Origin of the sequence: Haloquadratum walsbyi J07HQW2, assembly GCF_000415985.1 — an archaeon.
GTDB lineage: Archaea > Halobacteriota > Halobacteria > Halobacteriales > Haloferacaceae > Haloquadratum > Haloquadratum walsbyi_B.
This window is the reverse complement of the sequence record NZ_KE356561.1, coordinates 3,216,524-3,274,194: the sequence shown is the minus strand read 5'-3', so window position 1 is coordinate 3,274,194 and position 57,671 is coordinate 3,216,524. Positions and strand designations below refer to the sequence as shown.

At 46.0% G+C, this 57,671-nt stretch carries 45 protein-coding genes and 1 pseudogene (1 of these 46 cut by a window edge); 24 read left to right on the top strand and 22 right to left on the bottom strand.

What is annotated here, in order from left to right; genetic code table 11:
* Together J07HQW2_RS15280 and J07HQW2_RS19660 are read right to left on the bottom strand one after the other, a co-directional pair.
* Positions 1 to 983: the beginning of an AMP-binding protein gene (locus J07HQW2_RS15280; protein ID WP_021056539.1), read on the bottom strand. It extends 985 nt beyond the left edge of the window; 983 of the gene's 1,968 nt are visible here — the first part of the coding sequence; it begins with the start codon at positions 981 to 983; the stop codon falls past the left edge of the window.
* Between the two features lie 683 nt (positions 984 to 1,666).
* A pseudogene (locus tag J07HQW2_RS19660) lies at positions 1,667 to 1,935 on the bottom strand (hypothetical protein); the annotation flags it as partial.
* Positions 1,936 to 2,180: 245 nt separating this feature from the next.
* Between J07HQW2_RS19660 and J07HQW2_RS15270 the strand changes: the two are divergent.
* The 4 genes from J07HQW2_RS15270 to larB all read left to right on the top strand — a co-directional run bounded on the left by J07HQW2_RS15270 (position 2,181) and on the right by larB (position 8,766).
* Entirely contained in the window at positions 2,181 to 4,985 is a 2,805-nt protein-coding gene (locus J07HQW2_RS15270) for a helicase C-terminal domain-containing protein (RefSeq protein WP_021056536.1), read from the top strand.
* Between the two features lie 394 nt (positions 4,986 to 5,379).
* Complete coding sequence (locus J07HQW2_RS15265) at positions 5,380 to 6,651, top strand: saccharopine dehydrogenase family protein (protein WP_021056535.1); 1,272 nt, start codon at positions 5,380 to 5,382, stop codon at positions 6,649 to 6,651.
* Positions 6,652 to 6,828: 177 nt separating this feature from the next.
* Positions 6,829 to 8,007, top strand: a complete 1,179-nt coding sequence (locus tag J07HQW2_RS15260; RefSeq protein ID WP_303704341.1) for a nicotinate phosphoribosyltransferase — start codon at positions 6,829 to 6,831, stop codon at positions 8,005 to 8,007.
* 9 nt (positions 8,008 to 8,016) lie between these two features.
* On the top strand, positions 8,017 to 8,766 hold the full coding sequence (gene larB / locus J07HQW2_RS15255) for a nickel pincer cofactor biosynthesis protein LarB (protein ID WP_021056533.1): 750 nt from the start codon (positions 8,017 to 8,019) through the stop codon (positions 8,764 to 8,766).
* A 26-nt stretch (positions 8,767 to 8,792) separates the two neighbouring features.
* On the opposite strand, the gene J07HQW2_RS15250 is transcribed toward larB, so the two are convergent.
* The 4 genes from J07HQW2_RS15250 to J07HQW2_RS15235 all read right to left on the bottom strand — a co-directional run bounded on the left by J07HQW2_RS15250 (position 8,793) and on the right by J07HQW2_RS15235 (position 12,133).
* Positions 8,793 to 9,338: an ABC transporter permease gene (locus J07HQW2_RS15250; RefSeq protein WP_303704236.1), complete on the bottom strand. Its 546-nt coding sequence runs from the start codon at positions 9,336 to 9,338 to the stop codon at positions 8,793 to 8,795.
* A gap of 200 nt (positions 9,339 to 9,538) precedes the next feature.
* Complete coding sequence (locus tag J07HQW2_RS15245; protein ID WP_021056531.1) at positions 9,539 to 10,288, bottom strand: ABC transporter ATP-binding protein; 750 nt, start codon at positions 10,286 to 10,288, stop codon at positions 9,539 to 9,541.
* A complete protein-coding gene (locus tag J07HQW2_RS15240; RefSeq protein ID WP_021056530.1) occupies positions 10,285 to 11,109 on the bottom strand; it encodes an ABC transporter permease in 825 nt (274 codons plus the stop codon). The genes J07HQW2_RS15245 and J07HQW2_RS15240 overlap by 4 nt, the downstream gene beginning before the upstream one ends.
* A gap of 4 nt (positions 11,110 to 11,113) precedes the next feature.
* A complete protein-coding gene (locus J07HQW2_RS15235) occupies positions 11,114 to 12,133 on the bottom strand; it encodes an ABC transporter substrate-binding protein (protein WP_021056529.1) in 1,020 nt (339 codons plus the stop codon).
* A 390-nt stretch (positions 12,134 to 12,523) separates the two neighbouring features.
* Between J07HQW2_RS15235 and J07HQW2_RS15230 the strand changes: the two genes are divergently transcribed.
* Positions 12,524 to 12,925 carry a PDDEXK family nuclease gene (locus tag J07HQW2_RS15230; RefSeq protein ID WP_021056527.1) on the top strand — a complete coding sequence of 134 codons (402 nt, stop codon included), beginning with the start codon at positions 12,524 to 12,526 and terminating at the stop codon, positions 12,923 to 12,925.
* Between the two features lie 194 nt (positions 12,926 to 13,119).
* Complete coding sequence (locus J07HQW2_RS15225) at positions 13,120 to 14,394, top strand: RNA-guided endonuclease TnpB family protein (protein WP_021056525.1); 1,275 nt, start codon at positions 13,120 to 13,122, stop codon at positions 14,392 to 14,394.
* A gap of 1,592 nt (positions 14,395 to 15,986) precedes the next feature.
* On the opposite strand, the gene J07HQW2_RS19170 is transcribed toward J07HQW2_RS15225, so the two are convergent.
* Positions 15,987 to 16,190 carry a YgaP family membrane protein gene (locus J07HQW2_RS19170; RefSeq protein ID WP_343122486.1) on the bottom strand — a complete coding sequence of 68 codons (204 nt, stop codon included), beginning with the start codon at positions 16,188 to 16,190 and terminating at the stop codon, positions 15,987 to 15,989.
* Between the two features lie 1,338 nt (positions 16,191 to 17,528).
* Positions 17,529 to 19,055, bottom strand: a complete 1,527-nt coding sequence (locus tag J07HQW2_RS15220; RefSeq protein WP_048075334.1) for an aldehyde dehydrogenase family protein — start codon at positions 19,053 to 19,055, stop codon at positions 17,529 to 17,531.
* A 397-nt stretch (positions 19,056 to 19,452) separates the two neighbouring features.
* Between J07HQW2_RS15220 and J07HQW2_RS15215 the strand changes: the two genes are divergently transcribed.
* A complete protein-coding gene (locus J07HQW2_RS15215; RefSeq protein ID WP_021056522.1) occupies positions 19,453 to 20,589 on the top strand; it encodes a hypothetical protein in 1,137 nt (378 codons plus the stop codon).
* 145 nt (positions 20,590 to 20,734) lie between these two features.
* Here the strand turns inward: J07HQW2_RS15215 and J07HQW2_RS15210 are convergent, their stop codons facing one another.
* The gene (locus tag J07HQW2_RS15210; RefSeq protein WP_021056521.1) at positions 20,735 to 21,589 is read right to left on the bottom strand and encodes a DNA-methyltransferase; all 855 of its coding nucleotides are present in this window, start codon (positions 21,587 to 21,589) and stop codon (positions 20,735 to 20,737) included.
* A 409-nt stretch (positions 21,590 to 21,998) separates the two neighbouring features.
* Between J07HQW2_RS15210 and J07HQW2_RS15205 the strand changes: the two genes are divergently transcribed.
* Complete coding sequence (locus J07HQW2_RS15205) at positions 21,999 to 22,589, top strand: hypothetical protein (protein WP_021056520.1); 591 nt, start codon at positions 21,999 to 22,001, stop codon at positions 22,587 to 22,589.
* Between the two features lie 116 nt (positions 22,590 to 22,705).
* Here J07HQW2_RS15205 and J07HQW2_RS15200 read toward each other — a convergent pair whose 3' ends face one another.
* Entirely contained in the window at positions 22,706 to 24,604 is a 1,899-nt protein-coding gene (locus tag J07HQW2_RS15200) for an ABC transporter ATP-binding protein (protein ID WP_021056519.1), read from the bottom strand.
* Between the two features lie 453 nt (positions 24,605 to 25,057).
* On the opposite strand from J07HQW2_RS15200, the gene J07HQW2_RS15195 reads away from it, so the two are divergent.
* Positions 25,058 to 25,822: an SDR family oxidoreductase gene (locus J07HQW2_RS15195; protein ID WP_021056518.1), complete on the top strand. Its 765-nt coding sequence runs from the start codon at positions 25,058 to 25,060 to the stop codon at positions 25,820 to 25,822.
* 187 nt (positions 25,823 to 26,009) lie between these two features.
* Here J07HQW2_RS15195 and J07HQW2_RS15190 read toward each other — a convergent pair whose 3' ends face one another.
* Positions 26,010 to 26,204 (bottom strand): DUF7987 family protein, encoded by a 195-nt coding sequence (locus tag J07HQW2_RS15190; protein WP_021056517.1) that lies wholly within the window; start codon positions 26,202 to 26,204, stop codon positions 26,010 to 26,012.
* A gap of 572 nt (positions 26,205 to 26,776) precedes the next feature.
* Here J07HQW2_RS15190 and J07HQW2_RS15185 point away from each other — a divergent pair.
* A complete protein-coding gene (locus J07HQW2_RS15185) occupies positions 26,777 to 28,222 on the top strand; it encodes an RtcB family protein (protein WP_021056516.1) in 1,446 nt (481 codons plus the stop codon).
* Positions 28,223 to 28,336: 114 nt separating this feature from the next.
* On the opposite strand, the gene J07HQW2_RS19165 is transcribed toward J07HQW2_RS15185, so the two are convergent.
* Positions 28,337 to 28,555 carry a hypothetical protein gene (locus tag J07HQW2_RS19165; RefSeq protein ID WP_303704235.1) on the bottom strand — a complete coding sequence of 73 codons (219 nt, stop codon included), beginning with the start codon at positions 28,553 to 28,555 and terminating at the stop codon, positions 28,337 to 28,339.
* A gap of 607 nt (positions 28,556 to 29,162) precedes the next feature.
* Between J07HQW2_RS19165 and J07HQW2_RS15180 the strand changes: the two genes are divergently transcribed.
* Both J07HQW2_RS15180 and J07HQW2_RS15175 read left to right on the top strand, forming a co-directional pair.
* On the top strand, positions 29,163 to 29,615 hold the full coding sequence (locus J07HQW2_RS15180; RefSeq protein WP_021056515.1) for a peroxiredoxin: 453 nt from the start codon (positions 29,163 to 29,165) through the stop codon (positions 29,613 to 29,615).
* 347 nt (positions 29,616 to 29,962) lie between these two features.
* The gene (locus J07HQW2_RS15175) at positions 29,963 to 30,352 is read left to right on the top strand and encodes a hypothetical protein (protein ID WP_021056514.1); all 390 of its coding nucleotides are present in this window, start codon (positions 29,963 to 29,965) and stop codon (positions 30,350 to 30,352) included.
* Between the two features lie 205 nt (positions 30,353 to 30,557).
* Here J07HQW2_RS15175 and J07HQW2_RS15170 read toward each other — a convergent pair whose 3' ends face one another.
* Positions 30,558 to 31,043: a helix-turn-helix transcriptional regulator gene (locus J07HQW2_RS15170; protein WP_021056513.1), complete on the bottom strand. Its 486-nt coding sequence runs from the start codon at positions 31,041 to 31,043 to the stop codon at positions 30,558 to 30,560.
* Between the two features lie 145 nt (positions 31,044 to 31,188).
* On the opposite strand from J07HQW2_RS15170, the gene J07HQW2_RS15165 reads away from it, so the two are divergent.
* Entirely contained in the window at positions 31,189 to 32,580 is a 1,392-nt protein-coding gene (locus J07HQW2_RS15165) for a hemolysin family protein (RefSeq protein ID WP_021056512.1), read from the top strand.
* Positions 32,581 to 32,745: 165 nt separating this feature from the next.
* Complete coding sequence (locus tag J07HQW2_RS15160; RefSeq protein ID WP_021056511.1) at positions 32,746 to 33,627, top strand: universal stress protein; 882 nt, start codon at positions 32,746 to 32,748, stop codon at positions 33,625 to 33,627.
* Positions 33,628 to 33,700: 73 nt separating this feature from the next.
* Here the strand turns inward: J07HQW2_RS15160 and J07HQW2_RS15155 are convergent, their stop codons facing one another.
* Positions 33,701 to 35,050 carry a nickel pincer cofactor-dependent isomerase, group 22 gene (locus J07HQW2_RS15155; protein ID WP_021056510.1) on the bottom strand — a complete coding sequence of 450 codons (1,350 nt, stop codon included), beginning with the start codon at positions 35,048 to 35,050 and terminating at the stop codon, positions 33,701 to 33,703.
* Positions 35,051 to 35,179: 129 nt separating this feature from the next.
* Between J07HQW2_RS15155 and J07HQW2_RS15150 the strand changes: the two genes are divergently transcribed.
* Positions 35,180 to 35,626 carry a universal stress protein gene (locus J07HQW2_RS15150; protein WP_021056509.1) on the top strand — a complete coding sequence of 149 codons (447 nt, stop codon included), beginning with the start codon at positions 35,180 to 35,182 and terminating at the stop codon, positions 35,624 to 35,626.
* 74 nt (positions 35,627 to 35,700) lie between these two features.
* On the opposite strand, the gene J07HQW2_RS15145 is transcribed toward J07HQW2_RS15150, so the two are convergent.
* The gene (locus tag J07HQW2_RS15145) at positions 35,701 to 36,354 is read right to left on the bottom strand and encodes a potassium channel family protein (protein ID WP_021056508.1); all 654 of its coding nucleotides are present in this window, start codon (positions 36,352 to 36,354) and stop codon (positions 35,701 to 35,703) included.
* A gap of 354 nt (positions 36,355 to 36,708) precedes the next feature.
* Positions 36,709 to 38,523 (bottom strand): SLC13 family permease, encoded by a 1,815-nt coding sequence (locus J07HQW2_RS15140; RefSeq protein WP_021056507.1) that lies wholly within the window; start codon positions 38,521 to 38,523, stop codon positions 36,709 to 36,711.
* A 549-nt stretch (positions 38,524 to 39,072) separates the two neighbouring features.
* On the opposite strand from J07HQW2_RS15140, the gene J07HQW2_RS15135 reads away from it, so the two are divergent.
* Entirely contained in the window at positions 39,073 to 40,419 is a 1,347-nt protein-coding gene (locus tag J07HQW2_RS15135; RefSeq protein WP_021056506.1) for an NRAMP family divalent metal transporter, read from the top strand.
* A 169-nt stretch (positions 40,420 to 40,588) separates the two neighbouring features.
* A complete protein-coding gene (locus tag J07HQW2_RS15130; RefSeq protein WP_021056505.1) occupies positions 40,589 to 40,798 on the top strand; it encodes a YgaP-like transmembrane domain in 210 nt (69 codons plus the stop codon).
* Positions 40,799 to 41,050: 252 nt separating this feature from the next.
* On the opposite strand, the gene J07HQW2_RS15125 is transcribed toward J07HQW2_RS15130, so the two are convergent.
* From J07HQW2_RS15125 to J07HQW2_RS15110, 3 genes are all read right to left on the bottom strand, one after another.
* Entirely contained in the window at positions 41,051 to 42,955 is a 1,905-nt protein-coding gene (locus J07HQW2_RS15125) for a DUF5658 family protein (protein ID WP_021056503.1), read from the bottom strand.
* 6 nt (positions 42,956 to 42,961) lie between these two features.
* The gene (locus tag J07HQW2_RS15120; RefSeq protein ID WP_021056502.1) at positions 42,962 to 43,474 is read right to left on the bottom strand and encodes a hypothetical protein; all 513 of its coding nucleotides are present in this window, start codon (positions 43,472 to 43,474) and stop codon (positions 42,962 to 42,964) included.
* A gap of 587 nt (positions 43,475 to 44,061) precedes the next feature.
* A complete protein-coding gene (locus tag J07HQW2_RS15110) occupies positions 44,062 to 44,901 on the bottom strand; it encodes a winged helix-turn-helix transcriptional regulator (RefSeq protein WP_021056500.1) in 840 nt (279 codons plus the stop codon).
* 312 nt (positions 44,902 to 45,213) lie between these two features.
* Here J07HQW2_RS15110 and J07HQW2_RS15105 point away from each other — a divergent pair, with 312 nt between their 5' ends.
* Positions 45,214 to 45,594: a hypothetical protein gene (locus J07HQW2_RS15105; protein ID WP_021056499.1), complete on the top strand. Its 381-nt coding sequence runs from the start codon at positions 45,214 to 45,216 to the stop codon at positions 45,592 to 45,594.
* Between the two features lie 23 nt (positions 45,595 to 45,617).
* On the opposite strand, the gene J07HQW2_RS15100 is transcribed toward J07HQW2_RS15105, so the two are convergent.
* Positions 45,618 to 46,184, bottom strand: coding sequence for a HalX domain-containing protein (locus J07HQW2_RS15100; protein ID WP_021056498.1), 567 nt, complete (start codon positions 46,182 to 46,184; stop codon positions 45,618 to 45,620).
* 1,072 nt (positions 46,185 to 47,256) lie between these two features.
* On the opposite strand from J07HQW2_RS15100, the gene J07HQW2_RS15095 reads away from it, so the two are divergent.
* The 3 genes from J07HQW2_RS15095 (at position 47,257) to J07HQW2_RS15090 (ending at position 48,542) form a co-directional block, all read left to right on the top strand.
* Positions 47,257 to 47,880 carry a nucleotidyltransferase family protein gene (locus J07HQW2_RS15095; protein WP_021056496.1) on the top strand — a complete coding sequence of 208 codons (624 nt, stop codon included), beginning with the start codon at positions 47,257 to 47,259 and terminating at the stop codon, positions 47,878 to 47,880.
* Between the two features lie 196 nt (positions 47,881 to 48,076).
* A complete protein-coding gene (locus J07HQW2_RS19160) occupies positions 48,077 to 48,217 on the top strand; it encodes a hypothetical protein (protein WP_303704234.1) in 141 nt (46 codons plus the stop codon).
* Between the two features lie 118 nt (positions 48,218 to 48,335).
* Complete coding sequence (locus J07HQW2_RS15090) at positions 48,336 to 48,542, top strand: hypothetical protein (protein WP_021056495.1); 207 nt, start codon at positions 48,336 to 48,338, stop codon at positions 48,540 to 48,542.
* 285 nt (positions 48,543 to 48,827) lie between these two features.
* Here J07HQW2_RS15090 and J07HQW2_RS15085 read toward each other — a convergent pair whose 3' ends face one another.
* Entirely contained in the window at positions 48,828 to 49,448 is a 621-nt protein-coding gene (locus tag J07HQW2_RS15085; RefSeq protein WP_021056494.1) for a DUF192 domain-containing protein, read from the bottom strand.
* Between the two features lie 520 nt (positions 49,449 to 49,968).
* On the opposite strand from J07HQW2_RS15085, the gene J07HQW2_RS15080 reads away from it, so the two are divergent.
* Both J07HQW2_RS15080 and J07HQW2_RS15070 read left to right on the top strand, forming a co-directional pair.
* Positions 49,969 to 50,202 (top strand): hypothetical protein, encoded by a 234-nt coding sequence (locus J07HQW2_RS15080; protein WP_021056493.1) that lies wholly within the window; start codon positions 49,969 to 49,971, stop codon positions 50,200 to 50,202.
* Positions 50,203 to 51,785: 1,583 nt separating this feature from the next.
* On the top strand, positions 51,786 to 53,366 hold the full coding sequence (locus tag J07HQW2_RS15070) for a hypothetical protein (protein ID WP_021056491.1): 1,581 nt from the start codon (positions 51,786 to 51,788) through the stop codon (positions 53,364 to 53,366).
* A gap of 1,695 nt (positions 53,367 to 55,061) precedes the next feature.
* Here J07HQW2_RS15070 and J07HQW2_RS15060 read toward each other — a convergent pair.
* Positions 55,062 to 55,379 carry a hypothetical protein gene (locus tag J07HQW2_RS15060; RefSeq protein WP_303704233.1) on the bottom strand — a complete coding sequence of 106 codons (318 nt, stop codon included), beginning with the start codon at positions 55,377 to 55,379 and terminating at the stop codon, positions 55,062 to 55,064.
* A gap of 937 nt (positions 55,380 to 56,316) precedes the next feature.
* Here J07HQW2_RS15060 and J07HQW2_RS15055 point away from each other — a divergent pair.
* A partial coding sequence (locus J07HQW2_RS15055) for a hypothetical protein (protein ID WP_303704231.1) occupies positions 56,317 to 57,671 on the top strand: 1,355 nt, incomplete at its 3' end.

Here is a 57,671-nt window from a genome sequence, read left to right as displayed (position 1 = left end):
ATGAGCGTCCATGGTCCCATCATCCAGCCAATATCGGAGACCCAGAGAAACCGATCCGACGGTTTGAGATCAAAGCCAAAATGTAATTCTTTCGCTGGTTGGAGTTGTGCACCTGCGTGCGTGTGGACAATTCCTTTCGGCTTTCCTGTCGTCCCAGAGGAATACAACAGCATACACTCCTGATCACTGCTGAGTGACTTCGTCTCGTAATCGTCATTTTGAGTTTCGATTGCATCTGCCCACCACTCATCTCGATTATCGTTCCATGGGATATCTGCGCCAAGACGGTCAAAGACGACTGTATGTTCAACAAAGCCAGCCTCAGCAACCGCTTCGTCAGCAGCACTTTTCAGTGTAATCTCATCGCCACGGCGATAGAACCCATCACCGGTAAATAACACTGAGCACTCTGAATCATCAATCCGGGTTGCCGTCGCGTCAACACCGAATCCTGAGAAAATAGGTACAGCAATTGCACCTACTTTGAAGCAACCATACAGAATTGAGATAACCTCCGGAATCATCGGCATATACAATCCAACCGTATCGCCGGTGTCGATATTGACTGATTCGAGATAATTGGCGACTTGATTGCTCCGACGAAGAAGTTCGTGGTATGTTAATTCTCGAACATTACCCTGTTCGCCTTCCCATATGCAGGCAACGGTATTTCTTCGATCAGAACTCATAGACCCGTGCCGATCGACCGTATTATGTGCAACGTTTAATTCACCGCCCGGATACCATTCTGTGAATTGTGGACCCTCAGCATCATCTCGGACACTGTCATATTCTGTATAAAATTCGATATCTAAATAATTAGGCAGTTCATCCCAAAACCATTCAATATCAGAGGTTGTTCGCCTGATGAGATCATCATGGTCAGTGATATCATAGGCATTCATGAACGCGGCGACGTTTGTCGACTTAACGAATGACTCATCTGGGACGTGGACGACCTCTTGTGATTCAGGAGACTGCATATATCATATAAGGCAATCAATATACTTAATTTTAATTATAATATTAGTATGAAATCTGACTTTCAACCCCTCTATTACGCTTTAGATATCATGAGGACAGAGATAACGTCGGAGTCACCTCAATGTGCGAGTAAGCTCATTTGACTTCTTCCATAGCTGAAGCCGTGTGGGATTGCTCCGTGGGTAGTCTGACCAAGCGATTCCCCCGGCTGTGAACTAACGGGTTCGCTGACACTGAGTTGGGTTAGGTTGCTTAACCGACCCCGACCCCGACCTCAACCTCGGCTGTCCCCAAACCGATGGTGTTCGATCGTGGTCGTGCCACTCCCAGTACGCCCCACTCGCGGGTGCGCCCTTGCCACGTTCAGCAGACAGGGCATCTCGCCGAGCCATAGCCATCGACCCTACTCTACTTGTTTTTGCAGCACGTCCCACGCCCCGGTCCGGCAATGTCACTGTGCGTGTCCAACTCGCAGTCATCATATCGGGTCGGAGATCGGAACGCATCACCGCCCCGGCCCGGTGAACGTTTTCAGGCTCACACTGTGGGCGCTTGCGACTCGAACTTTTTTCACTCACTCCTTGACGGTGATGCCGACATCTCTGAGTGTGAGTTCGAGTCGGTCAGTGAGTTGCCCGTGACTCCAGAACGCGCTAACTGGACTGACTGTGCAATCCCTCGCCTTGTAGTTGGTATGACCCTTCAACTCGTCTTTGAAGTTGCCGTGGTCGGGGATTTCACCCGTGTCATCCCATACTTCCCGGGAGTGGTAATTGGCGACGTTGCCACGTGAGACGACGTCTCACGGGCTCTTAAACAGAGTCCAGTCTGAGACCGATCCAGAGTAGAGTTCGCTTTGGCTGGCACTTCACCTGTGCCGTGCCCGTGCTGATCGAGCATCTCCTCTCGTTGTGAGTGGGTGAGGATTGTCGCTCGGTGGAGTTCCAGCATTCTGAACGTCTATGTAACCACTTATACTCGTATCTGGTGTAAGTGGACGGATTAAAAACGAAGACGAAGACGAAGACGAAGACGTGGAATATCCGGGTGGGCTATCGACGGTGGATTACGGAGTGAGTTGTCGGATTCATCCCGCGGGTATTCTCCTCAAGATTTATTATCACCGACTGGTCGGTATAGATAAACCCCCTCAGAGTGCGAGTATTCAATATCGTCAGCGTCTGTATTCCAATATCATGCCCTCACAGGATTCATCTTCATATCAGTGTCCGCGTCCGCGCTCAGTTGAGGAGTTATCAGTAACAGACGCTGGTCAACGCACTGAATCGACAGCGCGCCAGACAACAGGCACGCGAGATGTATCGACCATCGACTCAGGGTGGACACCATATTTTCGATATGACACAATCTATGAGGATCAACATACTGCAATTGAGTCGTTTTTAGATACACTTGGACAACAAGGCTACTATTTGAAAGAAGGTGCGTGTGGAACTGGCAAGACACTCGCTGCGGTAACGGCGAGTATACACGCGATCCGGAACCCTGAGCAATTGAGCGATCGATCACCGACAGATGAATCATTTCCAGAGTATGATCGCGTAATAGCTGTTACGCCGGTTAAAAAGCAGCTTCAGCAGTTTATCGCCGAATTACGCGGTATCAACAAGACACTTCCAGCAGAAGCAAAACCGATACGCACAGTCGTCCTACGAGGACAAGCTGATATGATGGCAATCAGGAATGCAAACCTCCCCAAAACAGACACACGGGATGTAACTCAAGACCTTCGTGCGACCACACGGGAGATTATTCGTTTCAACAGTGATATTCCGCTTGACTGGCCGGATGATCTCAGCCCCCCAGCGTTCTCAGTAGCTAATTACGACTGGTCTAATCCAAGTGAAAAAGCCGTACAGACACAGGAAAAGTATCCATATGATCCGAACCGGGCGCGGGCTATCAAGGATATTGTTGCACAATTAGAACCGAGAGATACCGAAGATAACACGCAATTATATATCGATGGTATCGAGACTCCGTATCCGGAACATGTTCCGCATACTTCAGAGATTGTTGATTCCACTCGACTTGATTCAAATTTTAATCAATTACCATCGGATCTGCAGGGTCGATTTGACCCATTTTATGCGGCAACGCTTTCAGGATTACAGGAATCGATTGTCGAGTTTGCGGATGCTCCATCCCATGTTGTTGATAAACAAACGCTGTTTGAGGCGACGGTTGCAAGTGGATGTTGCCCTCACGAGTTGATGTGCATTCTTGCTCAGCAGGCGGATGTTATCATAGGAAATTATAATCATCTTCTTGATCCCGAAACTCGATATCTGACCGATAAAAAACTGGGGTTACTTAATGAACAAACGATTGCAATTGTTGATGAGGCGCATCAGCTGGAAGAACGAAGCCGAGATAGCCTTTCTACTTCAGTTGATTTATACACGCTAATGAGGGCGCGCAATGATGTCAAAATTGCCCGTCAGTACGCGAGTGGAAGCATTGCTGATAGTCCAACCCCCGATCTCCCCAATGAACGTGCAGAGCTAGCGCAGAAAATTGTCGAAGACGGGGCAAAGCTACGAACGACCGGGATTGATCATGCAGAAATGCGTGCTGTGGAACAGCTATTGGATATTGCAAAGCAGAAACTTATCGAAGCAAGCGAGACAATTGATGCAGTGGGTCTGATACATCGATTTGGAGAGGAAGACGCAGAGCCACAAAGCCGAGAAGTAAAGTCACTAGTCGACCCGAATAATCTCAATTGGGGTGATCAGCTAACACGGAGTGTTAAAACAAATACATCCGTTTCAGTATCGGTGATGCAGGATGCAGAGCGAATCATGAGCCGCTTGGAAGACGTCTTTGATGCATTTCGTGAACATGGAATTCTTGATCGGACTCCACAGGGTAAACCAGTCGGAGCGTTCTTTCGACAGTGGGCGCAGGCGCCACATGAGGTGTACCATCCGGAGGCTCGTGTGATTCCATCACAGAAAGAATCATTTCCAGACCAGTTCCCAGCGTGGGTGAAAAACTGGACGCCAGAGTTACGATTGTTTAATTGTATTCCAAAGCGTGAGCTACGGAGAGTGTTCTCTGAACTTGGCAGTGGAGTCTTGATGAGCGCAACACTCCGCCCAAAAGAAACATTCCGTGAGGCAATCGGTATTGATGCCGTGCCACAGTCTGGTGCATTAGACACGAAGGTACAATCTACAGACGATGGGATGACAATTCGGATGAATGGAATCACGGATGAGATGACTGAGAGTGTCGACACTCGATCAACGACGTTCGATCGGTTCCCACTGCGGTTCTCGCCGGAAAATCGACTCTCTATTGTGATTGACTTGCCAAAATTCACGAAAGCAAATCGCGGTGAACAAAAAACGGATCCGCAGGCTATGACCGATACTCGCAGGCAATACGCTGAGGTGATTGGACAAGTGGCACGGACAGATGGCAATATTCTCATTGCAATGCCAAGCTATAGCGAGGCTGCATGGGTATATGAGTATCTCGGGACACTGTCGACTGAAAAACGTTGTTTCATCGATGAATCGAGTACGGCTGATGAGACTGATAAGTTATTATCGGAATTCTTCGAGTCCGGGGATGGAATTCTTTGTACCAGTCTACGTGGTACAATCACCGAAGGTGTTGATTTTGATGGGAAAAAACTGCATACATGTCTTTCAATTGGAGTGCCACTAGCTCCACCAAGCTCAGAGATGGATGCTGTCGAAATAGCATACCAGCGAGCAGTTGATGAGACAGGTGGTCAAGAGGCAGCGCGATTGATTCCATCGACACGTCGGGTGCGACAGTCTGTTGGGCGCGTGATCCGTGGTGTAGATGAAACAGGCGTTCGTATACTGGCGGATGAGCGATATGGAACGAGTGATAACACAAATCTGCGTATGTATCTATCACCGCAGCAACAGCAGGAGTTTACACCAGTTAAGTATGCTGAGGTTGGCGATGCAATTACCCGGTTTTGGGAATATCATGAATAGCACTCGATCCATACATCATCAGGTTCGGTGTATCATCACTCGCGTTTAATTTCGAACTAAAGCTTTATTTGTTTGATGAGAACAGTCCTGTCAGAGTTCATACATTGTAAGTCACAGTCACTGTCACTGTCACTGTCAATCTAGTATTATTGAATACATAAACATGGAAGGTCGGAATAATAAGCTGTCTGTTGAGCGTGATATTGCTAGGATGCTGTATTGATTGGTAAAGCTGGATACGCTGAATAGGCGGGCACTCAACTCTCGTCTTATGACTCATGGGCTATTGACTACAAGATACAAAACAGCTATATTGAGATGATATTGAGCTATCGGAGCAAAATCCAGATGATTTAGCCACGTGACGCCCAATCGAAACATAGACGCAATTTATATGTCAAATATAAATCGACCGTATGATATTGTTGTATGGGGTGCGACTGGTTTTGCCGGACGTTTAGTATCCGAGTATCTCACAGAGCAATACACACCAAATAATATTTCTTTAGCTCTTGGTGGTCGAAGTGCAGATCGTCTTGATTCAGTTGAAGCGGATCTTACCGCGAAGACTGAAACGTGGGATAATATCCCAATAGTAATTGGCGACGCAACAGACCCTGAAAGTCTTCATGAGATTACACAGGACACACGAGTGATCTGCACAACAGTTGGTCCATATACAAAGTACGGAACCCCACTGGTTGAAGCATGTATTGAGACGCAAACCGAGTACTGTGATTTGACTGGTGAGATAAATTGGGTGCGAGAGATGGTCGATCGATTCCACGATGCAGCAGTCAACGCTGATACGCGTATCATCCACAGTTGTGGTTTCGATTCCGTACCAGCGGATATCGGGACATTACTCGTCCAGTCATTCGCAACTGAGAACTTCGATACGCATTGTGAAATGGTTCGAGTGTATCTTGAGGAAGGTAATGGAGGAGTAAGTGGTGGAACACTAGCCAGTTTCGCTGAACTATTTGACGCTGCCTCCGATGACACGGTGACTCAACAAACCCTACAAAATCCATACTCACTTGCACCACCAGGCGAACGAGATGGTATTGACTCAGGTGAACAGCGCTACCCACAGAATGATGAATTTCAGTCAGTGTGGACAGCACCGTCTCCAATGGCACCAATAAATGAGCGTGTCCTTCGGCGGAGCAATGCGCTTCTTGGATATCCTTGGGGTCGGGAGTTTCGTTGTGCAGAAGTCATTCCAACCGGTTCTGGAATTGGTGGTGTGGTCGGTGCAAGTGTCGTTGCCGGTGGAATCATGTTATTTACCGCTGCGATGTCTGTTGATCCGGTTCGTTCAGGAATTCGTCAGTTCGTATTCCCCGCTCCTGGAGAGGGACCGACAAGACAGCAAATCAAGGATGGCTACTTTACCGTCCGTGCAGTTGGACGTTGCACAACTGCGGACGGTCCGGTCACTATTGAGACTGAGTTTAGCTCAGAGTTAGACCCCGGATATGGCTCGACTGCACGCATGCTCGCCGAGAGCGCAATGTGTCTCCTGCGAGACGAGATTGATTCGCCAGTATCTGGGGGGATATTAACACCTGCATCAGGCATTGGCAAACCGCTGGCTACACGACTTCGTGATATTGGATTTAATATCACTGTAGGTGAGCAAGACAAATCTGCGTCATCCTGATGGGGGGTAATTGATTTCGACGCCATCACGTCCGAATATGGAATCAGAGTTTCGCAATATTAAATCACAAACTACCAACAATAATCAATAATCACATGTGGTGAGTCGATATCTTGAATTCTGAATTCTAAACCATGATCGGGAGACAAAATGAGTGTGTTCCAAGCGCTTATTATTGTGTTATCCAAATCACGGTCAATGGACGACCGGAAATATGATTTGCTGACCGAATCAGAAATTGATGATGGTCAGGCAACAGCGGCGTATTTTCTGCGCACCGAGACCGTATTAGACCATGTTGATGAAAACCCAACAGTCACTGCAGAACTTTCTGCGCCTGAGGGGTGGCACTTACTAGCAGGGCTCAATGATGCTGCTGAGTTACTAGAAGGACTCCCTATTGACGTGTATGCACCGCCTGAGGGGACGCCAGTTTCTGGTTCTGGTGGTCCCATACTACGCATTGAGGGTCCATATCGCACGTTCGCACGATATGAGTCATCATTATTAGGATTTCTTGCTCATGCTTCAGGTGTCGCCTCCGCTGCTTGGCGGATCAGGGCAGCGGCTCGCGACCGGACAGTGTTGAGTTTCGGAACGCGTCGTCAGCATCCAGCGTTGGGGGCGATGATTGAGCGCTCTGCGCTGATAGGTGGCGTGGACGGTATTGGGAACGTCGCTGGTGGTGAGGTCATTGGCGTTGAAGCCGGGGGCACGATGCCTCACGCCCTTGTTGTCGCATTAGGATCACCTGAGGCAGCTTGGAAAGCGTATGATGAGGCACTTGAGGAGTCGGTGCCGAGAGTGTTGCTATGTGATACATTCGGCGATGAAGCTGATGAGGTTGGTCGCGTTGCGGATCATATCGAAGATCAACTGGAAGGAGTTCGTCTGGACACCACAAGCTCACGTCGGGGTGATATGCGGACAATCGTTGAGGATGTCCGGTGGGAGCTACAGCGGCGAGGACGAGATGATGTCACCATACTCGTAAGCGGGGGCATTGATGTTGCGGATATCCACCGTCTCCGGGATGTTGTTGATGGTTTTGGTGTTGGTGGTGCGATTGCGAACGCCGATCCAGTTGATTTCTCGTTGAATCTCGTAGCGGTTGAGGGAGAGCCACGAGCCAAACGCGGTGTCCGTCCTGGCGCGAAGACCGTCTACCGAGATGGTTATGATGATCAAGTTGTTGCGGTCGGTGAGACTGCTCCTGGCGAGCGATTATTGAATCCGTTAGTACGTGATGGTGAAAAACTCAGAGCATTTGATATTACCACAGCCGCTGATCGGGGTCGTGAAGCAATTCCGACGCTCCGGAATCGCGGGGTCTTTGATACCAGCGCTAAGAAGTGAAGTCATCATATGAGCGATGATAATGCCGCGGTTGATGATGTTCTTGAAGCGTTAGCTGGGAATAAAATCGAGCTTCAAGAGGCTAAACGCCAGCTAAAAGGGGTGCATCAAATCGATGAATTCGCACGGATAGATGCTCGTCAAGGTGAGCGGACCGGGATTCCTGAAGTTGTCGAAGCTGAGCGCAAAACCGATCAGCAGACTATCGATATTGGACATGAGCTTCTTTCAACGACCGGTCGGGCAATCGTGACAGGAGTCTCTGATACTGTCCGTGAAGAACTGTCTGACAGTGCTGCGACCGCACAATTTTATGAGCGTTCTCAGACATTCGTTGGTCATACGGCAGATTTTGAGCAACCTGATGATAACGGGACTGTTGGTGTCGTGACTGCGGGAACATCAGATATCACCATCGCCGAGCAGGCAGTTGCACTAAGTGAGGAGATGGGCTGTACTGTTGAGAGATTGTACGATGTCGGTGTTTCGGGAGTTCACCGGCTACTGGCAGAACAGGAGACATTAGCTGATTGTGATTGTGTGATTGCTGCTGCCGGTCGTGAGGGAGCACTCGCAACAGTGGTTGCAGGGATGGTCTCAGCCCCCGTCATTGGACTTCCCGTTGGAACCGGTTCCGGCTACGCTGGTGACGGTGAGGCAGCCCTGCTGGGAATGTTACAGTCTTGCACTTATCTGACGGTTGTCAATATTGACGCCGGGTTTGTTGCTGGTGGACAGGCAGCGTTAATTGCCCGATAATACGGAATAATGAGTGCCCACTACCACTACCCTTGCCAGACTAGTAGTCGCTCTTTGGCTTGCGTAATTCCAGCCTGAAGCCCGACCATTACGAGCACGAAAACAAACAGCGCAGCTAACAGTGCTTCTAGATCACCCTGCCCGTACCAGAATCGAAAGAGTGCACCCATCCCGACTGACATGCCAAACGTTTCCGCGAGCACAACGACCTTCCAGACCATGCTCAACAGATATCGGGCACTCCCTAGAACAGCAGGAGCGACCGCTGGAAGGTATATCTCCCGTAGTATTGAGGAACGAGTGACATCATATGTTGCGGCTACCGCTAACAGATCACTGTCAACTGTCCGAGCACCCTCCCATATCGTAACTGTGGCGTATGGTGTCGTCACGAACACAGTTGCAGTAATGACTGCGAGTTCACCAAATTGAAACAGCACCATCGTTACTAACACAACGACGAGCGTCGGGATTGTCATCGCCAGTGGTAACCACGGTGAGACCGCCCACTCGACTGAGCGCTGTTGAGCCATCGTGATCCCGATAGTTGTCCCGACTATCAGAGTAATCATACTTACGCTCAGCACCCGCATAAGACTCCGAATAAGATGGGTCGTAAGATTGCCACCTGGTCTAGGCACCAACAATGTGGGTATTCGCCTGATTACGGCGACCGGAGTTGGCAGCGTTGCTGGTATAATTTGCCCACTGATAGCCCATATGACAAAAATCGTCGCTATTGTTACAACCCACCGATAGCTGCGTCGAGTAATCACTGCAACGACCCGAAAAATCGACGAGTTAATCGTGTTTCTGTCTCTCGAAGTGCCGGATCATCGAAATCCCGTGGACGCTCATGATCAATGGTAGCTTCATCAAACAAATTTCCTTCTCTATCAACGAACAGGATCCGGTCAGAAAGTGCGACCGCCTCACTCATATCGTGGGTGACAAACAACACTGCTTTGTCTGTGTTATACCAAACATCAAGCAGATCTTGACGGACGTGACGAGCGGTTACCTCGTCCAGTGATGAAAACGGTTCATCCATTAAGAGGAGTTCTGGCTCAATTGCCAGTGCTCGCGCAAGATTCACTCGCTGGCGTTGACCACCAGATAATCGTTGAGGGTAACTGTCTCGTTCATCGGCGAGACCGACTCGGGTTAAGACGCTATCAATATGTGAGTCATACTCGCTGGGATTAACGTCGACAGCTTGGAGCACAAACTCAATATTCTTTCCGACTGTCCGCCACTCTAGTAAGCGAGGCTCTTGAAACACATATCCAAACGGAAATTCACCAGCAACAACTGATTTGTCATCAAACTCAACAGTCCCCTCGGTCAGCGGCGTCAATCCGGCGATAACATTTAAGATCGTGGTCTTGCCACAGCCTGAGGGTCCCATCAGCGTGACAAACTCGTCGGCGTCGACAGATAGATTTAGGTTAGTAAATACATCTACTGTCTCAGTATTATCGCCGTAGCGTTTCGTCGCCTCACGCACGCGGAGTCGAGTCATGCAATCAGATTTTTCATTTCAGTATCGTAACCTCGTTTCTGCGCTGCTCGATGTTCACTCCACCGCAATAGGCGATCAGCAAGAAGCATCGCTCCTATAATTGGGACTGCCCACGCAATCATCATCCCAGTGTCAAAAGCCTCAAAATGGTAGTTGACGGCAACACCAACCCCTGTCGCGGTCCCAAAAACTTCTGCGACCAACGCCAGTTTCCATGAAACTGCAAGCCCAATACGCATAGCACCAAATAAAACTGGTCTAATATGCGGCAAATAGATATGACGCCAAACTTGGCTTCTACGAGCATTATAAGCGGTAGCCATCTCGATTAACTCGTCATCAAGATCACGAGTACCCTCCCAAATTATTGATGTCAAATATGGAAAGACAATCAACACGATCACTAACACCGGAACAGCGAACTCAGTCAATCCAAGCCATAATACAGCAATAAATGCCCATACGACCGAAGGAACTGTCAATAATACGAAGAGCGGAGCCGCAAGATAATCCGTAATATTCTCTCGAACACCCATGATCACGCCCCACAAAGTGGCAAACATCATCGAGAGTACAAATCCTGTCACAACTCGGATGATTGTCGCGCCGTAAGTCACTCCGGGCGCAAACCGGTCGCCACCTGAGACAATCGTTTGAACATTCTCTGCTAGCGCGATAATACCAGGAAATTGTCGAGGAGTGAACGCTGCAGCAATCATCTGCCAAGCGAGTGCAAGCATAGCAACCGATACAGTCGTTACAACAATCTGACGAACCAGTGTGGAACCAATATCTGGCAGTACTGATTGTTGAGTTGACATCCGATTAGCCCTGGTCAAACGCGTCGGCGGTTGTTATTGCTGTATCACGGTCCGGGAGATCAAGCACTTGCCGGTCAGCCAGCAGTTCGAAAAATGACCAATGACTATCAGCTAATGACTCTTCATAAAATGGCGGTCCAAACACAGTGTCATTGTCCATCAACTCACCAACGACGGCGGCTTCATCAGGGTCTGAAATCCCAGCCGCTCTCCCAAACTGGTTAAGAGCTGTTTCTGCGTCTGAGCGGAACAACGATACTGATTCCCCCCAGCCCTGTAAGAACCGTTCGGTTATATCACGATTTTCGTCAAACCAATCTTGGCGGACAGTAAATGTCGTCGTTGGAAGTCCAACACCGGTGCGCTCTGTCCATATCGCGTGCGGGTCAAAAATTGTTCGCGTAGATTCATCAGCAATTCCACGAATCGTGTATCCTGAGAACTCGGAGATTGCATCCAGTTCCCCATCCTGAAGCAGTTCCCAAAGCACTGGCGGGTCTTCAGCCCGTGTTTCAGCAGTATCCTCGATAATGTCGATCCCGTGCGTTTCATCGATGAGCGCCCGATGGACAATTGTTGTTGTTGAACTGACTGCAGCTGGGACACCTAGCCGTTTATCGACGAGGTCTGTTGGATCCTCGATAGAGCTGTCGTCAGCTCGGACGAACATACGATTGAACATATTTTGTTGGGGTCCAATGAATGTTAATGGTTCACCATCGGTCATGAATTCCATCTGTGCAACCGTTGCTGGTGCCCCGATGTCGGATTCATCAGTCACGAGTTGCCGGTTGTACCGACCGTAAGGGACGGTCTGAAAATCTAACTCAAGATTCCGCGACGACCATACGCCGTTTTCGATTCCCCATCGAAATACAGCTGCGCTGACGCTACTTTCGACCTCTCGAACCGCAATGGTCTTTGAACTATCAGTGCCTGATATACTCTCTCCGAGACAACCACTAACTGCGACTGCCGCTGTGACGCTCGCACTTTTGAGTGCCCTGCGTCGCGATATATACATATACAGACAATTCGATTGAATAGATAAATACATTCCGAACACAGTATCATGACTGTATTTTATATCTTATTCTATATTGAAGAAAAATACTCTTCAAATTTTACTGAACGGGCTGAAATGGCTGGCAACGCAGTTAGAAACCACACTGAATTATTAATGCCGGTATCTCTCAGTCACTATCGAACCTATCGCTATTAGATAGTGGTCGTCTGTATGAATGTGCAGTCTAACTAATCAATACTGTCCGCATATATCGTGCCATACTCTGTAGTATATGGACAGCATGACTCATATGCGTAGTGACAGACATGTATTTTGAACGGGTACTGTCACAAAAGTTGATCAAGCTCTCATGATGTTGTTCATAAATAACAGTCACCTTCACACAATATGACGCGACTGCATACGATTGAGGCAACGCTGATAACGGGCACTATTGTTGACCGTCCGAACCGTTTTGTTGTTCACGTGCGGTTTGATAATACGCCTGAACGCGTGTTTTTAGGAGATCCTGGTGCTCTTGAGGGAATTATAGAGCCGGGACATGAGATCCTATGTTCACCTGTCGATGATGCAGATCGATCAACTGATTATGATGCCATTGCAGTCCTTATCGATGATATCTGCGTAAGCGTTCGAACTGCGTTGGCGAATGATCTCGTTGAGAGCGCGCTTGCTAATGATGCGATTCCCGCGCTTACCGGATATACAGTTCAAAAACGCGAGCCATCTTTTTCAAGGAGGGAATCCCGGCCTTCAGGCCGGGAGGGAATCCGACAACGGCTGAACTAACCACGCTCTGACAGCCAACCCGAATGCCGACCGTTAGCTTTAAGTTACGCTTAGATGGATGAGAGCCGATTTCGATATGGAGCGTGGCGGGCCACTTCACGAAGCCGTGAAGGAGTACGCCCGCGACCACGGGATACGCCACTCACGGGCGTACCCCGAACTCCTCCGCAAAGGACTCGAATCCGAAGGCTACGATGTCAACGACTCAGACGACGAATAAGACGCTGGAAGCCACGCTCGCACCACCCACTCGGTGCAAAGAGCAACGCCTCCAGCAAACGCTGTCCGAATACCGAGACGCACTCAACCACGCCTTCGAGCAAGACTGTACGACGATGAGTGCCACGAACAACGTGGTGACGCCGTACGACCTGCCGTACCAAGCGAAAGACGCCCTCAAATCCTACGTCCCGAAACTCCACAACACGTACAACGCAAACGAATTGGACGACGACCACCCGCTCCGCTTCGTGAACCGAGCCGGAAAGTTCGACCGTGACACCTCGCGTGAGTACGAAATCTGTTGGAACGTTCCGCAACCCGGTCGCGGAACCAACTTCTGGATTCCACTTCGACTGAACCCCGAGCAAGAAGAACTGTGGGGCGACCTTCTCGATGACGAGTCGAGTACCAAGGTGGGCGAACTTCGATTGCAGAAACACCGGAATACGTGGACGCTCCACGTCACTGTTGAATACGAAATCGAGGACACCTCCGAACTTCCCGAGAACCAGACTCGGGTTGGATTCGATATTGGCGAGTCGATGTTGGTCACGGGCTGTGCCCTCCAACACGACACTCCCACGAAACCACTTCTCATCAACGGGAAGGAGGCCAAACGAATCCGCAAGGAGATGTTCACGACACTCAAGCGACTCCAAGAGCGAGACGCCTCCGAGTGGCGTATCGAGGAGCGATTCTCGTACTACCAGAATCGACTCACGGACATCATCGAGAAGGCATCTCGTGAGTCCGTGGAGTACGCTCGTCAGTTCGAGAACCCCGTTATCGTGATGGAGGACTTGGCGTACATCCGCGAGTCGCTGGACTACGGGAAGTATATGAACCGACGCCTGCACTCGTGGGCATTCGCTCGATTGCAGGGACGTATCGAAGACAAGGCGAAGGACGCCGGTATTCCGGTTCGATACGTCCACCCACAGTACACCTCAAAGACGTGTCACTCGTGCAGACACATCGGGTATAGACCCCGGCAAGCCGAGTTCAAGTGCAAGAACCCTGAGTGCCACGTATCGACGTTTCAAGCTGATATTAACGCGAGTGCGAACATCGCACGGCGCGTAGACCCGTGGGGAGAGAGCTTACCAGTGAAACAGGTAGGCGATGACTCGCCACAGGACGGGAGCGGTTGTGACACCGCCACGACTCAGTGTGAGCAGAGCGAGACACCCTCGCAGATGAAACTCACAACGTTTCAAGAGTCGGAACCCACTGCCAGCGATGACTGACTGGCATTCCCACCGTGTGGGAAGCCCCGTCGTTTACGACGGGGAGGATGTCACATCGAGACGTGGACCCTGACTTCGCGGACTTACTCGCGAATGTGCAACATAACGGCGTTGAAATATACGCCATCATGACCACTCTTGAACCACCCCACTACCGCTTACAGAACAACAATCTATCAATTAAGATTAACTAACGGTAGCTTGGATGAGAATTGATTACTGTGGACTGGTAATCTCTGTGCAAACTAGACTTCTAGATCATACTTGCGAGGATCGGACAACACACCAGAAGAAATCCGATTTGTTTCTCTCAGAGCATTTCCGACCGGATATTGAGATCTCTTAGCGGGTCCCAGTATCATTGCCGCCGGATAATCATCAGTCCATTGACCGTATCTCGCCTAATCCATGACATTAAGACTCGTAGAAACGTAAGCTCAATCTATCAGAATGAACAGCTCAGATGTCACCTAAGGTTCTGAACCTATGGCATTTGATTATTTCTCGATGTGAACGTGAGAACGATATTTTCAAATTGACGACTCCCCCGCAACAGTGTCTATGGAGCGATTGTATGTTTATCCTGGAACGTACGGTATCATCGGGATTGTAATGTGAGGACCAGCAGTGCGCTCACTTATTATCGGAGATTGGAGTCTTCCAATACTGCCTCCGACAATAGGTGGCTCCGGGATGTTTATTGGCGCTGTCTATGAATCGGTCAAGACTGACTCTGATGAATTCTCTATTTCTACCTGGAGGCTCTTCATCGTAAATTCAAGGCTGATACCCCGAGGCTTGACCTCGGGGAGGAAGCCGACAGCCACCTAACACGATGATATTTGTGACCATTGCTCCACAAAATAAGTATAGTGACTGGGAGCCACAAGCGTTCCCAGTTACGGGCTGCCAGTCAACCAGCCCTCGAAGTCGTGGTCGATGAATCGTGAACGCCCAATTCTCGGAATAGAGTAATCCTGAGCAGTTTGGGTAAGACGTGGGAAGTCCACCGACAAGCCTCGGAGTCGGGGCTTGACCCCGAGGCAATTGACGCTGGTCGGTGCTGTCTGTCTATGTATTCTCGGGATACTCCTCTCTGTCATGTCCGAAGCATGACACGGGGTTAATTACGCCAGTATATGTATACTAATACAAGATGGACCCAGCCGTGGGATGAAATGAGTAAGCGTTCGCTGAGTTTGGCTCTTAACTGTGATTACATGTACATGAACAAAAATGATCACCGAAATGAACTACTCGTCAGCCAGCCCTGGGTTCAAGCGTATTAATCGAGTCACTCCAAACCCGAATCGATCCGTGATGTCTATTCAGCGTTAATACACTATTTTTCACTGAACCGGAGTAAGATAGCTCGCAAGTTAATATTAGTATCCGAAATATATTATTTATATTTTTAATTGTCCAATGGTGGCTGGTCTGGGGTTGATGATGCATCATTCGTTCTCATTTTCATCTGCATCTATTGGTTGTGGATACGAGGCTAACCGATTGTGGTCATTGTATACCGCTGGATGTTTACTCCAATGAATGTGATCTAACCCCACTTCCCTGCCGCAAAAACGCGTATATCTCTACTGAGGTGAAGCCGAACAGGTATCGACTCCAAGTAGCGTGTACAGTGGACAAAATCCCGTCATACTAGTACCTAGCATTACCAGAGAGATGATGCCAAGTACAGGTGATACGACTGCCGGAAGCGAGACGACACTCGCAAGTGTTGCTAATGATACCAGTCCTGCTAGTGCGCCGACTGATACACGAGCGGTACGATCCATGGAACCAACGTTATTGTTCATCTTCAACCTGTAATACGGGTGCCAATCGTAATAATGTGTTGATTGTACAATACACAAACTATGACTATTAAACCGACAAAACATCACTCAAGATAATTGAATGGATTATTGAGTCTGTTGACATCCTCCGGCGCCTGAAGACGCGGGCATTCTCCTCGTATCCTATAACAACAGAACCCTGCACGACCAGCACAATTCAAATAGTATAGTCTGAATGACTGTCTCAAATGATCACGAAGTAGCGAGGCGAAAGCAGATTGAATTCATAGATTGTAGGGACGATTATCACACGGTTTAATTCCAAAATAATTGATTTAGTATAGTTTCACCCTAGTAAATCAATGATAGCTTTTATCAATTAATTTCAGTCACTGTACATTACATTTTAGTATGAATAGGTTAACCGACGCTATAATGAAAGTACGGCTGTTATAATATTTTAATAAAATATTCATAAATCGAAGAATCACTAGTATTTGAGTGATATAAATTCAGCGTTTTGTTGATAATTCAAATATATTCATAGTTTCATCATATGGTCTGAATTGACAAACACGGTTACTAAGTAGAGAGAATAATGCAGATACTTGCAGTTATAGATTGAACAGGCGCGATCCCACGCTGTTTCCGGTGCGGCGTGGTGTGGATACACGCCGTCAGACGAGGACGGGAGTGGGAAATTCCCGAGCTGTTTTTTGCTCCAATATCGTATATTGATACCTTGGCACGTTGGTTACGACCCCAGCGTAACCGCATGCCCGACAATCAGGGGTTCGAGTGTGAGTGTGGGTGTCTGTGTCCGCCTAGACTGGAAACAGGATGTGCCCTCTGAGGAATCAAATAACAAGCGACAGGGATTTATCAGCGTCAGTAACTCCAACTCCGAGTCTGAGTCTGGTGAATCCGACCACTGATCCTGTGGCACACAGAACAGAACACAACGCAGGAACGCGTTCTTGGATGAGAAGACGAGAGAAGGGGGGGTGTACTCTCAAGAGGCTGCCCCTTGCCCTTGCCCGGTTGCACACCAGTTCGGACGGCGTGTGAGCTTGGCAGTCTGTGAGCCTGCAATTCCCAACTCAGCTCAACTCAGCGGTGCGGTCCCGTGGCGTGGTATTCCCGCGTCTTTAGACACAGGAGGATGTCAAGTCTACAATGATAATATCTTGAAACTCGAGTGTCTTAGCGGACGTATAGATACCCCTACAGACGAAAGGGTAGATAGCTAATAAGCAAATCTCAATATCTGTTAGAATCAGTTCGTCTAAAAAGCGAAGATATCCAGCTTGTGATCAATAATTTGTGCTAAATCCGGATTTAGTCTAATGAAATGTTGATCGTTTTTGTCTGGGTATAGTGGTCAACGGCTTCTTGACCGATCTCCCGACCGATACCCGATTGTTTGTATCCACCAAACGGCTGTCCTGATGGGAAGTCATTGTACGTGTTCACCCAAATCGTTCCAGCTTCGATATCCTTAGCACATTGATGTGCTTTCGTGAGATCTTCTGTAAGGACACCGCCTGCGAGTCCGTAGTCAACGTCATTCGCCAGCTCGATCATCTCATCATAGTCATTCCAGGTAAACACTTCTTGTACCGGTCCAAATATTTCCTCCTGGACTGCACGGTTGTCATGGTCAATCTCTGAAATAAGCGTTGGAGTGACGAAACAGCCGTCTCCAAGCGCTTCATCATCCGGGGCGTCTCCACCTGAGACGACTTCTGCACCTGCATCGCGTGCCTCCTGAATATACCCCATTGTCCGCTCGACTTGATCAGCTGTTACCTTTGGTCCGAGGTCTGTTGACTCCAATAGCGGGTCGCCAACTTCGATATCATCTGCAGCTTCAGCCAGTTTATCCATGAATTCGCTCTTGATATCCTCGTGGACGAATAGTCGTGAGCCAGCACAGCAACATTCACCCGTATTAAAGAAGATAGCGGTAATCGTTGTCTCGACTGCACGATCAAGATCTGCGTCTGGGAAAACAACAAGTGGTGACTTACCACCAAGTTCCAGTGTTACATCCGTGATCGTGTCTGCGGCTGCCTTCATGACAGAACGTCCGACCTTTGTTGATCCGGTAAATGCTAGTTTCCGAATCCCATCATGCTTGGATAATGGCTCTCCTGCGTCTGTTCCAAATCCGGTAACGACATTGACCGCTCCATCAGGAATTGCGTCGCCTGCTTCTTCCATCAGCTTCAGAATTGAGAGTGGTGTCTGCTCTGCAGGCTTGAGCACAATTGCATTGCCTGCTGCGAGCGCTGGTCCAAGTTTCCATGCAGCCATCAGAAGTGGGAAATTCCACGGGATAATCTGCCCAACGACACCATACGGCTCCTGAAGTGTCTGGACGTGTCGAGAGTCATCAGTATCAACTGTCCGACCCTCATGCGACCGAGCCATTCCGGCGAAATATCGGAAATGGTCAATGACAAGATCAATATCGATCCGTGCCTCAGTAATTGGCTTACCATTGTCCAGTGACTCAAGTTGAGCGAATTCTTCTTTTTTGTTCTCAACTCGATCAGCCATTGTCTCTAATAATGCTTGTCGGTCAGCTGATGACATATCAGAAACACGTTCATCATAGCCCTCCTGTGCTGCGTCGACTGCACGGTCAATATCTGCGGCTACACCGGCTTGAACTTCAGCCAATGTTTGCCCTGTCGTTGGATCATGTGTTTCGAATGTCTCTCCGGATGCACTCTGAGTCCACTCTCCACCAATATACAGTGACCGATGAGTTGGCATTACCTCATTTGCTGCCTGTTCGTGTCGTCTATTGATTGCTGATTTACGCTCTGCTGTTGATTGCGCTTCATTATCAGTTGACATACGCATATAATTATTATAATTATTAATATTAAAGGGCTTTGCCAGAGATATCAGCCGCGTGATGGAATCGCTACGAGGAGCACACTCACGAAGGCGACAGTTCCAGCTAACGGGTGAATCACAACGATAATCGAAGCATAACCAATGATCGTCCACAGTACGCCGGTGATCTTATTATTCGTACATAGGTATCAGATAATATATAGTAATTCATCTCGGTCACCAATCGAGTCGAATTCAGCTGTTGATATAATAAGTGAAGATATTCATCGTAGATTGCTCAGGACCAACTCCCATGGCAGTCGCCTCAGCAGTCTGTAAGACGTGAATGATGGCTATACCAAAGGATTAAGATACAAACTGAGAAACTGTCCGTACGTGATAACGGTGATGTATAATGATTGATGTTAAAGCAAAAATAGAAGACGTCAGTTATGCTCCGATGTTATGTCGAGATTTAAACACATACTCCGCTGAGAGTTTCTATTCTGGAGACGCGTTTGATGATAGCTCATTTCATATCGATATAGACGAAAACAGCTATGCAGTAAGTTGGTGGGTTTCACCAAAGAGAACAAGAAGCTATCCGCGAGCACGAGTATATGATACGTATAATCATGCGAATAGAGTCACGATACTCCCATTGGTAAAGGACGAAGGCAAAGACGGAGACAGAGATTACCTGCAATGGGATACACTTTCTCTGATGAGTCTTCTGCAGATATACGTCATAGTAGCTCCATATAAGTACGCCGAGAAAAATGAGACATATGATAATAAAATAACTAATCAGACGTTTGACCAACAGTATATCAAAGATAAATTTCAAGAGCTGCAAAATTACCAATCGGATGCGTTACACTGGAACTTACATCAGGCATCCAATCTTGACGAAGTAGCTGAGCTGAGTGAGGAATATTATTATGATAAAATATCCTCTGAAACAGAGGTAGAGATGCACTCGCGGAGCTACTTTGAGAGGAGAATGAATAGTATAACTGAGAAAGCTGAGGATTTCAAACAAAAATCAAGAGGGCTCGCTGAGGAAGCACAAAATAGGGAATCGTTGACTCTTCAGCCAAAGGAGAGTGTCAAAGAAGATAAGGGCAGGATAACAATCCAAGATCATCTTGGTGGAGAGTATTACTTCACTACTGATGAAATAATGATCGAAGATGATGAGGTGTTCCTAATAGAGAAAAAACATACTACAAGGACGTTCCCGAGCACTGCTGATATCAAAAATGGATTGGTTCGAATGATGTTGTTCAAGAATCTTGATACAGCTATGATAAATGGAGAACTCTATGACCCCGTTCCTATTCTTGGCGTGACGGGAAGTGAACTCAAAGGCTATACCTCTAATTCTGATAGTATTGAAAATAATTTAACATCAATCTCAGATCGGAAAAGAGATGAAGTCGATTCGTTGCTTCAGGAAGGAAATGAAAATGATTTCACCGTTATTATTTCTGAAGATACCGAGTCTGTCGAGAAAGATCTCTATAAGAGATTCAAAACCCAAAGATATTGATTTTTACCCTTAGTTATTCAACAACATGTCGGATTTACTCATCATGAGTGAGCTGCCGGCTAATTTCACGTTGAATATTGTCATATATGAACTTTTCTGATAGATATTTCGATAGGAGCCCTTCCAGTGAATTCGTACCCAATCATTAGATGTCTTCCAATGTCATCTGTGAGTTTTCATCTATTATCCTGTCTTTGGCGTATTCAACGTATTCTTGCTGCGTCTCAAAGCCAGTAAACTCTCGATCCAGGTCCTGTGCAGCAAGGAGGGTTTGACCACTCCCCGCAAAGATATCCATGACCGTATCGTCTTGATATGAGTAAAGTTCGATAACCCGTTTTGCAAGATCTCGCGGAAACGGAGCGGGATGCTCATTCTCTCCAGGAGCTACCTGACGGATTTTCCAGACATTTTTTGACTTCTCACCCTGGTAATCATCAAGATCTATTTGATTTTTCTCTTTTTCTTCTTCTGTCCGATCCCAATAGATATTGTTTTTATCATTATTATCAGCCTCTTTTTGAAAAACAAGAATATATTCAGCAACTACTGACGGATAATAGTATCCTGGATATGGATTCTGCAGCAGGACGCCAGATCTCCTATCCTTAGCAACAGGTTTCTCCCAAATAATGTCTTCTTTGAATTTCCAACCAATATCTTCCATCCATCCAACAAGGTGAAATGGTAATGGTACTCTCTCATCCTGCCAATGGACAGGTGAGATGTTTATAATTGTATGTCCGCCGGGCTTCGTGACACGAAATGCCTCCTCAAAACGGTCAATAAGAAAATCTTGATAATCATCATATGACATCTCCTCACGCTCCCAGTGATCCGTGTTTCCCTGGACTTTTTCGACATGTTCCTCATAGTTGACAGCATTAAAATACGGAGGTGAGGTAAATCCAAGGGTAATGGAGTTCTCAGCGAGCTCTCTCAGCCCATCGAGACAATCCCCCCTGTAAATAACGCCATTAGAGAGTTCATAATCTTGCATCTATCATCGTATCTGATGTTCCCGCAAGTATAGTTATTATGATGGCATGAATAAGTGCCTAAATGAGGGTATGTCAGTCGGTTGATTAATATGTTTGAGTATACTAACAGTTTCTCGTTTAGGCTCGCTTTTTCATTTTCAGTATGGTCATAATGCCACTTGATACCATTGAGAATTTATCCAGCATATTGCTATCGATATCGTCACTAGTATATTATCCATAGTAATATTGATTTACACTATAGTGGTCGTATGACAGCGATCAATATTGGTAAGATATCCTCAGTTAACACTACTACCGCGTCTTGATTCGCTACTATCCAGTCGACACTAAGAACTTTTATCGATCAAACAGTGCAGCAGCTTTCATTGAAGAAAGTAATTACTTTCATAGGCGTTAGTATAATATGTGAAGAACATACATGTATTAATCATCATGGAACTCAGCAGGCGGTCAATCATACTCACCGCAGCAAGCATCGCTGCAGCGGGTGCCGGGGTTACTGCTGCTGATTCGGGGGTTGAAGAGAGTGTTGAGGGGAAGAGTGATGTGCAGGCTGAACAAGCGCTGACAGTGACTGATGTCGGAGTATCCGGAGACACTGACGCTGATTTCACCCGAGTAAATGATGACAATACAAGTTTCCAGACTGCAGTCGAACTCAACAACGGTGATGAGGTTCGACTTAGCCCAACAATTCAAAACAATGCTGCGGACAAACTAAGCGTACAGATCAAGATTAATACATCAAATATAATTGATGTTGCTGTTGGACACAAAGCCGACCCGACAGGTGGTCCAGGTACAGATAATGATGCTAATGTCAATGACGCAAACGCAGACGATGGAGCAGTCAAGACCGACAAAGGGACATTTGTCCTGAAGATTCCTGGCGGTGGATCCAGTACTGTCCTTATTGACGCCGAAGTCGATGATACAGCAGACTCTGGAGCGTACAATATCGGTGTCGTAATCAACCCACTAAGTAGTGATAATTAGTCATATATCCCCAGATTTGTTATTAATTTCATATTATTGATCCATAGATACTGACCAGCGGGCAGATCAAAAAGTCGTTGTCGGATCATCAATGAGGATGTTGTCATTTGATGCTGTTAGTGTGCTTTTCCGACGTGTTTTGACCAGAGTTCATTGTATAGCCCATCATCAATTTCAAGTAGATTCTTATGCGTGCCCTGTTCGACAATATTCCCATTATCAAGCACAAATATTCTATCAGCATTTCGAATTGTCGAAAGTCTGTGTGCAATAATAATTGTTGTTCGCTCCTCTGTTGCTTCCTCAATCGCCGTTTGTATTTTACTTTCTGTAATATTATCGACGTGGCTTGTCGCCTCATCTAAGACGAGAACCTCCGGGTCAGAGAGAATGGCTCGCGCAATAGCAACGCGTTGTTTCTCACCTCCTGACATTCGGCTACCGGACTCACCAAGATTCGTGTTGAGACCATCCTCCATTGTATCGATTGGTCCGTGTAGTGCAGCCCGCTCGATTGCTCTTTCAAGTTCCTCTTCAGTCGCCGAAATATTTCCATATCGAATATTATCTTCTAATGTTGAATCAAAGATGTATGGTTGCTGTTCGACATATCCAATATGTTCTCGAAGACTCTTTGGATCATACTCAGAGATATCCTTACCATCTACTCGTATCGTCCCGGTATCAACATCAATAAAACGTAATAATAATCGGATGAATGTTGTTTTTCCCGACCCCGATCGACCGACCACGCCCACTGTTTCTCCGGGTTGGATCTGACAATCCACTGGACCGAATGCGAACGGTTCATCCTGGTTGTCATCAGTATCGGATTCATCGTTTGCCTCATTTAATTGCGTAAGCGGGTCCGTTGTATCAAATGAGTATGAGAAGCTCGCATCTTCAAATTGAATCTCCCCGTTAATCCGATTAAATTCGTCATCAAACTGCTTCTCGTCCTCTGTTTGTACTTGGATAATATTATACACCCTATCAGCGGAAGCCTTCGCATCCTTGTACTCGTCTACGTACGAGCGAAGACTCGTTGCAGGCTGGATTAGTAGTGTTGCATTGGTGAAGAAAACAGCCAACTCCCCGGTAGTTAATGGTTGGGTAAAGAACAATGGTGGACCATTGATAACCCAAAATGCACCGGCAGATAAGACGAGAAAGCTGCTAAATCGTGATGTCAGCCCGAATACCTGTGCGTAAGATAACCATGTTTTTGATACGGCTAATCGCGTGTCTTGCACGTTTTCTGATACCTCTTGTACTCGTTCTATTTCTCTATCCTCCGCAACATATGACCGTACGGTGAGTATGCCTCGAATACTAGAGGAAAGTTGTTCAGTAAGAGAGGCTGAACTTTTTCTTGTTTCTTGATATAGTGGTTCAATTACATTATTAAATCTAAACGCATACCACCCAATAAGCGGGACCGGCGCAAGCAGAAGAATTGAGAACTGCCAATTAAGAGAGAATAACACAATACCAGTCGTAAATATATTGACTATATCATTTGAAACACCAGAAAGGACGGTTCGTGGGAGGTCACCAACTTGCTTGACATCTGATTCAATAACACTGAGATATTCACCCGAAGAATGCTGAATAAATCGTCTTGGGTGAAGTTCCTGAATGGACTCATAGCAATCTACACGGATGCTCTTTTGAAATGACTCTTTGAAAACGTCCCAGAGATATCCTGAAATAAATCGGAAGACTGCGATCAAAAATATTGCAATGAAAAATACGATACTTACCTGAGTTGTCCTATCCTGTGCTCTGGAAGAGAGCAAAGAATCAGCAAACGGAAATTGTGATTGTGTCACGCTGGGGTCGATAACCTCAATCACTAGCCCGAACGCGATTTGTGGGATCTGTGTAAGCGCCGTCCCAATCGCGCCAGAGATAACAGCAATAAGGATATATTTTCGATATTGTGTCCAGTGTGAAATATACATCCAAAATACAGAGTTTCGCCCTAATCGTTCTGAAAGATTTCGCACAGACATACAGATAATACGAACGAAGTGTTCCTCGCCGAAGCATCTTCCTGCTGTTCTGCAGTAGTGAGTATCTTACTCTTCAATATAATTGCTACAGAGACAGTAGACAGCCTATCTCAAGGGTTACCAGGGGTAGTTCATACTGGGTATATTTTATCCTCACGACGTAACCAGTACACTTCATATTCTTTGTAGCAGTCCTAGCAACCCAGTATCTCATACAATCAAGCTCTTAAATAGACCTATTTTGGTATGGTTTAACACTCAATCAGGCTTAACCAGATTGTGTCTGCTTTGTTGAGTACTGATTGGGGCTGATTATGTCGACAGAGCGCAATACTTCGAGGACAGAAGAATTTTTCAGTTTCACTAGCCCGGAGAAATGATAATGAGATGACTGTTTTCAATCAGGGAAAGATAACAACACTCTCATATTAATTGGAAGGACTAATTTTGTTGATGTCGACGGAAATTAATTCTGAACTCAATGGGCAAACCGCAATCGTGACTGGTGCATCATCAGGGATTGGAGAAGCAACGGCTAAGACACTTAGTTCCCGGGGTGCAAATGTTGTCCTTTCTGCTCGTCGTGAAGATAATCTGATAACGCTAGCTGAAGAAATCGAATCAGCAGGGGGTGAAGCACTTGTTGTCCCGACCGATGTGACAGAGGAAGATGATATTGAATCACTCGTTGACACCACTGTTGATGAGTTCGACTCAATTGATATTCTTGTTAACAACGCAGGTGTGATGTTACTCGAACCGGTTGAGCGAGCCGATCGTTCTAACTTCAGACAAATGATTGAGGTGAACCTGCTCGGATTGATGAATCTCACTCATGCCACACTCCCAATCATGCAAAAGCAAGATGCTGGTCATATCGTGAACGTCTCATCAACAGCTGGTCGGCAGGCAAGCGCAGCGTGTTCTGGATATAATGCAACGAAATTTGGAGTGAACGCGTTTACTGAAGCCACCCGACAGGAGGTCACAACAGATGGCATTCGAACAACGATTATTGAACCGGGAGCTGTTGATACCGAACTTCAAGATCACATCCCTGATGAAGAGATCAAACAACAGATCGAAGAAGGACTGATCGAATCGATGACACCGCTTGAAAGTGAGGATATTGCCCGTGCAATCGCCTACGCTGTGACTCAACCACAGCACGTGAACGTGAATGAGTTGTTAATTCGACCGACGGATCAAGAGCGATAGCGGATTCAATACTAATACAAATAGAAATTCATCACAGCCGAGAGATAGGAACGAAAATATGGAACGTGTATCGAACATAGCTAGTTCTGAGACGCTGAGCAGGATATATTTTCGAGTTCATCTATGATTTTTTGGATATTTTACAGAAAATCGAGGCGAATGCCACAGGGCTTGATCCCGAGCCAATTCATTCTCGCCACTCATTGATGAGTGTCGGAATGATAATGCCAACTGTAAAAAGCACGATCAATTGGATCTGTTGATTATCTATTATCATTCGAGTACCAAGCCACGACGCGAGACCAATTATAACAAAGATGAATGTAATTTTGCTATTAGTGTCAATCATGCTATTAAATTGCTCAGAAACCTGTTTTAACATATCTTAGCGATTGAGATACATATAATAAATAACTTTCCCACAAATTCAGAGCTAACACATGAATTGTTTCAGTTACTGCTGATCGTAGCGAGAGAACACATTACACTCAGATGTCAGTATGATCGTAGAGTGTGCTCTGTATCCCATCACAATGGGAGTGTATGTCCGTGATCTAGCATATCGTGCCGTTATTGAACACGCATCACCGGTTCCGGGTTATAAATGTAAGTCTAATGACTAAATATTTCCGATAGAGGTATTGACTGAACTGATTAAAATAGTCTTATTAGAGGTCAAGATCAGTCAATAATACGGTAAATTTCATGTCGCTTCTTTCCATAATGGACATGTTTGTTCACAGGACTGATATTCGAGTATTCAGGACAACTGCGAGAATATTTTCTCTCTCTGAGTGAAGATTCTATGATGAAGATAATCATCAGAGAGTGTCACCACCTGCAACTGCGATAGGCATGAATCAGTGTGAATCATGATGGAGATAGCACGGAAACCCATCCATTAATATGTGGGTCACTAATCGTAAATATCAGTTTCAAGATCGCATATTCACTATGACAATTAAGCTTACAGGCGAGTACACGACTGCCAATATACTGATTGATGATGAGAGTCTCATTGAGTCTAATTGTATTGAGCAAATCCAAAAACTGATTGACCATCCTGCGTTCACTGAACCCGTCCGGGTCATGCCCGATACACACGTTGGGTCAGGCGCGCCAATCGGATTTACAATGCCACTTCCTGACCGGGTTGTCCCCAACATTGTTGGTGTGGATGTCGGTTGTGGGATGGTGGCAACAAAGCTTGGATCCGCATTACCACTCTCAGGGGCAGAACGTGAACGATGTGTTCGTGATGTAGTGCCGATGGGGCATGATGTGCATGATTATGATGATGCAAGTCATCTCATCGATGAATTTCCTTTCGAACGGGCGAATGATGTATTCAAACAGTTTGAGCGTGCGTATAAAAATAAATTTGGACGACGTATCAACCCGCTTGGATTTGATTTCGATAGTTATGATGATGAGTATTTCAATTCACTCTGCCAGCGAGTACTTTCCAACCAACGGCAAGGAATGGGTCATGTAATTCGAAGTGCGGGGACACTTGGCGGTGGAAATCATTTCATCGAGTTCGCACAGACACGTGACGCTGGTGATTACTGGTTGATCATTCACAGTGGGTCACGATATCTTGGTAAATCCGTTGCTGAGTATTGGCAACACCAAGCCACGCAGTATCGACAAGCCGACGTCATCAGGAATGCCCTTCCAGAGGAGTATCATGAGTATCTGAAATTTGACCCCGAAACAATCAGTGACGGGAAATTGTATACTTGGGTCACCGGTGGAATGGGAGAATCACATCTTCATAAAGAATCAATCAGACAAGACTTCGATGGGAAAGAAATCACTAGGGTATTCGATGCTCTTAGTCAACCACAATCAGAAATTGGGGATCAATCAGACGACCTCGATTGGCTTGAGGGTCGTGAGGCGCATGGGTATTACATTGATATGTTATTTGCTCAACAGTATGCCCGTTGGAACCGAGCACTAATGAGTGAAGCTATCTGTGATACACTCCAGATTGACCCAGATCGTCAGTTTCAATCGATTCACAATTATATCGATTTTCACGATCTGATGATTCGGAAAGGTGCTACCCCGGCACGTGAAGATGAAGAACTCATTATCCCATTCAACATGGCTGAAGGATCGATTCTAGCGCGCGGACAGGGTGCTGAGAGATTTCATCAAACAGCACCGCACGGTGCTGGTCGAATCATGAGTCGACGACAGGCGCACAAAGAGGGCTCACTCGATGCATTTGCAGATGCGATGGATGGAATTTACTCTGAGTCAGTTGTCGAATCTGTGCTTGATGAAGCCCCAATGGCGTACAAACCAACTGAGGCAGTCGTTGATGCGATTGAGCCAACCGCTGAAGTTGTCGATTGGCTTGACGTTATCCATAATCTAAAAGCAAAATAACGAACCAATCGTGGCATTTTTTGACGATATAAAGTATTGCATGAATCCGGATTCTATCATGCTGCACAGCAAGCATAGTGAATATATCAGTCTATAAGATTGGATCATAGACTCCTACACCTGCCCTGAATTGACATCCTCTCCGCCCGTTGGCGAAGATTCCTCAAAGAGGGATTCACGATTACGCAGTTCCTCGGCTCTCACGGACGTTGTCGCTGTCGCGTGGACCGTCGAAGGAAGCCACTCAATTATGACCGAGAGTGTGCCGTCCAGCGCATGGAGCTCTGTCAGCGGAGCCTTAGCCCTCTTACCTGGACATACCGAGCGGGTCACTGAGACGACTACCAAGACGACTGCGATTCATCTCTCCACGGGAGGATATTCACCCTCTGAGTGCCGTCAGTCTCAGTCGCAGTCGCGGTCGGTGAGTGAGCTGGGACATGACTTGACGGACTGGTATCGTGTTGCGGATTTGTCACCACGAAGCGAGACACGACGCGACACGTCGAAGTCGTGATGTCGTCGCAGACGAGTCGCTATCGGGGAAACTCCGATGAACTATCGTCTAAGAGGATCGAATACATTTCTGTCGGATTCATCCCTGCCCTCAAAGACGGGGGCTGGGGCTTGAACTTTCTCCTTGATTTCAGTAACTCAATTGAACGTTCATATCATATCTACTGACGCCGAGTTCCTTTGTTGGGATGGTATGCGTTCGTCAATATATCACTCTTCGATTGCCGATCTTTTTATTTATCCACGATTCAATAACGACGTGTTTGCTCAGAATTTGAACTGCTTCGGTATGATTTAGTGTGTCTCTGTCCTCTAGTAAGTAAGATAGTCGTTGACCCAACTAGATTGTTATCGGCAAAGGTAGCAGGAAGGTAGGCTCGGAAGTAATCACAATCTCTAAATTAATTCAGACTGACGACTGGGTATGCTTACATCTGGAGACCCAGCACCGACAATCACGGCAACAAACCAACATGATGAATCGGTAACTGTTGAGTTCAATACACCGACCGTTGTGTACTTCTATCCGAAGGATTTCACCGGCGGATGCACAATTGAAGCGAACGATTTTCAGAGTGTATTACCGGAATTCCGAGAGATCGGAATCGATGTGTATGGGGTCTCGATGGATACCGTCAGCAGCCATGCGGAATTCGCTGAGGAGGAAAACATCATTTTTAATCTCTTGGCAGATCCTGATGGTGCAATTGCTTCCAGGTTTGGCCTTGACACATCAGAAGGATACGTCGATCGGCGAACGTTCACACTCGCAGATAATGAGATCATCTCAGTATATGACCCGACGGTAGCGGATCCATCAGGGCATGCACGTGAAGTGTTGACCGATATGCGGAATGAGTATGGTCGCGGCGGATAGCTCGGTGAAAGAGATTACTGCGCGTGAACTGAGTGAACTACCCCACTTACTCGCTCACGGCTTGCACCGGTCGGTTCTTAAGCTGAGAGTGGGGCTTCCTGATTCGATGACGCGCTTTCCATCCAATCCACAACCTCGGAGCTACCCGACGAGCTAAGAATGGTATTTTTATCCAGACAAAACAATAATAAATCTGGAATTGGATTTCCTCCGCAGAGTCAGTGTTCATAGTTTATGTTTGATAGAAGAGAGACCCACACCGGTGATGAGATGATTTGAATTTACGAGTATAATTGACCTGAGAACAGTCCGAATGTGCTATATTTCACTATGACATATCTCAAGACATGACAAAACAAGACGACACTGAGCGGGCAACAATTAGGATTGATTATGATGCGGTTGTTTCATCTGACGATATGCCACACATTGAGCGCACTCGAGCTGACGGGACTCCATGGCGGACTCCCGATGGATGGAGTTATCAAGAGATTGTGGCTGTAATCATTGAGGCGAAAAATAGCGAAATTATCAATATTGAAGCTCCATTCGAGTTTCCTCGTGGACCTGATGATAGACCGAAATGCGATTGCATAGTTATTGATGGCACTCAGGAAATCGATGATGAGCGGGTCGAATTGATAACACAGTTTGAACCTGATGGGTCTCCTAGTCGCACCGAAGGTGACACAACTACTGAGCAGTTCTCACTTGATGATGCACTCGACAAGATCTAAACGATCTTTCTATTCTCAAGTGACTTTTTCTGAGTAACAGCTTTGAATACCTCAATGCAGATATTCTGCATGAAATGCGAATTTAATTTTTACAGGCTAAGTCCCCTTCCTCAAGGAGTGAATGCAGGGAACGAGTAGGGAGGGTAGTTCACCAGATACATCAATCACTGTACTGATATGGTCTCATGACAATCATTCAAAGCGATTACGCATCAGGTGATTGGATTTTTCGTTGATACTCAGTGTGACATTCCTGGCATCGCCATGTACTGACGTTGGTATCTGGGTTGTATTTTGAGTTAGTATATGCACGTTTTGTCTCATGTCCGCAACTTGGTTTGGGGCAGACCCAGTTTTTCGATAACGCCTGTGAATCCTCTTCACGTGCGAGCAATGCTCGTGCAGTGTTATATTTCTGCTTCGCACGACGTGTATATTCATTAACTGTATTTGTCGATATATCGAGCATATATGCAATCGATTTGTTTGTGAATCCAAGCTCTCTGTAGGCAGCGACTTCTGCTTCCCGATCCGATAGTCCGAGTCTAGACCAGACCGTGGATACTGAGTCAACCGTGTGTTTAAGATCATCTGTCACGTTCATGATTTGCTGTCTTTGATCTTGTCCTAATTCGCCTGACTCAGCGCTGTAGTCATTTGCCGTTCTATTAATCCCTTCTATATCTATCATATAGTATGACAATATATGTAGTGTCAAAATGATTTATATCAGATACTATATCTTTAAAAACAAAAATTAGACTATACCATATATTGGTATAATTAGGATTCAGTACACAAGAATTAGTTCTGTCCCCCAATAATGGCTAATATAGATGGTAATCTCCATCCTCACGGCAGTCGCAGAGATTGATGTGATACTGTATACTGTTCCAGTCATCGGTATTGAGCTGGGACAGTTAGAATTCACTGCACTCGGTGTGAGTATGATTTTGCTGCTCATCATGGGGTCAGGGTTTTTTTCATCGTCGGAGATTGCCATGTTTTCGCTCTCGCCTTACCAGATTGATGCGATGGTTGAACAGGGGAAGCGTGGGGCACGAGCAATCAAGTCTCTGAAAAACGACCCCCATCGCCTACTCGTGACGATTCTTGTCGGGAACAATCTTGTTAATATTACAATGTCCTCTATTTCGACAACTATCGTCGGGTTTTATTTTGATGCCGGCACAGCCGTTATTGTTTCATCACTAGGAATTACATCATTGGTCCTACTGTTTGGTGAGAGCGCACCCAAATCATACGCCGTCGATAACACCGACACATGGGCACGGACCGTCGCCCCACTGCTGAAGATTGTCGAAAAACTACTGTGGCCGCTTATTACTGTATTCTATCATCTGACGAGAGCCGTCAACAAGGTCACCCCCGGCGGCTCGGCAATCGAGTCATCGTACGTCAGCCGTGAAGATATCCGGAATATGATCAAGATGGGTGAGCGTGAGGGTATTCTTGATGAGGAAGAACGCCAGATACTCAACCGCACCTTGCGGTTCACTGACGCTACTGCCAAAGAGGTAATGACTCCTCGTCTCGACATGGCGGCAATCTCCAAACAACTGACCGTCGAGCAAGCCATTGAGAAATGTATTCAGTCAGGTCACGCTCGCCTACCGGTCTACGAGGAATCACTCGATAACGTGATCGGTGTTTTTGATTTCCGCGATCTCAATGATGCCGACAGTGCCTTTTCTGATCTTGTGGTAGAGGATGTACTTAATCCGACGCTACACGTTCCAGAATCGAAAAATGTCGATGAGTTGCTCTCGGAGATGCGAAATGAGCGGATACACATGGTTATTATCATTGATGAGTTCGGGACCACAGAGGGACTCATTACGATGGAAGACGTCACCGAGGAAATCGTTGGTGAGATCTTGATGGGTGATGAGGATCATCCAATTGAGTTCGTTAATGATAATGAAGTACTCGTCCAGGGAGAGGTTAACATTCATGAGATCAACGAAGTGCTTGATATTGACCTCCCAGAGGGCGAAGAATTCGAAACGATTGCAGGCTTCATCTTTAATCTCGCAGGACGCCTTGTTGAACAGGATGAGGAGTTCAATTACGAGAATGTGACATTGCGGACTGAACAACTGGAGGATACCCGTATCCGAAGAGTCCGGATAGCTGTCCATCCTGACACCACTGAGAGAACCGAAGAGGAGTCGCCGCTTGGCGATGATGAAGATAGCTCCAACTGAAGTAATCGGCTTGATGAGAAGATAAGTCCTCCAAGAATACTATTTCGAAGCCCAGCAAAATGGGTGTCAATTAATATCGAGGATCAATGTCTCTGGATAGATATTATATTTGAAATTTAGGAAAAATAATTATAAGTTGATAAACGAAGTCGATACCATCAGGTCATGTACGAGCATATCCTCCTCCCATACGACGGTAGTGAAGGCGCGGCTGAGATACTTCATCACGCCAGTGAAATCGCGCACTGGACCAACGCAACCATTCAATTGCTCTATGTAGCCGATACGACTCGTGATAGTGTCGCCGTTGTTGAGGGTGATACGATTGATATGCTTGAGCAGAAAGGGCAAACCGTCGTAGAAAAAGCGGCAAAGACACTGGACACACTTGGTGTCACATATAATACTGATGTCGTCCAAGGCAATCCGGCTGTAACAATCGCTGAGTATGCCAAACGATATGATCAGAATCTCATCATGATGCCAACCCATGCCCGAGAGGGAATCTCACGACATCTTATTGGAAGTGTTTGTGAAAAGGTCGTCCGGCTTTCTTCAGTTCCAGTTCTCACAGCTCGAATGCAGCCTAATGAGACTATTGACTTCCCATATGAAGATATTCTTATACCGACAGATGGGAGTGTTGCTGCGACACATGCAGCCAAACATGTTTGCTCAGTCGCCGCCTCAGTTGATGCGACCGTACACGTTCTAGCTGTCGTTGATGATGGTGGACTCAGTTCGGATATTCGGTCAAAAATATCCAGAACGGAAAGCGAACAGACTGCTACTGATGCCGTCGAAACTATTATTTCAGAAGCCGAAATGAACGGTGTCACGGATACAAAGCGCCATATCAAACATGGGGCACCAGTAAATGAAATTCTTGCGTATATTGAGTCAAATAATATAAATGCCGTCGGAATGGGTACAACCGGGAAACGTGGGACAGATCGTATTCTGCTTGGTAGCGTCGCCGAGAAGGTCGTTCGCTCGGCACCAGTTCCTGTGATGACCATCGCAAATTCAAACGAATCCGAAGATTGAATTCCCAATTGGGCGTATCGGATTTAATTCTGCAATTAATGAATATATCATACTACTAATGAAGCGTTCATCATCAATCTTCGAGAGATGGAGCAGTGAACTGACCATTGTCGAATGCAATTGGTGATGGCTCCTCGATCACCCGGAGATCAGCGCGGTCCCGCGCTTCAGTGATCAGTGCTGGTGATGCATAGAATCGATGAAGATGCATCGTATCGGTAGCCCGGAGCATACGGACGGTATCAAGATCAACAACACCAATCGTTGAGAGCGCAGCAATGAGCCCGGCACGGTCTGTTTCAACAACTGGCGGAAGCTTCACGCCACGGATCGTACTCGCAGTGAGGGCGTTAATCAACGTCGGCGTTGTCTCAAGATCTGCTGGGACATCTTTATGAACAATATCGGCAGATCCCATCCCCATGGCGTTCCCATGTGTTGTTTCGGTCAGTCCGCGAACGTATATTCGCTTGATATTCGGCTGGTTGGGCTCAGGTTCGTTGATCGCGAATGGTCGCCGCCCAATGACATTCGTATCAAGTCCTTGACCACTAATCTCCTTTCCCTGTCTATCGAGAACGACTATATCAATTTCATTGAATGGAATCTTCGGCATCACATCGTATGCAACTTCAAGCAATTCTGCTTCCCGATCAAGAAAACCAGATGGGGGGACCCCCTCAACTAATGTTGTCTCATCGTGTTGGTCTTCGACGATAGCAATACCACCGACAACAGGAAGTTTCGCGAGCAACTGTTCAGTGATTTCAGGAATCATATTCCTGAGTGACCAATCAACAGCCCATTGATGTGCGATTTGAGCTCCACGCTGCTTGCCCATCCCAATCACAAGCATTTTTGAGAGCCCACTTTCGACTGTGCCATCAAAATCAGTATGAGGTTTGACTCGATTAATTGGTATGATGGCGTCCGCACTGGCAGCGTTTGCGTCGGCAACGACCGGAATTTCACGATCAGCCGTCTGACCGACTTCGACAACGTTCATACTGGAACGGATTTCACAGCCAATGGTCGCTTCGGTAATGTTGAGTTCGGCGAGTTTTTTCTGTTGACCATCACCGGTTGCACCGCCATGGCTCCCCATTGCTGGAAAGATGAATGGGTTATACCCGCTATCCTGTAGATGTGTCACAACACCGCTAACCAATGAAGCAAGATTCGCAATTCCTCGGCTCCCAACACCAAGGGCGATTTCACCACCGGCAGGAACAGTTTCAAGCGGAAGTGAGTCCACAGCTTTTGCGGCGGCTTCTGCCGTCTCCGCTGATGGAATTGAGTTGGTACTCCATATTTGTTCAATAATACCGAGTTCAGGTAACGCTGGATCATCACATGCTTTTTGAATCATTTCCTCTGGGACCGAGAGTTGGTCAGCTACTTCGCTTGCTTGGTTTGGACTCATGTGGATATGACGTGGATGGAGATATATTAAATACTGCTACTGATCGAGGGCTTCTCTATGAACGCCATTCTAGTTATAATATTACCAATCGGCAGTATAACTTTCTCCCTCGGTAAATAAGAGATTGATATGTATGACAAAATACTGATTCCAACGGATGGAACTGAGGGAACGCGAGGCGCCGTTGAGCATGCGATTGATCTTGCGATGGTCTATGACGCCGCGCTTCACACAATATATGTCATTGAAGGGGGTGGCCCGACTGATGCCTCGGTTCCCGGAATACTTGATGCCCTCGAAGAGACTGGAAAGAACGCAATCGATGAGGTACTCCAGCAAGCAGAGGCAGCCGGTGTACGCACAATCGAGGGTTCAGTGGCACAAGGAACACCCCATCAGGTCATTCTTGATTATGTTGATGAAAATGAAATTGATTCTATCGTCATGGGGACACATGGTCGCACAGGTTTGGATCGGTATTTCCTTGGTAGCGTCACTGAGAATGTCGTCCGGGTTTCAGATGCGCCCGTCTTGACAGTTCCAATGTCAATTGGATCAGCTGATAGATCTTCTTGAGTGGGATGGTTCAGGTATCATATAGATAATATCCCTGTAGATTAGCTTGTGAGAGGATATAACAGCGTTCTTAATCACCCACGGAATAATTTCAGTACCTCATCGAGCACATCCGGTTCAACGCCGACAATATAGTACTCACCAGGCTCTAATGTTGTATCTGCGCGTGCGATTCGTGTTCGGTTTTGATCCGAGATAATGAGACTCCCTTTTGGAAGGCTAATTTCTTCGAGCGCACTACTGGCAACTGGGGCATCTTCAGCCACTTTAATTTCTAATATTTCGAGGTCATGATGGGTCCCAATAATTGTTCGCACCTCGTCACCTGAAAGGATGTCAGCGGCAGTGCCCGCACTGAGCTTTTGCGGTAGAATCGTTGCGTCAGCAATCTCGTCGTACTCATCCTCAGTCCCTGTCCCGGTTCGAGCGAGTGTCCGAATATTCGGGGCGATCTGCTTTGCTGTCATACAGATTGCAAGATTGCTTCCAGGTTCGTCGGTCAGTGCAGCAATGGCGTCAGCCCGCTCAAGATCTGCTTGTTCGAGAATTGACGGCGCTGTTGCATCTCCCTGTAACACCATCGCAACGTATTCATCTGCTACCTCTTCTGAGCGAGCCTCCTCCTTCTCGATTAATACAATTTCATATCCACGGTCGGCGAGTTCCTTTGCAGTTCGGAGTCCGATACGACCGCCGCCAGCGATGATTATACGCTTTATATTTGACATTGATTTGTTTTATCCAATTCGGTTATATATGTAACCAGTCCCCGCAAACTTCGATTAATTCCTTAGGTAGTTTATCAGCAGTACGGTTGGTCTATGCTAAGATTCGAAGCCACTCGTCACGATTATGATCATGAATTGATATTATGATAATTGAAATGTAATACCTCTTTTTTATCGACGATTAGCGACGGAAGTATTTCCTTTGTGTATGCTATTCGTCTATAATCTAAATCTGTCGGCAATTAAATCTATGTGCTAACTGCGCGAACCTGACAAGGCATGTCCTGAGAGAGGCAAGTGCTGGATCTATCCTCACCGAATGACAGGAAGCCCCGAGGATGCGAAGGGTGTAACTCATAGCCCCCAGAACGTCGCGATTCCAAGGGTCGTTACGATAGCTAAGATTACTTGAAGCGGTCCACCGACACGAGCGTAGTCACTAAATTCGTATCCACCTGGACCGTAGACGAAGAGATTCGTCTGATATCCAACTGGTGACATGAAAGCTGTACTAGCGGCGAACGTGACCGCGAGGATGAACGCGAATACGTTCGCATTCAGTTGGGCAGCGACGTCGGCAGCAACAGGGATGAACAACACGACGCTAGCCTGATTACTGATGAGATTTGTCACTACAGCAGTCGACAGATATATCACTCCAAGAACAGCGATTGTCGGCAGAAACTCAGCCGTTGAAACAACAAGGGTCCCGAGCAGATCTGCCCCACCTGTCTCAGATAGCGCTTTGCCGAGTGGGATAACGCCCGCTAAGAGGAAAATCACGTCCCACTGTACAGCATCATATGCTTCTGATGATTTGATAACATTAGTAACAAACATCATGACGACACCGCCGAGTGCCGAAACCATGATTGGGATGATACCAACTGCTGCCAGTGTAATAACCGAGAGTATAATACCAACTGCAAGTGGGAGCTTTGATGAACGAAACTGTTGAAGTTCAACTTCACCAGCCACGACCACGTTTGGATCATCTGCAAGACGATCGATGGTATCAGAATCAGATTCAATCAGAAGCATGTCTCCCGGTCGGATTCGATGCTCACTCAAACGTTCATAAGCGATCTTCCCCCCACGACGAATTGCAAGGACACCTGCTTGATATTGCTCTTGAAATCTTGACGTTTCGATTGTTTCACTAACGAGATCAGAACCGGCAGTAATGACGATTTCAACGAGCGTCTGCCCAGGAGCAAGTGCGTCGAGACCACCTGGGGGTGTCACCTCCGGAACAAACTCAATTCCTTTGACATCATGCAGCGTACGCAACGCATCTTCAGTGAGGCGGATAGTAAATGTATCACCGCTCTGTATCGTCATTGACAGTCGAGGTTCACGATAATATTTATTTTTACGAACAAGCTGGGTAACATTTCCTTCAAACTCAACCTGTTGAAGTGCTTCTTGAATTGTCATATCGATTAATGGTGATTCACCGCCGATGACGACCTCAGTGAGGAATTCTTCTTTATCAGTTGTTTCGAACTTACTTCGTGGTGTCACATGTGACGGTGCAAGCCAGTACCCGATAGTCAAAAGATACACCGCTCCGACAAGAAACACAATCAACCCAAGCTGTGTGAATTCAAACATCGAGAACGCATGCAGGGATGGGTAGTCTGTTGAGAGTTGACTCGCTATGGTGCTGGCTAGCAGGTTCGTCGATGTTCCGATGAGCGTCAGCATCCCGCCAGCCATCGAAGCATACGAAAGCGGCAGTAACAGCTTTGACGGAGAAGTACCGTTTTCATGCGCAAGATCGCTCACCATCGGTAGCAGAATTGCAACAGCTGCTGTGTTGTTAATAATCCCTGAAAGGGGACCAACAATACCGATTGTTGCACCAAGTTGTTTATGAACGTTATCGCCGGTATATGATGTGACTATCTCTTCTAGTCGCTGAATAATGCCTGTACGGCGGACACCTTCACTTAATATCATCATCGCAAGAATCGTGATTGTCGCTGGATTTGCAAACCCAGATACGCCATCACGCGGCGAAATACCTGTCCATGGTCCTAACATTATGAGCGTCACCACAATGCCAAGCGCTGTGACATCGACTGAAACAGGTTCGGTGACGAATAAGATGAGAGCAATAAAGATAATAATGAAAACAACAAGCGTCCCGACGGTCACTTCAGGCATTTTTGAATATTAATATCAATATCGATATCAGTTCTTATATCGCTGATACAACTCTCTTATTTGGAACAAAATCTGCATAATAGTATATATATATTCACCATCGAATTACAAGCGATATATACTTTTTGTGCCCTCAGTGCTTGATAATAATAATCAAATCAGACGTACTGGTTGGTGGTCAACACTGGGTAGAATAGCTCATATATAGCAATTATTACAGGCTTAATTTTGTTTCTCAGTAAGTGAGTGAAATGAGTGGAGTTATGATACTCCTTAGAATTCTGTAAGCCTCAGACGAAAGAAGATTTAATCAAAATCCTTACTCTCTTGTTTTGTGATAACAAATTCATAGATATTTGCTTATTATGATGACATATTGTCTCAAGATGATTTCGCCATGTCTAGTTTTCATTGTCGTGTTTTTCAGTAGTTGTTTGGATGACCCAACAAACGCCGTGTTTTGAGATAGGATTCTACCCAGATGCAGTTTCTACAGTGGTAGTACTGATTAATAGATCTTTAATGAGTACATTGATGAGGATGATATGTATGAGTCAATCAATAGCGGAGCAGCATTCACTTCGGGAGAAGATTTCACAGTTAGGACCGACATGGTTGGCAGGAGCAATTGCGGCTGGACCGGCTTCTATGGCGAGTTTACTGAGTGGTGGTGCAAACTTTGGGTATACACTACTATGGGTGGTGATTGCTTCGGCTGTCTTTGGTGCGCTAGCGCAGTATCTTGCAACAAAGCTAGCGTTGAAGACAAATGAAGGACTGATCAAAACTGTTGAGCGTCGGCTTGGAAAAAAATGGGCATGGCTATTAGTTGCAGACGTCGTTCTTGTTGCCGGCTTTGCACAACTAGTTATTATGAAAACTGTTGCCAGTGTTTCAGGATTGTTGACACCATTTGGTGCTGAATCCTGGGGTATCATATGGGCTGTGTTTCTCACGATTGGACTTGCTGGTGGCGGATATCGAATTGCTGAAATTGGGGCGAAGGTAGTCGTCACGGGAGTTGTTCTTGCATTTATTACGTCACTGTTTGTCGTTCCGATTGACTCAGGAGCTGCTGTCAAGGGACTCTTACCGACAGTTCCGATTGGTGGTGCGATTGCCGCTGCCGGCATTGTCGGAGGCGCCGTTCATGTTACGATCATCACAATGCAGACATATACAGTGAAAGCTCGTGGGTGGACACAAAATGATGCTGATATTGCTCGCTTTGATATCAGCGTCTCAATGCTCGTTGCATTCGGAGTATTCAGTATCGCTACTTTTCTTGTCGCTGCTGGGGCACTATTCGGCAATGTTGATACCCAGGGATTGCAGGCAATTGGCGCAGCACAGGCTCTTGAACCGATTGCTGGATCGGTCGCTCAACAAGTCTTCCTAATTGGGCTTCTTGGAGCGGCTGTATCAACACTTGGAGGCAATACGCTTGTGCCTGTATATGTCATCGCTGATAAACTCAATTGGAAAACAAGCGTCGATGATACACGATATCGAGCATTGCTGGCTGGGACAGCACTTCTTAGTGGCGCTGGCGTGTTCATTCCTGGCGCGTTCTTAGGACAGCTAGTGCTCGTGTTGGCAGTTGGGACAGTTGGAACACCGTTTGCGCTTGCGCTTGTGCTAGTTTTATTGAATGATCCAGAAACAACCGGTGACCCGCCGAGAGTCGCTATTAATATTGGTGGGATTGCTGTATTCACTGTTGCAAGTATACTTGCCGGAAATTTCGTGATTAGTCAAATCAATAGCGGTCTTACGCTTCTCTCAGGTAGCGTATTGCTTTTTGCAGCCGTTATTCTACTTGCGACAATCCTGTTGATTGGGTCTCATCTCCGAACACAACTCGGTGACACCAGCACTACAGCTATCTCGGAGTAGCTGCCCACTGTTATCATCAGTTATAACACACATTCACTATTCGGTTACGGCTCATAATGGTAGTCAGTATATACCGAACCGCGTGCTGTGGTACATGAGTTTAGTTGATAGATTCACTCTCTATTATTGTGAGATAAAATATAAACCAGATGCGCATTATAATTGATATATGCCTGTAGAAAACGTTGGAGGTCGTGACCGTCTCATGCGTGGAGTATTTACCGTATTACTGACTCTTGTTGCGATAAATACATTGCAGAAAGGAAAATATAAATCCGGAATACTAGCTATCGCCGGAGCATTTGGACTTGGGTTCAATACAGTGACCTGCTTTTGTGGATTGAACGAAATGCTCGGAATTGACACGACTGACGAGTAATAGTAACGGTAACAGCAATATCCACTCTGGCTTACTGAATCATACAATGTCATGACCACATTTCAGGAGTGATTTGATTGTATGTATCAACTAATATTGAAGCATCACAGACTCCGGACCACAGTCATATCCGGAGTCTGAAGATGTCTAATTTTGTTCTCTATGCTATGATTGAGTTCAGTGGATACAGCCAATGATAGTTCGCTCACGAAGTAATTGTTAAGATAGGTTATCAATTCACTCTTAAAATTATCATCTCTCCCTTCTTGATCCGGTGTACGTACCATTTTCTCTACTCTGACGTTTGTGTTTGCTGGATGAGTTTTTTGTTAAGTCGTCTAGATTATCATCTCTCGATAACTGAGTATCCTCTCGTGGTTGTCGGGAATGAGATGATTGTTGATCGGTTCTTGCTCTTGTTCTTGCAACTGAGTCATTTGACTGTTCGTACTCATTATTGCGAGGATGATCGGGACCGGCAGCCCGAGTTCCGGAGGTGGATCGAGCCCCGACACTCGACGATCCAGTGTGTCTTGATTCTCGATGGGTATCCTTCTCAGCTGCAGCATCAACTGTAGATTTATTCTGAGTCGAGTGGTCTTTGCCTTGCATCCCGCTGTCTCGGAGTGCTTGTCCAAATTCATACTTGCTCAGCTCGCTTGCAGTAAGTGGAATTCCCTCGACTAGAGCCACAATGGCACCGCCGGCAAACCCAATAAATATGATTGAGAGGATGACATATATGAACAATTCAGCCGGTAGGTTTTGCATATTAACAAACGAAGCGTACGTCCCAACGCCCCCGAGTAAAACCGGTATGCCAACAGAGACGTGACTGTGATAGCTTATTTCTCCTCTTTCAGCCACCGATTGAGAGAGTAGATATAATCCCGCAAGTATTGCAACTTTCACAATGACGACAACACCAGGATGAATGTTCAATGCAGTCCTGATAATCGGATTCGTTTCAACGGCAGAACCTGCTGCGAGGGCATAAAATGTCGTTACTGTATCTCCCGCTCCATATAATCCTGAGGCAAAAGCCCATACGATGGTGAATAGTCCAATTGACACTTGCCAATGAGGATTCGCGATTGATTTCTTAGCGTCATCGTATGAATCACTCTGACCGCCATGAGTATCGAATTGAGGAGACTCTCTGTCGGTCTCAGTGTCACTGATACCGTCTTTTGACCGATTGATAGATTCTTCACCGTGTTCACCCGACGTGGCTTCACGTCGGCTATTCGTTCTTGTTGCTACCGTCCTATGTCTGCTATTTATACTGTTCGACTGTCTATGCGAACGGTGAGAATCCTCTAAATCCGGGGACGAATGATCTTGTAGCTCAGACTGTGATTGCGACTGTGGCTGCGATTCACTGCTGTGTCCTGATTGTGATGCGCCCAAACCGTTGTTGCGGGTTAATCTTGACTCTGAATCGAGACGGTTCGAATGTGCTTCATCCTGTGAACTGCGTCGTTTGGTCCTCCTTTCATCGATATCCCTTGGCTCATTTGCTTGCGTCTGTGGATGTTGTCCAGAATGGTCCTCGTTTCGGGAGTTCCGTCCTCGCCCGGTGTCCACCTCTGTATACGCAGGGTCACTCCTACTGTCGTTTACTCCTCGGTCATATGTATCTGAGCGATGTGACTTGTCTGGGTGTACAGTTTGATTATCTTGATGAGGGTCCAAAGCACTGTCTGATTGCACAGCACCGACGTATTGAGTTGACACGACATTTCCCCCATCACTTGTGGGTGTGTTTGTCGCCGCCTGAGCTCGTCTGTCACCTGAGCGAGTGGTACCGGGTGGAGACCCAACTTTAGTTGTATTCGTGCCTGAGTTAACTGAATCATCGTTTGTATTCGACTGACCCGAATTGAAATCTGTCTCAGTATCAGGCGGATTCATAAACGCCTGAGCTCGAGTTGCAAGTGATTGTTTATCGAGCAGATGAAAAACAACGATTACACCCGCAGTTAATATTGCGGTGACTGTATGATCATACGTGCGTGCACTGGAAAGCAACTGCGTAACGGATTGAGGCGATGATGCAGTCGCCTCCTGAGGAATATCCCCTCGTGTGTCACTACTATTTGAGCTGGCACGGTCATGTTTGTTCTCCTTCTCTGAGTCATTGTTTTTATTTGTCATGGCGTGTCATCCTTGCTCATCGACGCTCAGTGGATCAATATATACTGAGATATTTTTTGAACCGGGCTGTGCTGTATCTGTAATGTTGAACTCGATAATAACGTCTTCTGTGGTTTTAGCTGGCAGCTTACCAATGTATGTTTCAATCCCTGACTGTACAATATTGTCGCCATCTCCATCCCTGAATTGTATTGTTGTCAGTTGAATATGAGTTGGAATATTAAATCTAAATTGGACAGCAAATGGACCCGCAATTGAGTTTTGTGTCGATGGAATTGGTTTAAACGCATCATCAACGTTCGATTCAATAGCGATTTGAAAACTTATGTTATTATTTCCAATTTGATTGAATGGTGTATCTGAACCGGTAACTTCGACATTCGCTACAGTAAGTGCTTGCTCTGATTGAACATCAACCTGCCTATCAAGTGAGGCACTCGTCAGGCGCCGTGCTGCAGTGACGCCGGCTTCCATAGTTGGGACCGTAGCGGTCACAAATGGGAGTTGCCGCCGTGTCATTCGGCGCACACTCTATACACTATACTGTTAGAATTAATTGAGAATGTAGATGAAAATAATACGATGGCTATTGATATTGCTATGCTATTTATAGATCGTATATCTGTTTGTATATTCTTAGCTGTACGCAAAAGAATGATTATCTCTATAATTACAGCAGGTGATGACTCGGGATCGACATCAAACTCATTCTGGCTCCAGAATAAGCCCATGCTGATAGACTTCATCATGTATACATTTGGAATGTAAATGAGTTTGATAGCACTACTATTATTTCAAGTTGTATTTTATATAAATATAAACAATTTGTTACTTATACGTAACCGAAAGATTTCATTAACGAAATTAGGGCAATCAACGTACACCACTCAAAGATAACTTCATAACCAGAGACTGTAGAACTCATAACTCTGTTCGTAAGGAAGTTTCAGTGACTGTCAGATAGACTGGAGATTTCAGTACAGATAGCTGTATGTATCATAAAACTCTTGACATTTATATTTGTAGAATCCGTAGTAAGATCAAACTGAACTATTCATGTATACTGCTGTCTGCTGAAAGTGGTGTATATGACTCAATGGTGACGTCTACCGCTCAATAAGCTCATTAAGTGAATCTTTTCGATCACTGCTGACATCTATACTATCTGCCTCTTTTGATAGTGCCGTATACGCGGACATCGAATTTGCACTTCGACCATATGCGTCCCGAAGCGCTCGCTGTTTTGATCGAACTGCGAGGTATTGTTGTTCTTCTGGTGGTAATCCTAAGCGAAGTTCAAGATTACTGAGACGCGAGAGTAATTCATCTTTTTTGACTGGCTTTTGCAAGTAATCATCAATTGGTAACTCAGTGATACCCTCGCCGGGTTCAACTCCACTGACTGCTAAAATAAGACAGGTATCGACTTTTGTTTTTAATCTCGCTGCAACCTCATCACCAGAAATGTTCGGAAGTCGTCGGTCAAGGATCGTAATTATATCTTCATCTATTGTAGATGAGAGTGCCTCTTTAGCAGATTCATAATAATGTGGGTCATAATCCTCTGAAAGATAGTTCATGTATAGTTCTGCAATCATCGACTCATCTTCAATTATTAATGCTGAAGTCTCATCACTATCGTATTGAATGTTCCACTCAACTAACAATTCAAGAATCTGAACAAACTTTTGTCCTTCAGCAGTGAGTTTATATACGCTTTGTTGTGTCTGTTCATCATATCTGATAAGATCGCGTTCTTGAAGATCAGTAAGACTACCTGAGAGCATCTTACTGGTTATATCCGGTATTACGGAACTAATATCGGTATAAGATGCTTCAGAATGCACACTGACTGCATACAATACCGGAGCATTCCATTTCTTTGAGAATACATCCGTCGCAGATATCAGATCATTGATTAATTCGGTCGTATTTTTATTTGACATTAGATTTAATAATTATGTGTTTACTGAGATAACTAATTCATATTACAGTATATATTCAACGGCTAATATTATTTCGAAAGTCCTGAATATTTGATTAACTAAATCAGTTCAACGCACTCGTTCACCGCTGTGGTGGTTCGTTCTTAAAAATGTTTATTATATGATATTAAAATCTAACAATCAAATTTGATATATTTTCTATCATCTAATCGTCAGTTATCTATTCTTTCTATGATATATTCAGAACGCTTCATGCATATCATTCGATAATATTAGAAGAGTTGAATAACATGTACGAGACACAATATCTAAATGCCGGCACATGAACGACGTCAATACATACATCATATTTTGATTGGTGGAGTAAGCGCTATTTTAATTCCCCTCTCAGGGTGTCTTTCTAGTGGATTAAGTATAGAAGGAACAGAATCGGAAGTTCGTGATGGGCAGACTGTGGTAGTTTTGGTTGCTGTTATGAATCCATCCAACAGTTCACAGTCTGGAACTTTAACCATTCAATGCAATGTAATCGCTGGAGACACCTACACCCGACGTCGACAAATCACAGTGCTTGGCTCTGAAACGAATAGCTATCAGTTTGTATTTAATACGAATACATCAGACATTAACAATCAATATCAGATAACAACAAGTGTGGCGACGGACGGACCGCTTGATAATATTAATCTATAAGTATTGAAAATGTCATGTCATGATCATGATAGTTCACTAAATGCCTTTTTATGATTTATCTCTTCGACTGTCATATCGGCATGTTCTTGTATTGATTTTAACCGATTGACGATCTGTTCATACTCGTTGCTATTTCGTAGTTCTCGTTGACTATTCTGCTCCTCAAGTAATGCCTTTTTCTTTGACAGTTGATACAAATTATTAGTTAATTTAGTGTACTCTCCACGAGTAATGAGTGCTGAAGTAAATTCAATTAAAGTTCTACATGATATCGGCTTGACAATATAGTCATCAAACCCTGTCTCAGCGATATTGAAATCCGGCTCAATGGCGGTTATCACCGCCGACTGGATTCGATACTGATCATACCGGATTTTTTGAAGCATTTTGGCTTCTGAGTATCTTGATATCTGTCTGTCGAGAAGCACAACATCTATTGAACTATTTACTTTCTGTGTTGCTTCTTCAAACTCACAGGCAGTGTCTACATGATATGTCGGTGAAAGCCACGTTGCGAATAGATCTGCCAGTTCTGAGTTATGTTCGGCAATTAAGACGTGCTGTTCCTTCTCTACAGACACTCTAGTCATTGCAGTCTGGATTCAATGTCAAATATATAGAATTATTCAGCTTCTATTATCTGCAGAGGTAATTAATACTGTAGATTGAACGCCTCTTGGTTCTACCGTAAAATCACTATGATAGATTTCATTATATATGATGTTTGAAAGCGTGAATAGATAGATTACTACTTCGTGTAAATATAAATAATTTGTTACTTATATGTAACCGAAAGATTTCATCAACGAAATTAATGAATCAAGTAGAATTATTTATCATTGACCATACTAAGCCATTCAGATTTAATTATATTAAATTGGATTGGATTCGCAGTTTAATTGTCAATATTATTATTATTGATGATAATTAATATATGGTTATCACTACCGAAGTATTATCTGGACATATTTATTCAAGAATTTAGGTATAACTATATTGAGTGTGCGATTTTTCTTCACAAATCACAAATATTCAGATCGCATGACACGTATTTGTTTTAATTAGCAGTTAAAAGGTGTAAATACATCTTTTTCGCTTATTTGTGATTATATAAATAAAACAGCACCATCAGCATGTGATGATCTGATTAACGGATTACCCCGTGGTAACAATATTGTAATTAGACATTTTGAAATATAAGATTACAAATCAAACGTGTCCTCAAGTACCAGTGTCCTGATATGTGAGCGATGTTTTAGATATTAATCCCTCGCACAATAATGACAGTATAATCCAATCATCGTCTTCTTATGAGTATCATATACATATTAAATCCCAGATGTGAGATCCGTGATCGCATCAGACTAATCTGAGCATGTTCATAATTGAGTTTCCGTATGTCGTATTAATCTATATACCAGCAGGTTAGTACTAGATATATCCATTATATGAATTCCTGCGGTTTTTTAACCAGGAATAGAACTTAATTTAATACGCGTGAAGATACATCAGTCATTCCTAAGATCTATATCGAAACCAGCACGAATATTATATATTATCATATTTGCTTAATACGTGCTAATAGGTGGACTGTCGGTGGAAATATATCCACCTGTAGCCATTTTTTGTATTAAGATCGCATAGTATGCGCTATCAAACAATATGAGCAGTAATGAACTTCCGGTCATCTCGCCACCGAATGAAAGAAAACACGAGTCGAACGTGCAAGGCGTATTACTCGCTGCTGGTATGAGTTCACGATTCGGTGAGAGAAATAAACTTATTCAATCGATAGATAGTGGTTTGATAATTCGACAAGCCGCGAGGACATTACTTGAAGCTAATTTATCAACAACTGTTATTGTTGGACACGACGCAGATCGGGTTCGAAGTGCGTTATCCGACCTGCCGGTTGAATTTCACATGAACGAAAAATATGAGACCGGTCAAAGTGCATCAGTTGAGGTAGGGACTCACACAGCACGCACAAAAAAAGCAGATGCTATTATAATTGCACTTGGAGATATGCCAAATATCTCAGTATCAAGCGTGCAAGCACTGATAGCCACATATGAGAAGCGATCGCGATCAGCGCTGGCGTCTGCATACATGGGACACCGAGGCAATCCAGTGTTATTTGACCGACAACACTTTGATTCGCTTATTGAACAACAAGGAGATACCGGTGGACGATCAATACTGTTTGAAACAGAAGATGCGGCACTTGTCGAGACTAACGATCAAGGTGTATTATATGATATTGATACTCCATCCGATTTGAGTTGATGAACCCGATCATACAGTAAAGATATTAAGCGGCATCACTTTCGCGGACCCACTCGTGAACACGACTAGATGTAGCCGGTACGCAACCGCCCTCAGGTTAACCCGAGAATCACGCGGCGTGTTGCTCACTGTGAGGCACTCCGCGCGTTAATTACATGATACGGATACGAACACGAAGTCAAGAGGTGAAACACCCATGAGGTTGCGAAATCAAACGGACGGCGTGTCGACAATTCGACGGCAGGTTGACGTGATGAGCGGAACAGCCCTTCTGGCTTCGGGAGCTGGGTGTGCTGCTATCAGAGATTTCACGAGTGACGTGGCTCTTGAAAAATAAACGTGTTCAACATGGCAGACCGACAAGTCAAAAGATCAATTGAGGTGGTTAATCCCACCGGAGACACAACTCTTGAGCAGACGGTCGACATAAAGCACGAGCAGGATCACGTGGTGACGTGTTGGGAGCCACCGGTAAGTGTGCGGTCAGCGTTGAACTCACGAATACGGAGATAGAGGGAATTTCGCAGGCAAATAAGACGATGTCTATTGACGACGCGGATGAACAGAGGATCGGTGTTGTATTCGATACCAACGAGGAGTGTGAACCCATCGTCATTCGTGTCGGTACGACATTGAAAGAGTTCCTTGATATCGCGAACTGAGATCCTCGACCCTGATGCTGTGCAGATGCTTGTGACCTGTATTGACAAATACCTCATTAGCGCTCTTACCAGCATCCTTAATAAATATGTAGAATTTCTCTCTACGCTGTGCTGATGAATTCACGCTCTAGATTCAGCACGCTGTTTCTGGCTCCAAGAGTTCAGCACAGGCGAAGTCAACGTCGGAGAGGTCGTCACGGTCGTTGTGACGGCGCGACACACTCACTGTGATCGTTGATGATATTGCACGAATCCAGATTATTGACGTTACTTGCACAGGTGCAATTATGATTGATTAGTTGGCTCTGCTATTTTTTCCGACACAAGAATATCTCCTTCCTCAATATCGTGCCTTGTCGTCCAGTTTTTATTGACTTCTAAAACGTACTGACCCTCCCCTGAAAATCGTTGGTCGCTCCCGTCTTCATCTGGTCCTGGTGCGTCGGCGTGATGAATTGAGGTGATTATCCCCTCACTGTCGACATACATAATGTCAATCCCGAAATCCATCTCTCGCATAACGAAAGTCCGCGGATTATTTGAGTTGAACACAAACAGCATTCCCCGGTCCTCAGGCAAACTTTCCGTCTCACTAAGTCCAAGATACCGCAGGTCGCTTGTATCGGCGATCGCTGCTGTGATCGTCCCTCGAAGGCTTCCACCAGATGACTCTATCTTAATTTCAGTTGTCTCATAGTCGGTATGAACCTGAGTGGTATCAGAGTCTTCCGCAATTGTGCCTGATTGTCCTGTTTCGGTTTGAGTTTTGCTGACAGTAGTAGGAGGACCCTCAGCAGTTGTGTCTGATTGTTTTGTTGAATCGCCGATGCATCCTACAAGTCCGATGCTGGCAACAGTGATGCTCAGATATCGTAGGCATTGACGACGAGAACTTCGGAATGTCATGTTCGGTAAAAACCAGTAAATCTGCTAATAACTGACTTTGTAAGAAGCTTTTTTATGCCCCTCGCGATTCCCGTATTTTCGTTCGGGGGGTTATTACAATGTTGTTTTATTGAGTATATTTCAACATCCCTGTATCCTTCATGGCTCCTTACTCGAAAAGTGGGAATATGAGGAGGGCGAACCCGTGCTCCAGATCGGCGTGGTAGGTGTTCATACTGCACTCACACAACTACGGCGAGTTAGTTGTGCAATTACAATTGAGAGTGGAGAGGCTCTCTTGAGCACGGACCATCGTCACCGTGTTTGAGTGGCGGGGTTTCGCCGACGGCCATCATGTATTTAGATCGCATCAGCGGGAACAGGTGGCTTACTTTCAGTGGTGAGCCTGACTTGTTTCAATGATGCTAAAAATCATTGATATGGTTGCAATACGAGAAATCAACAGACATGGTTGAGTTCAGTAGGCGATGAATTATCTTGGGTGCAGGAGTCACAACTACTGCATCGGGACTGCAGGGCAGTGTCAAAGTTGCTTTCTCGTATTAACCGCTCGGAACAGGTAGTCGAATCTCAACAGGAAACGATTGACGAGCAGTCCGACCGGATTGACGATCCTGAGAGTAATCAAGACGAGCTGAAGGAAACCATAGCCGATCAGCAGGAAATCATCAATCAACAATCCAAGCGCATTGAGCAGCTCGAAGAGGATCGAGACAGAGCAGCACGGGATCAAGCAGAGACGAAAAAGAAATAAAACCGTGTTCAACAGTCCATCAAAGAGGTTTCCGTCGATACAAGTTCAACTACTCTGATGACGGGAACACCGGCATCCAGCAGCATGATTTGACGCCAATTGAGCAATTATTTCGTGCAGAGAATCTCGATGAAGTGATAGATTCACCGAGTGTTCGGCGTGCAGTCTCGTTGCTTACACATATGAATGAGGCTCTCGTACTCCGAAGGGCATTGTCGTCAAGTCATCGGATCGCCCGTTGGAACTCCTCTCAGCTGATCGGGATGGATCGTTTTGCTGGAACCAGTACTATCGAGCCGCCGAAGCATTGGAGTCGCTGTCTGAGGGCGCATTTACGTTCGTTAACTCGTCCAAGCATGGCAAGATTTCGTCCTCCATGAAGACTCAGACACGTATCAGCGGTTGGTGAGCGGCGCTCTGTCAGTGTCGTCAGCGGAGGCGACGGTATAAGCGTCGGAAGCCAGCACTCAGTGGAAGCATAGTCTCAATAAACCACCACATTAACGCCCTCTCTTACTGGCGAGACTAGGGCGGTCTACACGTTTTACTGTACTACTACAGTGAAAGAGAGAGACGGAGATACGAGTGCTTGCTCTGACGACGGTGACAGCGAGAGTGAGAGTGAGAGTGAGGCGTGGTTTTCTCGTGCTCATTGATCTGCCGTATCAGTTGATAGAATCCGTTGAAGATCGGTCCGTTTGAGGCGACCGCTGTGGATGACAAGGCGACAGATGAGAACACAAGGTCAGACATATTTCGCTGGGACGACATGGAGAGGAGTCAATGCTACCACCTCTGAATTCAACAATTGTTGATATACACAAATGTATGAGATGTAGTATCGTAACTCATAATCATGAGCACGATGAGCCGAGAATTACAGGAGAATGGAATGAAACTGAGGACGAGTATGAGCCCAGCCGGCTAGAGGACGCATCAGACGGATATACAATTGAATCAGAGTTCCGAGGTGGGAGTGGGCGTGTTCGTACTGAGAATGGAGAGTATAACTCATCTCTGTAGCCATTCGAGACAAGTACGTAAATTTCATTAGTGTGACTCCTGCAGACATCGCTCAGAAATTCGATGTTTCAGTTAAGACGGCACGGGAACATATGAACCATCTTCAAGAGAACTTTATGATGCAAAGGTAACCGCCAGCACCAGAGGGGATTCAGGAATAAAAAGAGGAACAACAGATAAGATCGAAAACAGAGGACGTTGATGCACGAGGGGAGATGAGTCACCTTTCCTCGCAAGATGAATCCAAAGTTCATCTTAACAGTTCACATACATCTGCAATCTGCAAGATAACGATATGTCACACTCACCGTGATTTATTTGTGATGTTGTAGCAATTCAGATTAATCAGATTATCTGTGAGGCTACAATCCACCTCATGTCAGATAGCACAATTAACGAAGGAGTCTGTATCTTTGTAAATGCCGTATATGCTCCTAAAAGCACCACAGAGCCGTTGACACGATATGCGAGATGATCTCGAGACAATCAATAAGATGATTATATGAGCATGAACCTCGTGAGTAGACATTTTATTCATTTACCTACACACCGTATTGAATATGAACCCGATTACAACTCACATAAGTATACTCGTGTGCGCATGTCTCGTCTTTTCTGCAGGAGGATCTTTTGTCAGCAGCGCTGCTGAGCCAACGATCGACATTGAGATAAATAATGAACAGTTCACCGATGGCTCAGAAATCGATGTCAGGTCGAACCCGACTGTCGATATCAGCGTCACCGCTGACACACAAATCAATCTTGTTGAGTTGTACGTTGATGGAGCCGCACGACGGACATTCGACCCCACCAATACCTCACTTGAGAGAGAATTTCAACTACATATTAATAATGGTGAGCACGATATCCAGGTGATAGCTGGTGCGAATGAAACAACAACGATCAACGGTATGATTACCAAAGATGGAGGTGCGCCGTTCATTGGGTACACAGAACCATTTAAGACATCAAATAAAAGCATCCCACCGGATGTAGCAACGGTTCCCCAGGCGCAAGTAAACCTTTCTGGGTATCTCTTCGATGATAGCAGTGTTCAGTCAGTCGAAATTGAGCGCCGATTTAATTACAGTTACGCGGGCTCACGAGAGACGAGTCGAGCAAATCACGAAATTACTGACCCTGGTGATTCATTCCAACAGAAACTCCTCCTAGGAAATGGGGATAATGAAATTACTGCGACGTACATTGATGAGATGGGGAATCAACGTCGACATGACTTTTCATTGGTCGTCGATGATCAAAGAGCTCCACAAATCGATACTAGTGCCCCTACACAAGTTACCGAGCCATCAGCAAGTATCGGTGTGACCGTGACAGATAATGTGAAGATCAAGTCAGTCATAATAACGTCCCCTAATCTCGGGACAAAAACGCTCGTCTTAGACCGTAGTCCAAAACCAAACACAGATCGATTACAAGTAAATGTCCAAGAGAACATCGATCTCAGTGAGGGGAGAAATGAAATTGATATCGAAGCGACAGATGTGAATGGCAATACCGTATCAAAAAAACTCCCTATTGAGTATATTCCAATCATTCAACCAACAATTGAGATTGATGCTGCGAATACAAGAGTTGAGAATAATTCTATTTTTGTGAGGGGGCGAATATTCCAGGGTGAAGTTACACGCGCGTCAATTCAGACACGACCTGAATCAGAAAGTAGTAGTGAAACTGTCGACATCAAGGGCGTGTATACCGGAGATTCAGTTGTAGAGACGGTGACAATCAATCAGACGCTCACACTGGCTCCAAACGAAACAGTGACCGAAATCCGTGTTCTTGCGACCGACTCAGAGGGAATACAGCATGAGCGCTCGGTGTGGGCTAACTCGAACACAGGTGCAATTGGCGACTCTCCATCTGCCGTAGACGATTCATCATCTCTTGATACGGCTCTGACCTCAGAACCATCGCAACAATCAGATACAAATACCGATACCGAAACTAATGATGCATCCTCACAGGCGACCATCGAAACAGACACTCCAGTATCGACCGAAACAGAACCCGATTATGTGACGCCAATATCAACACCAGGATTCGGTATCATCAGATTCGGTATCATCATTACAATTATAGTCATATCGTTCACATTTATTGGTCTTAGTGGTCAGTAGTAACTCATGACACGGTAAACAGCTCAGTGTCGATATGGGGTGAGTCTCTATAGGTAAACGATTCTCTGAGACGTGGGGTTGTCAATTCATTAACTGAGTGAGACAGGTCCCATCCCCATGTGTGCCCAGGGGGCTATGTGCTGAGAATATCGCAACCCTAGAATTGCACATCGGACGTGCGTTTGAGTGTGCAATTATTAGAGATGATACCCCCACTTTCGGCGTAATCACCGCCCATATCTCACCCGTATTTATAACCAATCCGGATATTGCACCGTTGAGTCACCGCATCGACACAGTGATTCAGAGGGTTGTGCAAAAAATGAGAGTAAAATCAACCGATGACCGTGAGCAACTCTGTGGAGCCACGAATGAGCAAGCACACGGAGCAATGCACTCGATGCAGCCGAAGAGAATGGAACTTTCACGACACCGGAGATCGCAGTGACTCTCGATAAGCATGAGCTGCCAGTGAGCTATGACACCACACTATCAGTCGGACCGAGTAAATAACTTATTCATCGGTCTCAGCGTGTTCTTCGTGTCCTAGAAACCGGTTTCGGACATACAACTGGTAATAAAGCCGGATTATTTGCATATTTATACTGTCTAAGAGTGTATAAAGTAGTACTGGAAGACTGCCTGCTTGACTATCTTCGGTAGGTGTAGTAGGCGTCAGTCTCCAGTCAATTCAAGCAGTGCAAGCTCATTCCTGTGATATTGCTCACGACGTGCTAAGACGGTACAATTCACTGAGATGGCTATTCTTGAGACGTTGTATCAGGATACAGCTGTAATATAATACGATATACTACGTGTTTAAAGAAAACCCCCGACAGCTGAATATTTTGACGTGCATGGGTGGCATCGTGATCGTGACGCAGATCGAGTAGACTAAAAAAGAGAAACACAGTCAGCAGATGCTCAGCACTCAGTCAAGATCGCCGTGCTCTCTGTTGCCGCAACGCTACGTTGCGTCAGCGCCTGGATGGTGGACAAGCACCGGATTTCATTATCGAGTCGTGTCATAGGGCAGTCACATAGTAGAAATTTACAAACACGGAATGTCTGTTTACACCTCTCGCCGAATTATTCGGTATGCAGCGAGCCCGATTGCCGCGACACCGAGGAGTCCGGAACTCAAGACAGAAGCGGCGTTTACTGTGGAAAGATATAGCCCGCTGCTGAGGCTCGCCACGAGGACTAGTCCAGGGCTGCGAGCCGCGCCGGAACAGGATCGATCCCTGTCTGTTTGATGTGGGGAAACATAGAGAGGGGGATCAGCGTTAGCAAGAGGAAGATAATATACGACCCAGCCTGATCATAAGGTGACGGATTCCACAGACCAGTGACTGCAAGCCCAGTGATCATAATGCTCCCAGCGATGAATATGTGCTGGGAGAACACGACTGAGTCTGTTCGTGAGGCTCCAACGGATGCTAACTAGGCTGACAGGAGCGACCACGAGACAAATGAAAGCGAGTACAGGCATTATATTGTATAACCGCTCCATCAAAAGCATCAGTATTATAACTACTGCCGGAAAGATGAGCAAGTCGGGCGGGGACGTGACGTCGAGTGGGCAAACCGGCTTATTTCATTGATCCAGAATAACAAAATGTACGCGAAGGTAATCCCCACAGAGATTATAATCAACGAGACGGTGATGAGTTCGATACCTGTCGGCTGGAGCGATTATACACTGTCATGCAAATCTAGACCCCTCCAGCCACCAATCCAGAGCTCTTGAAATATCATCACTGGGTTGAAAAGATTATCAGAGGATTGGATGGCAGCGGGAAGTCCAGTTACCAACTTCGTTTCCAGATCAGCAAGCTGAGGTGATATCTCTGGGATATCCGGAAACAGATCAATATGATTAATTACGGCGGCGCCCACGGCAGCAATAATCAGCAATTTGGGGAGCAAATATAATTCGTCAAGAATCCCAATAATCATTCCGGTGAGAAGGCAGACGACAAGCGTCGAAATCACGCTTGGACTGGCATCCATTAGTGTGAGTTGCCACAGGCAGTGCACGATCGTAGCAGCGACAGCGGTGTGAGCCACCAGGTATGAAAACATGATCGTTGACTGTCACGATCTCCACACTCACATTCGCGAAAACGAGCTCGTTCCGTTGTTATTTGATTATGTCGGGAGCAACGAGATTGAAACACAAAGTCGTCTCTCCCGGGTTGACATGGAGAGATCAAAGCTACATACAGTCACAGGCGTGGATGCATCTGGTTCACCCGCGAGATCAATATTATCCTCCAGTTCACGGAGTCGATCAACCACCGCTCATTCGTCAATGGCAGACGACAGGAATACTACCCTTACCCATTCCGAGTCTACTGGGTCTTTCAAAATCGGTCTCTGCGCTATCATCGTCATATCAATACTCCTGTCGGTCGGGTTTCTATTGACTCTCCCGTAGCGATATCATAACATGGCTGAAATTCCAAAAGAGAGTGTCTGACGTAGGAAAGGTAGAGACAGGAGGGTTTCAATTCGTACCGTAACTGCCAGAGCTGGTATTCTCCGGCAAGCATCGCAAACCCGGACCCGGACCCGGATCTGGACAGTATCAATGTATTGTCCCTGAGATGCCACTACCTCAGTGAAAAAGACTGTTGAGAATAACTCGGAATATTGGGTAAATAATTGACACACTTAGACGCACAGGTACGAATGCGGATATGGATATATACACCACCCTTTGTCTCCCGGCACGCACGCTGAGAAGGGAACCTATCGCTGTACTATGATTAGGACTATGAATGGTGGTCTATCATTGTCACTGAGACACTCCTGTCCGGTTGCGGTTGTGGTTACATCACGACCATTATCAATGAGGAACCCGGTTGCAATTCATTATATGGACGAATTTGGTTGGAAATCCGTGGGATTAACAGGGGATATAACAAAAATAAAATAAATAGACATAGTGAGTTCTCACGGAGCGTTTGAGATATTGGTGATTGGGACGGTCATTTTAATTCTAGCTGGAGGTGGTCTTGCCGTCACAGCAACACTCAGCGACAGCTCAGTCTCTTCAGAGGTTAATGTCCAGATTGCCCGTCAGTTCGTTGTGCCACAACTTGGCGATATCAATCGAAGCGACATTCAGACATCGTCGCAAGGTCGCCTGAGTGTCTTTCGGACACAAAACGGCACAACGCTCCGAGTGATTGAAGAAAACACCGAAGCCAACTCGCTCACAGTGACGGTCCCAATCGAAAACGATGGAACGGACCGAGGGACGACTCGTCTTTCGACTGACTCATCGACGACACCGTTTACAATCGATACAAAAACCATCTCCGAATCGTTTGCCAATAACTCAACATTCGCCCGAACGGTGAACCACACAGTCATTAGTGATACGGACGCGCTTGTCGAGTTACCATCGACAGTTGGAAGCGAACCACGAGCAGTCAATGTGACACTCACATACGATACAACACCAGCCTCACCACTCACAGCAACGTTCAAACTCACATCGACGGATAGCCGTGTCAACATCCAGCCAGGCGACTCATTCGATGGTGGGGGAGGGAATAACGGCGGTGACAGTGGTGGTGACAGCGGCGGAAGCGGCAGTGGTAGTGGAACCAGCAGCACTGATCCGTTCTCGCCTGCGGCGTCGGCAGTTGTGACCGACGGACTCAAAATTATCAATCCAAACGAGACTGATCCAGATGACCCAATACTGGTCTCCCGAGGAGATGTCGAAGCCGTCGGGAGTTCCATCGATCTCGACGGTGATAGGAGATTCGAACAGCCGTTTGTTAACTCGTCTGGGGCGCTCAAAACGGTCGAAGCCAAAAACACGAGCACAGGCGTGCAGATACGAAATGAGACGACACTAGTCCCTGCGAGTTCCCCAAACTCGCCACGGAGCTCAAAGACAATCATGACCGCTGGTCGATTCAACGGCAGCGAGACATCGATATTCTACGCCTCAACGAACGAGGATATAGTGCGTGTCGGCGCGTCTGGATCCACAAAAATCGTTACGGCTGAGCAAAGCAAAGCCGTCTCTGAGATTGGCGATGTTGACGGTGACGGAGTTGATGAGCTTGCATTCACCGATGGCAGTGCGAATCTCAAATATCTCGAGCCAAGTGGGTCAGTCGAGACATTCGGCACCGGCGCCGGGTCAAACAATGGAATCGGAGTGGATGGACTCCTCGACGTGGACGACGACACAGCACAGGAGCAACTGTTCGTTGGTGGTTCGAACAATATCAACGCTATCGACGCGAACGACGGCGGGAGTCCAACCAAACTAACCTCAAA

Coding starts and splice junctions, on each gene's coding strand:
- J07HQW2_RS15125 (WP_021056503.1), bottom strand. CDS start 42,955: ATGACAAATAAAAACAATGACTCAGAGAAGGAGAACAAACATGACCGT.
- J07HQW2_RS15270 (WP_021056536.1), top strand. CDS start 2,181: ATGCCCTCACAGGATTCATCTTCATATCAGTGTCCGCGTCCGCGCTCA.
- J07HQW2_RS15265 (WP_021056535.1), top strand. CDS start 5,380: ATGTCAAATATAAATCGACCGTATGATATTGTTGTATGGGGTGCGACT.
- J07HQW2_RS15140 (WP_021056507.1), bottom strand. CDS start 38,523: ATGCCTGAAGTGACCGTCGGGACGCTTGTTGTTTTCATTATTATCTTT.
- J07HQW2_RS19160 (WP_303704234.1), top strand. CDS start 48,077: ATGAGGTTGCGAAATCAAACGGACGGCGTGTCGACAATTCGACGGCAG.
- J07HQW2_RS15155 (WP_021056510.1), bottom strand. CDS start 35,050: ATGAGTCCAAACCAAGCAAGCGAAGTAGCTGACCAACTCTCGGTCCCA.
- J07HQW2_RS15245 (WP_021056531.1), bottom strand. CDS start 10,288: ATGACTCGACTCCGCGTGCGTGAGGCGACGAAACGCTACGGCGATAAT.
- J07HQW2_RS15230 (WP_021056527.1), top strand. CDS start 12,524: ATGACGCGACTGCATACGATTGAGGCAACGCTGATAACGGGCACTATT.
- J07HQW2_RS15145 (WP_021056508.1), bottom strand. CDS start 36,354: ATGTCAAATATAAAGCGTATAATCATCGCTGGCGGCGGTCGTATCGGA.
- larB (WP_021056533.1), top strand. CDS start 8,017: ATGAGCGATGATAATGCCGCGGTTGATGATGTTCTTGAAGCGTTAGCT.
- J07HQW2_RS15240 (WP_021056530.1), bottom strand. CDS start 11,109: ATGTCAACTCAACAATCAGTACTGCCAGATATTGGTTCCACACTGGTT.
- J07HQW2_RS19170 (WP_343122486.1), bottom strand. CDS start 16,190: ATGGATCGTACCGCTCGTGTATCAGTCGGCGCACTAGCAGGACTGGTA.
- J07HQW2_RS15200 (WP_021056519.1), bottom strand. CDS start 24,604: ATGTCTGTGCGAAATCTTTCAGAACGATTAGGGCGAAACTCTGTATTT.
- J07HQW2_RS15180 (WP_021056515.1), top strand. CDS start 29,163: ATGCTTACATCTGGAGACCCAGCACCGACAATCACGGCAACAAACCAA.
- J07HQW2_RS15120 (WP_021056502.1), bottom strand. CDS start 43,474: ATGACACGGCGGCAACTCCCATTTGTGACCGCTACGGTCCCAACTATG.
- J07HQW2_RS15105 (WP_021056499.1), top strand. CDS start 45,214: ATGCCGGCACATGAACGACGTCAATACATACATCATATTTTGATTGGT.
- J07HQW2_RS15235 (WP_021056529.1), bottom strand. CDS start 12,133: ATGTATATATCGCGACGCAGGGCACTCAAAAGTGCGAGCGTCACAGCG.
- J07HQW2_RS15060 (WP_303704233.1), bottom strand. CDS start 55,379: ATGGATGCCAGTCCAAGCGTGATTTCGACGCTTGTCGTCTGCCTTCTC.
- J07HQW2_RS15215 (WP_021056522.1), top strand. CDS start 19,453: ATGATTGATGTTAAAGCAAAAATAGAAGACGTCAGTTATGCTCCGATG.
- J07HQW2_RS15150 (WP_021056509.1), top strand. CDS start 35,180: ATGTATGACAAAATACTGATTCCAACGGATGGAACTGAGGGAACGCGA.
- J07HQW2_RS15160 (WP_021056511.1), top strand. CDS start 32,746: ATGTACGAGCATATCCTCCTCCCATACGACGGTAGTGAAGGCGCGGCT.
- J07HQW2_RS15165 (WP_021056512.1), top strand. CDS start 31,189: ATGGTAATCTCCATCCTCACGGCAGTCGCAGAGATTGATGTGATACTG.
- J07HQW2_RS15130 (WP_021056505.1), top strand. CDS start 40,589: ATGCCTGTAGAAAACGTTGGAGGTCGTGACCGTCTCATGCGTGGAGTA.
- J07HQW2_RS15190 (WP_021056517.1), bottom strand. CDS start 26,204: ATGTTAAAACAGGTTTCTGAGCAATTTAATAGCATGATTGACACTAAT.
- J07HQW2_RS15220 (WP_048075334.1), bottom strand. CDS start 19,055: ATGTCAACTGATAATGAAGCGCAATCAACAGCAGAGCGTAAATCAGCA.
- J07HQW2_RS15250 (WP_303704236.1), bottom strand. CDS start 9,338: ATGATTACTCTGATAGTCGGGACAACTATCGGGATCACGATGGCTCAA.
- J07HQW2_RS15085 (WP_021056494.1), bottom strand. CDS start 49,448: ATGACATTCCGAAGTTCTCGTCGTCAATGCCTACGATATCTGAGCATC.
- J07HQW2_RS15185 (WP_021056516.1), top strand. CDS start 26,777: ATGACAATTAAGCTTACAGGCGAGTACACGACTGCCAATATACTGATT.
- J07HQW2_RS15175 (WP_021056514.1), top strand. CDS start 29,963: ATGACAAAACAAGACGACACTGAGCGGGCAACAATTAGGATTGATTAT.
- J07HQW2_RS15210 (WP_021056521.1), bottom strand. CDS start 21,589: ATGCAAGATTATGAACTCTCTAATGGCGTTATTTACAGGGGGGATTGT.
- J07HQW2_RS15110 (WP_021056500.1), bottom strand. CDS start 44,901: ATGTCAAATAAAAATACGACCGAATTAATCAATGATCTGATATCTGCG.
- J07HQW2_RS15170 (WP_021056513.1), bottom strand. CDS start 31,043: ATGATAGATATAGAAGGGATTAATAGAACGGCAAATGACTACAGCGCT.
- J07HQW2_RS15100 (WP_021056498.1), bottom strand. CDS start 46,184: ATGACTAGAGTGTCTGTAGAGAAGGAACAGCACGTCTTAATTGCCGAA.
- J07HQW2_RS15135 (WP_021056506.1), top strand. CDS start 39,073: ATGAGTCAATCAATAGCGGAGCAGCATTCACTTCGGGAGAAGATTTCA.
- J07HQW2_RS15070 (WP_021056491.1), top strand. CDS start 51,786: ATGAACCCGATTACAACTCACATAAGTATACTCGTGTGCGCATGTCTC.
- J07HQW2_RS15225 (WP_021056525.1), top strand. CDS start 13,120: ATGTCAACGACTCAGACGACGAATAAGACGCTGGAAGCCACGCTCGCA.
- J07HQW2_RS15195 (WP_021056518.1), top strand. CDS start 25,058: ATGTCGACGGAAATTAATTCTGAACTCAATGGGCAAACCGCAATCGTG.
- J07HQW2_RS15095 (WP_021056496.1), top strand. CDS start 47,257: ATGAGCAGTAATGAACTTCCGGTCATCTCGCCACCGAATGAAAGAAAA.